General features: G+C 67.2%; 52 protein-coding genes (1 of these 52 only partly in view). 30 read left to right on the top strand and 22 right to left on the bottom strand.

Features of this window, described 5'->3' with window-relative positions; all coding sequences use genetic code 11:
- The 4 genes from ASF54_RS06780 to ASF54_RS06765 all read right to left on the bottom strand — a co-directional run.
- Positions 1–711: the 5' portion of an HAD family hydrolase gene (locus ASF54_RS06780; protein ID WP_084816000.1), read on the bottom strand. 126 nt of this gene lie to the left of the window's left edge; 711 of the gene's 837 nt are visible here — the first part of the coding sequence; its start codon is at positions 709–711; its stop codon lies off the left edge, out of view.
- Positions 712–870: 159 nt separating this feature from the next.
- On the bottom strand, positions 871–1656 hold the full coding sequence (locus tag ASF54_RS06775) for a hypothetical protein (protein WP_123941481.1): 786 nt from the start codon (positions 1654–1656) through the stop codon (positions 871–873).
- A gap of 109 nt (positions 1657–1765) precedes the next feature.
- Entirely contained in the window at positions 1766–2632 is an 867-nt protein-coding gene (locus ASF54_RS06770; RefSeq protein WP_055960206.1) for an aldo/keto reductase, read from the bottom strand.
- 125 nt (positions 2633–2757) lie between these two features.
- The gene (locus tag ASF54_RS06765) at positions 2758–3492 is read right to left on the bottom strand and encodes a CPBP family intramembrane glutamic endopeptidase (RefSeq protein ID WP_055960203.1); all 735 of its coding nucleotides are present in this window, start codon (positions 3490–3492) and stop codon (positions 2758–2760) included.
- Positions 3493–3608: 116 nt separating this feature from the next.
- Between ASF54_RS06765 and ASF54_RS06760 the strand changes: the two genes are divergently transcribed.
- Genes ASF54_RS06760 through ASF54_RS06745 form a run of 4 tightly spaced genes read left to right on the top strand, consistent with a single transcriptional unit; the run spans position 3609 to position 8039 of the window.
- Positions 3609–5045 carry a polysaccharide biosynthesis tyrosine autokinase gene (locus ASF54_RS06760; RefSeq protein WP_055960199.1) on the top strand — a complete coding sequence of 479 codons (1437 nt, stop codon included), beginning with the start codon at positions 3609–3611 and terminating at the stop codon, positions 5043–5045.
- Entirely contained in the window at positions 5042–5620 is a 579-nt protein-coding gene (locus ASF54_RS06755; RefSeq protein ID WP_055960196.1) for an arsenate reductase/protein-tyrosine-phosphatase family protein, read from the top strand. The genes ASF54_RS06760 and ASF54_RS06755 overlap by 4 nt, the downstream gene beginning before the upstream one ends.
- A complete protein-coding gene (locus tag ASF54_RS06750; protein ID WP_055960193.1) occupies positions 5617–6585 on the top strand; it encodes a hypothetical protein in 969 nt (322 codons plus the stop codon). The genes ASF54_RS06755 and ASF54_RS06750 overlap by 4 nt, the downstream gene beginning before the upstream one ends.
- The gene (locus ASF54_RS06745; protein ID WP_055960190.1) at positions 6579–8039 is read left to right on the top strand and encodes a sugar transferase; all 1461 of its coding nucleotides are present in this window, start codon (positions 6579–6581) and stop codon (positions 8037–8039) included. The genes ASF54_RS06750 and ASF54_RS06745 overlap by 7 nt, the downstream gene beginning before the upstream one ends.
- Positions 8040–8192: 153 nt before the next feature.
- On the opposite strand, the gene wecB is transcribed toward ASF54_RS06745, so the two are convergent.
- Positions 8193–9332 (bottom strand): non-hydrolyzing UDP-N-acetylglucosamine 2-epimerase, encoded by a 1140-nt coding sequence (gene wecB / locus ASF54_RS06740; protein ID WP_055960181.1) that lies wholly within the window; start codon positions 9330–9332, stop codon positions 8193–8195.
- A gap of 147 nt (positions 9333–9479) precedes the next feature.
- On the opposite strand from wecB, the gene ASF54_RS06735 reads away from it, so the two are divergent.
- The 9 genes from ASF54_RS06735 to ASF54_RS06710 all read left to right on the top strand — a co-directional run bounded on the left by ASF54_RS06735 (position 9480) and on the right by ASF54_RS06710 (position 19300).
- Positions 9480–10718: a hypothetical protein gene (locus tag ASF54_RS06735; protein WP_055960179.1), complete on the top strand. Its 1239-nt coding sequence runs from the start codon at positions 9480–9482 to the stop codon at positions 10716–10718.
- Positions 10719–10752: 34 nt separating this feature from the next.
- Positions 10753–12012, top strand: coding sequence for a lipopolysaccharide biosynthesis protein (locus ASF54_RS16330; protein ID WP_157510053.1), 1260 nt, complete (start codon positions 10753–10755; stop codon positions 12010–12012).
- 6 nt (positions 12013–12018) lie between these two features.
- Positions 12019–13212 carry a glycosyltransferase family 4 protein gene (locus ASF54_RS16985; protein ID WP_084815999.1) on the top strand — a complete coding sequence of 398 codons (1194 nt, stop codon included), beginning with the start codon at positions 12019–12021 and terminating at the stop codon, positions 13210–13212.
- Positions 13209–14252 (top strand): glycosyltransferase, encoded by a 1044-nt coding sequence (locus ASF54_RS16325; protein ID WP_157510052.1) that lies wholly within the window; start codon positions 13209–13211, stop codon positions 14250–14252. Before ASF54_RS16985 ends, ASF54_RS16325 begins: the two co-directional genes overlap by 4 nt.
- Positions 14249–15178, top strand: a complete 930-nt coding sequence (locus ASF54_RS16045; protein ID WP_162237105.1) for a glycosyltransferase family 2 protein — start codon at positions 14249–14251, stop codon at positions 15176–15178. The genes ASF54_RS16325 and ASF54_RS16045 overlap by 4 nt, the downstream gene beginning before the upstream one ends.
- Before the next feature lie 47 nt (positions 15179–15225).
- Entirely contained in the window at positions 15226–17028 is a 1803-nt protein-coding gene (locus ASF54_RS06725; RefSeq protein WP_055960173.1) for a DUF4012 domain-containing protein, read from the top strand.
- A 50-nt stretch (positions 17029–17078) separates the two neighbouring features.
- Positions 17079–17630: a hypothetical protein gene (locus ASF54_RS16640; protein ID WP_055960170.1), complete on the top strand. Its 552-nt coding sequence runs from the start codon at positions 17079–17081 to the stop codon at positions 17628–17630.
- Between the two features lie 118 nt (positions 17631–17748).
- Positions 17749–18639, top strand: coding sequence for a VOC family protein (locus ASF54_RS06715; RefSeq protein WP_157510050.1), 891 nt, complete (start codon positions 17749–17751; stop codon positions 18637–18639).
- A gap of 52 nt (positions 18640–18691) precedes the next feature.
- On the top strand, positions 18692–19300 hold the full coding sequence (locus ASF54_RS06710) for a TetR family transcriptional regulator (protein ID WP_055960164.1): 609 nt from the start codon (positions 18692–18694) through the stop codon (positions 19298–19300).
- Between the two features lie 57 nt (positions 19301–19357).
- On the opposite strand, the gene ASF54_RS06705 is transcribed toward ASF54_RS06710, so the two are convergent.
- The 6 genes from ASF54_RS06705 to gabT all read right to left on the bottom strand — a co-directional run bounded on the left by ASF54_RS06705 (position 19358) and on the right by gabT (position 27483).
- Positions 19358–20062 (bottom strand): MBL fold metallo-hydrolase, encoded by a 705-nt coding sequence (locus tag ASF54_RS06705; protein WP_162237104.1) that lies wholly within the window; start codon positions 20060–20062, stop codon positions 19358–19360.
- A 53-nt stretch (positions 20063–20115) separates the two neighbouring features.
- A complete protein-coding gene (locus ASF54_RS06700) occupies positions 20116–21687 on the bottom strand; it encodes an APC family permease (protein WP_055960158.1) in 1572 nt (523 codons plus the stop codon).
- 118 nt (positions 21688–21805) lie between these two features.
- Positions 21806–23218, bottom strand: coding sequence for a flavin monoamine oxidase family protein (locus ASF54_RS06695; RefSeq protein ID WP_326934336.1), 1413 nt, complete (start codon positions 23216–23218; stop codon positions 21806–21808).
- The gene (locus tag ASF54_RS06690; protein ID WP_055960152.1) at positions 23215–24633 is read right to left on the bottom strand and encodes an aminobutyraldehyde dehydrogenase; all 1419 of its coding nucleotides are present in this window, start codon (positions 24631–24633) and stop codon (positions 23215–23217) included. Before ASF54_RS06690 ends, ASF54_RS06695 begins: the two co-directional genes overlap by 4 nt.
- A gap of 22 nt (positions 24634–24655) precedes the next feature.
- Positions 24656–26137, bottom strand: coding sequence for an NAD-dependent succinate-semialdehyde dehydrogenase (locus ASF54_RS06685; RefSeq protein WP_055960150.1), 1482 nt, complete (start codon positions 26135–26137; stop codon positions 24656–24658).
- Positions 26134–27483 (bottom strand): 4-aminobutyrate--2-oxoglutarate transaminase, encoded by a 1350-nt coding sequence (gabT, locus tag ASF54_RS06680; protein ID WP_235480961.1) that lies wholly within the window; start codon positions 27481–27483, stop codon positions 26134–26136. The genes ASF54_RS06685 and gabT overlap by 4 nt, the downstream gene beginning before the upstream one ends.
- Positions 27484–27628: 145 nt before the next feature.
- Here gabT and ASF54_RS06675 point away from each other — a divergent pair, with 145 nt between their 5' ends.
- Positions 27629–29155: a PucR family transcriptional regulator gene (locus ASF54_RS06675; protein WP_055960147.1), complete on the top strand. Its 1527-nt coding sequence runs from the start codon at positions 27629–27631 to the stop codon at positions 29153–29155.
- Between the two features lie 115 nt (positions 29156–29270).
- Here ASF54_RS06675 and ASF54_RS06670 read toward each other — a convergent pair whose 3' ends face one another.
- Positions 29271–30350, bottom strand: a complete 1080-nt coding sequence (locus ASF54_RS06670) for a phosphotransferase enzyme family protein (RefSeq protein ID WP_055960144.1) — start codon at positions 30348–30350, stop codon at positions 29271–29273.
- 190 nt (positions 30351–30540) lie between these two features.
- On the opposite strand from ASF54_RS06670, the gene ASF54_RS06665 reads away from it, so the two are divergent.
- The 3 genes from ASF54_RS06665 to ASF54_RS16315 all read left to right on the top strand — a co-directional run bounded on the left by ASF54_RS06665 (position 30541) and on the right by ASF54_RS16315 (position 33582).
- Entirely contained in the window at positions 30541–31887 is a 1347-nt protein-coding gene (locus tag ASF54_RS06665) for an aspartate aminotransferase family protein (RefSeq protein WP_055960141.1), read from the top strand.
- 242 nt (positions 31888–32129) lie between these two features.
- Positions 32130–32873 carry a GntR family transcriptional regulator gene (locus ASF54_RS06660; RefSeq protein WP_055960138.1) on the top strand — a complete coding sequence of 248 codons (744 nt, stop codon included), beginning with the start codon at positions 32130–32132 and terminating at the stop codon, positions 32871–32873.
- Between the two features lie 73 nt (positions 32874–32946).
- On the top strand, positions 32947–33582 hold the full coding sequence (locus ASF54_RS16315) for a hypothetical protein (RefSeq protein ID WP_157510048.1): 636 nt from the start codon (positions 32947–32949) through the stop codon (positions 33580–33582).
- Positions 33583–33730: 148 nt separating this feature from the next.
- Here ASF54_RS16315 and ASF54_RS06645 read toward each other — a convergent pair whose 3' ends face one another.
- A complete protein-coding gene (locus ASF54_RS06645) occupies positions 33731–35293 on the bottom strand; it encodes an amino acid permease (protein WP_055960129.1) in 1563 nt (520 codons plus the stop codon).
- A gap of 211 nt (positions 35294–35504) precedes the next feature.
- Between ASF54_RS06645 and ASF54_RS06640 the strand changes: the two genes are divergently transcribed.
- Positions 35505–35945 carry a hypothetical protein gene (locus ASF54_RS06640; protein ID WP_055960126.1) on the top strand — a complete coding sequence of 147 codons (441 nt, stop codon included), beginning with the start codon at positions 35505–35507 and terminating at the stop codon, positions 35943–35945.
- Positions 35946–36097: 152 nt separating this feature from the next.
- On the opposite strand, the gene ASF54_RS06635 is transcribed toward ASF54_RS06640, so the two are convergent.
- The 3 genes from ASF54_RS06635 to ASF54_RS06625 all read right to left on the bottom strand — a co-directional run bounded on the left by ASF54_RS06635 (position 36098) and on the right by ASF54_RS06625 (position 39169).
- Positions 36098–37372, bottom strand: a complete 1275-nt coding sequence (locus ASF54_RS06635) for an MFS transporter (protein WP_200919571.1) — start codon at positions 37370–37372, stop codon at positions 36098–36100.
- On the bottom strand, positions 37369–38025 hold the full coding sequence (locus ASF54_RS06630; protein ID WP_055960123.1) for a GntR family transcriptional regulator: 657 nt from the start codon (positions 38023–38025) through the stop codon (positions 37369–37371). The genes ASF54_RS06635 and ASF54_RS06630 overlap by 4 nt, the downstream gene beginning before the upstream one ends.
- 181 nt (positions 38026–38206) lie before the next feature.
- Positions 38207–39169 carry a sugar-binding transcriptional regulator gene (locus ASF54_RS06625; RefSeq protein WP_055960120.1) on the bottom strand — a complete coding sequence of 321 codons (963 nt, stop codon included), beginning with the start codon at positions 39167–39169 and terminating at the stop codon, positions 38207–38209.
- Between the two features lie 176 nt (positions 39170–39345).
- On the opposite strand from ASF54_RS06625, the gene ASF54_RS06620 reads away from it, so the two are divergent.
- Positions 39346–41193 carry a glycerol-3-phosphate dehydrogenase/oxidase gene (locus ASF54_RS06620; RefSeq protein WP_084815996.1) on the top strand — a complete coding sequence of 616 codons (1848 nt, stop codon included), beginning with the start codon at positions 39346–39348 and terminating at the stop codon, positions 41191–41193.
- Positions 41194–42230: 1037 nt separating this feature from the next.
- Here ASF54_RS06620 and ASF54_RS06615 read toward each other — a convergent pair.
- Together ASF54_RS06615 and ASF54_RS06610 are read right to left on the bottom strand one after the other, a co-directional pair.
- On the bottom strand, positions 42231–43763 hold the full coding sequence (locus ASF54_RS06615) for an MFS transporter (RefSeq protein WP_055960117.1): 1533 nt from the start codon (positions 43761–43763) through the stop codon (positions 42231–42233).
- Positions 43764–43897: 134 nt separating this feature from the next.
- Entirely contained in the window at positions 43898–44515 is a 618-nt protein-coding gene (locus ASF54_RS06610) for a hypothetical protein (protein WP_055960114.1), read from the bottom strand.
- Between the two features lie 116 nt (positions 44516–44631).
- On the opposite strand from ASF54_RS06610, the gene ASF54_RS06605 reads away from it, so the two are divergent.
- Positions 44632–45150 (top strand): DinB family protein, encoded by a 519-nt coding sequence (locus tag ASF54_RS06605; RefSeq protein ID WP_055960110.1) that lies wholly within the window; start codon positions 44632–44634, stop codon positions 45148–45150.
- Between the two features lie 8 nt (positions 45151–45158).
- On the opposite strand, the gene ASF54_RS06600 is transcribed toward ASF54_RS06605, so the two are convergent.
- Entirely contained in the window at positions 45159–45638 is a 480-nt protein-coding gene (locus tag ASF54_RS06600; RefSeq protein WP_055960107.1) for an NUDIX hydrolase, read from the bottom strand.
- A gap of 139 nt (positions 45639–45777) precedes the next feature.
- Between ASF54_RS06600 and ASF54_RS06595 the strand changes: the two genes are divergently transcribed.
- The 7 genes from ASF54_RS06595 (at position 45778) to ASF54_RS06565 (ending at position 52519) form a co-directional block, all read left to right on the top strand.
- The gene (locus tag ASF54_RS06595) at positions 45778–46251 is read left to right on the top strand and encodes a hypothetical protein (protein ID WP_055960104.1); all 474 of its coding nucleotides are present in this window, start codon (positions 45778–45780) and stop codon (positions 46249–46251) included.
- 105 nt (positions 46252–46356) lie between these two features.
- Positions 46357–47292 carry a cysteine synthase A gene (gene cysK / locus ASF54_RS06590; protein ID WP_055960101.1) on the top strand — a complete coding sequence of 312 codons (936 nt, stop codon included), beginning with the start codon at positions 46357–46359 and terminating at the stop codon, positions 47290–47292.
- A 4-nt stretch (positions 47293–47296) separates the two neighbouring features.
- Positions 47297–47824, top strand: coding sequence for a serine O-acetyltransferase (gene cysE / locus ASF54_RS06585; protein ID WP_157510047.1), 528 nt, complete (start codon positions 47297–47299; stop codon positions 47822–47824).
- 107 nt (positions 47825–47931) lie between these two features.
- Positions 47932–49137, top strand: coding sequence for an acyltransferase family protein (locus ASF54_RS06580; RefSeq protein WP_055960097.1), 1206 nt, complete (start codon positions 47932–47934; stop codon positions 49135–49137).
- Positions 49138–49258: 121 nt separating this feature from the next.
- Positions 49259–50539, top strand: coding sequence for an aminotransferase class V-fold PLP-dependent enzyme (locus tag ASF54_RS06575; RefSeq protein WP_055960094.1), 1281 nt, complete (start codon positions 49259–49261; stop codon positions 50537–50539).
- Positions 50539–51000, top strand: coding sequence for a Fe-S cluster assembly sulfur transfer protein SufU (gene sufU, locus ASF54_RS06570; protein WP_055960091.1), 462 nt, complete (start codon positions 50539–50541; stop codon positions 50998–51000). Before ASF54_RS06575 ends, sufU begins: the two co-directional genes overlap by 1 nt.
- Before the next feature lie 220 nt (positions 51001–51220).
- On the top strand, positions 51221–52519 hold the full coding sequence (locus tag ASF54_RS06565; RefSeq protein ID WP_055960088.1) for an LCP family protein: 1299 nt from the start codon (positions 51221–51223) through the stop codon (positions 52517–52519).
- Here the strand turns inward: ASF54_RS06565 and coaBC are convergent.
- Positions 52516–53772, bottom strand: coding sequence for a bifunctional phosphopantothenoylcysteine decarboxylase/phosphopantothenate--cysteine ligase CoaBC (gene coaBC / locus ASF54_RS06560; RefSeq protein WP_055962202.1), 1257 nt, complete (start codon positions 53770–53772; stop codon positions 52516–52518). The genes ASF54_RS06565 and coaBC overlap by 4 nt on opposite strands.
- Before the next feature lie 69 nt (positions 53773–53841).
- On the opposite strand from coaBC, the gene ASF54_RS06555 reads away from it, so the two are divergent.
- From ASF54_RS06555 to ASF54_RS06545, 3 genes are all read left to right on the top strand, one after another.
- The gene (locus tag ASF54_RS06555) at positions 53842–54573 is read left to right on the top strand and encodes an NRDE family protein (protein WP_055960085.1); all 732 of its coding nucleotides are present in this window, start codon (positions 53842–53844) and stop codon (positions 54571–54573) included.
- 107 nt (positions 54574–54680) lie between these two features.
- The gene (locus tag ASF54_RS06550) at positions 54681–55259 is read left to right on the top strand and encodes an alpha/beta hydrolase (protein ID WP_055960082.1); all 579 of its coding nucleotides are present in this window, start codon (positions 54681–54683) and stop codon (positions 55257–55259) included.
- Positions 55260–55443: 184 nt separating this feature from the next.
- Complete coding sequence (locus ASF54_RS06545; RefSeq protein WP_055960079.1) at positions 55444–55686, top strand: hypothetical protein; 243 nt, start codon at positions 55444–55446, stop codon at positions 55684–55686.
- A gap of 123 nt (positions 55687–55809) precedes the next feature.
- Here ASF54_RS06545 and ASF54_RS06540 read toward each other — a convergent pair whose 3' ends face one another.
- Entirely contained in the window at positions 55810–56454 is a 645-nt protein-coding gene (locus ASF54_RS06540; RefSeq protein ID WP_055960076.1) for an MOSC domain-containing protein, read from the bottom strand.
- Positions 56455–56517: 63 nt separating this feature from the next.
- The gene (locus ASF54_RS06535) at positions 56518–56862 is read right to left on the bottom strand and encodes an antibiotic biosynthesis monooxygenase family protein (protein ID WP_055960073.1); all 345 of its coding nucleotides are present in this window, start codon (positions 56860–56862) and stop codon (positions 56518–56520) included.
- Between the last annotated feature and the right edge of the window lie 346 nt (positions 56863–57208).

Genomic DNA, 57208 nt, shown 5'->3' with positions numbered 1-57208 from the left:
GAAGTCGGCACCGTACGCGAGCAGGGCTTCGGCGCCGACACCGCGGTCGACTCCGACCACGAGACCGAAGGATCCGGCCCGACCGGCCTCGACCCCCGACTGTGCATCTTCGACGACGACGCATTGCCCTGCGGTCAGGCCGAGACGCTGGGCGCCGTCGAGGTAGGTGTCGGGCGCGGGCTTGCCGGCGAGCTTGTCGTCAGCGGCGACGAGGCCGTCGACCACGACGTCGAAGCGGTCGCTGAGACCGGCGGCTGCCAGCACGGGGACGGCATTGCGCGAACTGGAGACGACCGCGACCCGATGCCCGGCTGCGATGGCCGCGTCGAGGAACGCCACGGATCCTTCGTAGGGGGTGACGCCGTTCTCGCGCAGCTCGGCTGCGAAGACCGCGTTCTTGCGATTGCCGAGACCGCAGACGGTGTCGAGGTCGGGGGAGTCGTCGGGGGTGCCCTCGGGCAGGGTGATGTTGCGGCTGGCCAGCAGCGATCGCACGCCGTCGTAGCGGGGCTTGCCGTCGACGTACTCGAAGTAGTCGCCCTCGGCGTAGGGGGCGACATCGGGTGCGTGCTCGGTGAGGTAGTCGGTGAAGAGGGTCGACCAGGCACGCATGTGCACTTCGGCCGTGGGCGTCAGCACCCCGTCGAGGTCGAACAGGATGCCGGGGAGGGCGGGCAGACGCGACGCGTCGCGGGCAGGGGAGGAGGACACGGAGCCGGGGGGATCCCTTCGAGCAGTTCGCCGAGGCGGCGGAGGAGACGGCGACGGGAACGGCTTCGGTCTTCACCCGGGGCGGGCTCGTCGTGCGACAAGTCTGGCACGGGCGGCGGGCTCGGCCTAGTGGCGTCGCCCGTGGATGAGGAGCGCTGTCTAGAGCTCGTGCACCGCGACGCCGTCGACGCCGCCCATGCGTTCGAGAGCGGCCGTCAGCAGGGTGCCGACGGCGTCGGGCAGCACGTGGTGGTTGAGGTAGATGCCCTCGAGCCAGGAGAGCACCTCGTCGGCGGGCATGCCGACGGCCTCCCAGTCGATGCCGGGCAGCGCACGCGTGACGGGCAGCTCGGTGTCGGGATCGAGGCGCGCCTCGGCGATGGCGACCTCGGGTGCCCCTTCGGTGGCGTACCACATCAGCGCGATCGGGTGATTGTCGCCGTCGATGTGGTCGTGGTCGACCCGGCCGCTGCCGAGCCACGGCAACGTGAGCAGCTCGCCCTCGATGTCGACGGTGATCAGGTCGAGCTGGGTCGGCTCTTCGACCTCGCAGATGAAGAGCGTGTAGCCCTCGTCGTTCCAGGCGGCCGCTTCTTCGAGGTCTTCGAGCAGGTCGGGCATGCGCTGGTGGAACTCGGTGAGAAGCACCGACGCCCAGTTGAGGATGGGCCCGCCGAGCGTGTCGGGCCAGGGGCTGCGGTCGATGTCGGAGCCGTTGCCGCGGTGGAAGTGGTAGTCGATGCCGCCGTCGACGGTGTCGAGGTGGATCTGCCCGCTGGCGAACTCCACGGCGATGCTCGACTGGCCTGTCTCTTCGTCCCAGTCGCCGAAGATCTCGGGGCGACCGAGAGTGGCGGGCGGCGCGATCGCCGCGGCCGTCTTCGGCCCCAGGTTCAGCACGGCCTGGAACCGCGTGGTGGGAAGTCGAAGACTCATGTCTGTCACGGGTGGTTCCAATCGCTCGGTGTCGAGACTAGCCGACACCGAGCGACCGGAGGCCCGTGCTCCCCAGGGGAGGGTTCAGCTCACGCTAGTGAGCCAGCGATGCGTCAGATCAGGCGATGGCCGACAGCTCGGCGAACTCGTCGTCGGTCAGCTCGATCTCGGCGCCGTGCATGTTGTCGTCGAGGTGCGAGACGGTCGACGTGCCGGGGATCGGCAGCATGACGGGCGAGCGCTTGAGCAGCCAGGCGAGTGCGAGCTGCGACGGCGTCGCGCCCTTCTTCTCGGCGATCTCGTCGAGCACGCCGCCCTTGCCGGCCAGCGAACCGGTCGCGAGCGGGAACCACGGGATGAACGCGATGTTCTGCTCGGTCGACCAGTCGAGCAGGTCTTCGGCCGAGCGGTCGGTGAGGTTGAACAGGTTCTGCACCGAGACGATCTCGGCGACCTTCTGTGCGGCCTTCACCTGGTCGATGGTGACCTCGCTGAGGCCGATGTGACGGATCTTGCCCTCGTCCTGCAGCTTCTTCAGCTCGCCGACCTGGTCTTCGAGCGGCACCTGGGGGTCGATGCGGTGCAGCTGGTAGAGGTCGATGCGCTCGAGGCCGAGCCAGCGGAGGCTCATCTCGGCCTCCTGGCGCAGGTACTCGGGGCGACCGACGGGCGGCCATTCGTTCGGGCCGGTGCGGGTCAGACCGCCCTTGGTGGCGATGACGAGGTCGTCGGAGTAGGGCTTCAGCGCCTTGGCGATGAGCGGCTCGGCGACGGCGGGGCCGTACGAGTCGGCGGTGTCGATGAAGTTGACGCCGAGTTCGACGGCGCGGCGCAGCACGCGCAGGGCCTCGTCTTCGTCTTTCGGCGGGCCCCAGACGCCGGGGCCGGTGAGCTGCATGCTCCCGTAGCCGAGGCGGTTGACGGTGAGGTCTCCGCCGAGGTCGAATGTGCCCGCAGCCTGGGCGGGAAGGTTCTGCGTGGTCATAGAGACTCCTTTCACAAATCGCCCGGGTGGGGCGACGTGTCGCCGGTCAGGGCGACAGGGGTAGTAAACGCTCCCGAGGATCCTGCATTCCCAGATGGGGGTACAGGCTCGGGCGCAACCGACCTCTACACGGGCCAGGTCAGCCAGACCGCGATGCCGTTGAAGACGATGTGCGCGACGAGGGCGCCACCGACACGGCCGGTCGCGGCGGCGAGCCCGCCGGCGAGTAGGCCGAACACGAGGGTGCTGGCGAACGTGACTGCGGCGGCCGTTCCGTCGGTGCTGCCGGCCGCGACGTGCAGTAGCGCGAACAGCAGCGCGGTGACGACGACCGCCATCACCTGCACGAGCACCCGGTTCACGCGCGTCCCCGGCCGCCCCTGCTCGGCGAGGGTGTGCTGGAGCACGCCGCGAAAGAAGACCTCTTCGAGCAGCGGGGCAACGACGACCGGGGCGACGAGCCCGACGACGAGGATCGCTCTTGTCGGCCCGTCTCCGAGGATCACCGGCGCGTGCAACCCCGTGTCGCGATAGACCGAGAGGTTGATCGATGCGTCGACGGCGCGTGCGAGACACCCGACGGCGATGCCCCAGAAGACGTCGAAGAGGCCGAACCGCAGACCCCAGCGCTGAACGAGGCTGGGCGGCCCCTCGCTGCGGCGTGCGAGAACGACGGCGACGAGGATCCCGGCGGCCAGCGGCACCCACACGACGCCGTAGGCGAGCCAGGCCTCGAGCGCGCCACCCGTGAGCCCGAACGGTGTCGCAGACGAGGTGAACGTCCGCCCGGCGAGGGCCGCGACGGCCAGCGCAACGAGTACCGCGACGAGAATTCGCCGGGAACCGCTCGTGGTCTGCATGACCCCCAAAGTAGACGACGGGTGCGGTCATGCCGTGTCGCCGCTCGGCGGTGTGAGAATATGTCGAAGCACGGTTGAAAGTCAGGGGACCGCTGCGCGCTAGGGGAAGGCGAGCTGTGGAGCTTCGCGAATACATCACGGTGCTGCGCAAGGGATGGATTCTCATCCTCGTGCTGGCACTGGTCGGAGTGGCTTTGGCCGCGACTTACTCGCTCGTCAAGAAGCCGGTGTTCTCGGCGACGGCGCAGGTGTTCGTCTCGACCCAGTCGAGCGGCAGCGTGAGCGACCTCGTTCAGGGGAGCACGTTCACGCAGCAGCGGGTGACGACGTACGCCAACCTCGTGACGACGCCGATCGTGCTGCAGCCGGTCGTGGCGTCGTTGAAGCTCGACATGACCGCCGAGGAGCTGGCGCAGATCGTCAGCGCCGACGCGCCTCTCAACACGACGCTGATTCAGATCACGGCGACGTCGACGAGTGGGGTGCAGGCGGCCGAGATCGTCAACGCGACCTCGCAGAGCCTGACGAACGTGGTGCAGAACATCGAGGCGACCGGCAAAGACGACGCGTCGACGGTGAAGCTGACGCGCGTGCAGGAGGCCCAGGTGCCGACCTCGCCGATCAGCCCCAAGGTGCCCCTCAACGTGATTCTTGGCCTGCTGATCGGGCTCGCTGTCGGCGTCGGGCTGTCGGTGCTCCGCGAGACCCTCGACAACCGCATCCGCAACGAGGGCGACGTCGAGAAGATCCACTCCGGGCCGATCATCGGCGGCATCGCCTACGACGCGAAGACGTCGAGTCGCCCTCTCATCGTGCACGCCGACCCCCGCAGCCCGCGCGCCGAATCGTTCCGCACCCTCCGCACCAACCTCCAGTTCTTGGAGCTGGAGGGCAAGGCGCGCACCTTCGTCATGACCTCCTCGGTGCAGAGCGAGGGCAAGAGCACGACGGTTGCCAACCTCGCCATCGCGCTCGAGACTGCCGGCTACCGTGTCGTCCTCATCGACGCCGACCTGCGCCGCCCGAAGATCGCCGACTACATGGGCCTCGAGGGCGCGGTCGGTCTGACCGACGTGCTGATCGGCCGCTTCGATCTGTCGGACGCCGTCCAGCCCTGGGGCTCGGGCAACCTGCACGTGCTGCCGGCCGGCCAGATCCCGCCGAACCCGAGCGAGCTCCTCGGCTCGCGCCGCATGCAGGATCTCCTCTCCACCCTCGAGGCGAGCTACGACTACATCCTGTTCGACGCCCCGCCGTTGCTGCCGGTGACCGATGCCGCGATCCTGGCGAAGCGGGCGAGCGGCGCCATCGTCGCGGTGGCCGCCGGTCAGACGCACAAGAACCAGCTCAGTGGAGCGGTCGCGACCCTCGAGAACGTCGGTGCGCCCATCGCCGGCTTCGTGCTGACGATGATGCCTCTGAAGGGGCCAAACGCCTACGGCTACGGCCGCTACGGGTACGGCAACTACGGCTACGGCACGAGCGACGAGGCCGTTGCTCCCGCGCGCGGCGGGCTGTTCCGTCGCGGCCCGTCTCGGCAGGCGACTCGATGACGACTGCGCTGCCGCTGTCGGTGCTCGTCGTCTGCACGGGCAACATCTGCCGGTCGCCGCTCGCTGAGCAGCTTCTCGCCGCGCGCCTCGACCGGTCGTTCCTCCTGTCGAGCGCCGGCACCTTCGCCGAGACGTCCAGCCCGATGGAGCCCCTGTCGGCCGAGCTGTCGCGCCAGTACGGCGGCGTTCCCGAGCTGCACCGGGCGCGCGACCTCGACGTCGACATGATCCGGGCCGCCGATCTGATCCTCACCGCCACGCGCGAGCATCGGGCGGCAGCGGTGTCGATGCTGCCCCGCGCCTCCCGGTACACGTTCACGCTGGCCGAATTCGCGCGACTGGCGGCGTACGCGGGGGAGAGCGGCGAACTGGTCGCGTCGGATCCTCGTCTCGTCGTCCAGGCGGCGGCCGCCTCCCGCGGGATCGCCCCGCCGCCCGGTGATCCGGCCGATGACGACATCGAGGATCCCTACGGCCGCAGCCGAGCCACCCACGAGCGGGTCGCGACCCGAATCGACGACCTCGTGTCGAGCATCGTCGGGTCGTTCGCGCTCGCGGGGGGCACCGGTCGATGAAGTCGCGGGTCGCGGGGTCGGGGTTCTTCTCGTCGCTGGCGGGACGCATCGTCGTCATCGCCGTGATCGTGGCATTCGTCGTGGTCGACGTGCTGCTGGTCGCCGCGGCTCTTCGCGCGACGGCTCCGGTCGATCCGGGAACCCCGGGGCCCATCCCCACCTACACGAGCTCGCCGCAGCCGACCGCCACCGCGAGTGCCTCCGCCGCGATCGACGAGCCCTCGGGCGAGGTGCGGTTGCTGTCTGCCGTGAGCGCCACCGAGGCCTGGCGCACGACTCCGGGGCTCTGCGGGGGAGCGGCCCCGAAGGTCGAGCGCTCGACCGACGGCGGTGACACCTGGGCCGTCGTCGACCTGGGGTCGACCGGCGTCGCCGACGCGGTGGCCCTGAACGCAGGATCCGACCGCACGGCTCTCGCAGGTCACCTCACGGGCTCCTGCACCAAGACGAAGGCGATGGCGACGTTCACCGAGGGCAAGTTCTGGGCGGCGTCGACGACCGACGTCGCTGATCTCGCTTTCGTGGTGCGCGGATCGAATCGCGTGCACCTCGCCTCCGGTGTCGTCGCGGGGCCCTGCGCCACACCGCTCGGCGCCGTGCAGTCGGGCAGCGCCGCCGCCGTCTCGTGCGCCGATGCCTTCGCGGTCAAGAACGGCGATGCCGCCTGGCAGACGGTCACCGTCGACGGGTTGCTCGCCTTCACGGCGACCGGCACGGGCACCGCGACCAGCTACCTGCTCGCCGTCGACTCGGCCTCCGACGACTGCGACGGCGTCGCGATCGAGTCGCTCACGGCCGACCTCACCCCCGACTCGGTTCCGACGCCGGTCGGCTGCGCCCCGGTTGCGTCCGCCGCCGGCACGCTCGACCCGTCGACGGTCGCGCTGTCGCGGGTCGGCGCGAACGTCTGGCTCTGGGCCGGCTCTCGGGTCTCGGTCTCGGCCGACGGCGGCGCGTCGTGGTAGCCGAGCGGCTGGCCACCCACTCCGACTGGAGCCTCGACTACGCGAGGCGCCTCCGTATCACCGATCTGCTCGTGCTGGTCTGGGTCGTCTTCGGCGTGCAGATCGCGTGGTTCGGCTTCGACAGCCAGAAGCTCTCGGGCAGGGGCAACGTCAACGATCTCGCGATCAACTACACGGCGGTCTCGATCGTCGTGATCGTCGCGTGGATGATCATGCTCGCCGTCTACGCCACCCGCGACTACCGGGTGATCGGCGGCGGCTCGGCGGAGTACCGCCAGATCGTCGACGGCAGCGTCCGACTCTTCGGACTCCTGGCGATCGTCGCCTTCCTCTTCAAGATCGACCTCGCCCGCGGCTACATCTTGATCGCCCTGCCCCTCGGCGTCGTCGTGCTGGTGTTCTCGCGGTGGATGTGGCGGCAGTGGCTGTCGGTCAAGCGCAACCGCGGTGACTACTCGGCGCGCGTGCTGCTGGTCGGCTCGGCCGAGACCGCCCGGCACATTGCCCGCGAGCTCGCTCGGCACCCCGAGGAGGGCTACCGCGTCGTCGGAGCCTGCATTCCCGCCGGTGCCCCGGGCACGACCCTCCTCGACACCGGCGTGCCCGTGATCGGCCGCATCACCGACGCACTGAGCGTGCTCGACGAGATCGGCGCCGACACGGTCGTCATCACAGGATCCGAGGAGCTCGGCCCGCAGAGCATCCGCGAGTTGGGCTGGGGTCTCGAGGCCGGGCAGCAGCACCTGATCGTGGCCCCCAGCCTCACTGACATCGGCGGCCCCCGGATCCACACCCGCCCCGTTGCCGGCCTCCCGCTCATCCACGTCGAGACTCCCCGCTACGTCGGCGGCAAGCAGTTCGCGAAGCGGGCCTTCGACATCGTCGGATCGACGCTGCTCATCGCCCTGTTCTCGCCAGTGCTGCTGGTCGTGGCGCTTCTCGTCAAGACGTCGAGCCGCGGCCCCGTGCTCTACCAGCAGGAGCGCGTCGGCCTCAACGGCGACCACTTCCACATGCTGAAGTTCCGGTCGATGCGCGTCGGTGCCGACGCCGAGCTGGCTGCGCTCCTAGCCGAGCAGGGCAGCAGCGACCGGCCGCTGTTCAAGGTGCAGGACGACCCGCGCGTCACGCCGATCGGCCGCGTTCTGCGTCGCCACTCGCTCGACGAGTTCCCGCAGCTCTTCAACGTCTTTCTCGGGTCGATGAGTCTCGTGGGCCCCCGCCCCCAGCGCGACGGCGAAGTCGCCCTCTACGACGAGGCCGCGCGCCGCCGCCTCCTGCTCAAGCCCGGCATGAGCGGCCTCTGGCAGGTCGGCGGGCGCTCCTCGCTCGACTGGGAGGACGCCATCCGCCTCGACCTCTTCTACGTCGAGAACTGGTCGGTGATGGGCGATGTCGTGATCCTGTGGCGGACGATGCGGGCTGTGCTGGCTCCGGGTGGGGATGCGCACTGATGGCCGGTCTGCAAACATCCCACCGTGCATCAGACAGAAGCGCCAAGACACTTCATCTGGGCTGATTCGTCACCGCCCCTATTGGGGCGGCGCGTTGTCTTCTCCGCAATCCAAGCCAGTTGAACTCGCGAGCCAGACGGGACACGACGTTACTCAGGCCTTCGCGACGAAATCGTCTAGGCGCTGTCCGACCCCGAACAAGCTGCCGATTGCCGCAACGCTCCGTCGTGAGGCATTACCATCGCCGTAAGGATTGACCGAACGGGACATTGCTTGGTAAGCGGTCTCGTTATCGAATAGCTCGAAGACGTGCGACTCAATCGCGGGGGCAGACGTTCCAATAAGTCGAGCGACGCCGAAAGAGACGGCCTCCGGCCGTTCGGTCGTGTCTCGCATGACTAGCACAGGCTTGCCTAACGCTGGAGCTTCCTCCTGAATGCCACCCGAGTCCGTAAGGATCACATGGCTTGCCGCCATAAGGTGTGAAAACTCGTGGTACTGCACGGGCTCAGTGAGTAGAACGTTTTCCAGGTCGCCAAGTACGGGCATAAGAATTTCACGCACGAGAGGATTCCTGTGCATCGGCAAGACGATCTCAATGTTTGGCAACCGCTTGGACAACCGGGCGACAGCATCCCCGATGTCCCTCATCCCACCGCCGAGGTTCTCGCGCCGATGCGTAGTCACGAGAAGAATTTTTTTGCCGCTCGCAACGACGGCCGCTAGTGCCGGGTCGGTGAAGTTTGACAGCGGAATCGATTGGGTATGCAGCAGGGCATCGATCACTGTGTTTCCTGTGACGGCGATAGTCCCCGGGTCGGCCCCTTCAGCAAGTAAGTTGCTCCGACTCGTTTCCGTCGGTGCGAGGTGCAGAGCGGCGAGCTGACCCACGATCTTCCTATTGCCTTCTTCGGGGAAGGGCAACGCCAGGTTGTGGCTTCGTAGTCCAGCCTCCAGATGTATAACCGGGATTTGGTTGTAAAACGCGGCCATCGCACCGGCCATCGCGCTCGTGGTGTCACCCTGCACGATGACGGCCTGCGGTCGCACTCTCTTCAAGAGTTCATCCAGGCCAACTAGAACTGCGGAGGTGATCCCGGTAAGGGTTTGACGGGGCTTAATGACGTTCAAATCGTAATCAGGCTCAATTTGAAAGAGAGCATTGACTTGATCCAGCATTTCGCGGTGCTGGCCGGTAACCGTGACCACATTTTCGAAAGAGCCATGTGTCTCCAGCTCAGCAATGACAGGCGCCATTTTAATGGCCTCGGGCCTTGTGCCGTAGATCGGCATAATTCGAACGGTCACAACGACCCTTTCCTGATCCAGTTTTTGCAGTAGCCCAACGCGCACGATTGTGTCACGGCGAAGCGAATGGCGACTAAAGCGTGGCGATCGTGTCCAACCCTCGACCTTGCGCATTCATGGGAGACTGGCGCTATGGGGTTAATCGGTGGGCGGGCACTGACCGCAAGTCCGAACGTAGACGCCGAAGCGTCCCCGTCCAGACGCGGGAATGGAAGGCGTCTCGAGGCGACGGTCATTCTCCTCATTCAATGGGGGCTGCCGACCCTCGGGTTCCTGATCCTCGAAATGGATCGGGGTTTTGTCAAAAATGGATGGCTCGTGCTGTGCGCCCCCATTTTATTTCTCTTCGGCGCTGCCATAGTTCGGTCCAGGACTTCCGTTTTAAAGGATGATCAAACCTGGCTTCTTCCGTTTCTCAAAGCGAGCATGTCGGTTGTCCTACTACTCGCCATAATTCACTTTGCCAGCGTAGGTATTCCTGTTCTGCAGGCCAACGTCGAAACGTCGAGATTCGAGGTAGGCGGTAGCGGATACGCTGGGCTGCCAAGCAGGGGAGTCTTGTACGCGTTGCCCTGTCTCACCCTTCTCAGTTTGGCAACACTTCGACCCTCGACTCGCAAGGTCACCAGCTGCATTTGGTTGCTCTTCTTCCTCACGCAGGTGGCCCTTGGTTTCAAGGGGGCACTTGTGGAAGTCCTCATTGTGACCGCGATCGGCTACGCGGTTGGTCATCGGTTCAAGGTTTGGCAAATTCTCGTTTTTGCCGCCTCGGGAATCGTGGCTCTCTTCTACGTTCAATTTGTCGGCGCCAAGTACGCGACGCTTGCAGGAGGGAGTGGCCTGGACTACATTCTTCGGCGTTCTACGTCTGACGCCATAATCGCCGGCTACGTTGCTATGACTTCTCGGCCGGTCGGGCTTACGCAACGAGCGTCCGTTCTCTACACCGACTTTGGTGTTCTACTTGACCGCTACATTCACGGAGGGACGAGCTACACCTTCGACGAGTTGGTCTCGTCTGTCGTGACTGGCACACCTATCACGCCGGGGGCGTTCCTGGTTCCGGTCACTGTGGGAGGGCCCGTCTATCTCCTGTACAGCCTGCCAGTTTTGGCAGCCGCAATTGTGCTTATCGCCCTGGGTGGCTCTTGGAGTTGGATGCTGGGCCTGCTCGCAGAGCCCCCCTCGGCCCTCCTTGCCGTACTGGCAACTGTATCCATTTATGGAATACGAGTCTTCCTGCTGAACGGCAACGGTTCGTATTTGTTTATCAATATGGCGTTCACGGGACTGATTCTCGTTGTCTGTTCAGTACTGGCACGAGCGAGGATATTCCATCGTCCCTGGAGCCCCGGCCCTAAACATGTCTGACCAACTTTCCGTGAGACATTCATGGGCTAGCCGGATGAATTTTCTGGCGTTCCAAGCGGGCACAGCGTCCGTGGGGATAACTGCATTATTTGTCTGGCCATGGATTGGCCGGCAAATCTCGCAGTCTGAATTGGGTACGATCTCCGGCTGTCTTGCAGTTGCAAGTATTGCCGCACCCCTACTGACGATGGCTCTTCATCTGACTTTGGCCAACCACTTTTCTCACGATCCGGGATCAAAAAGGAACACGGAAGGCAGGGTTGCGTTTTCCTGGACCCTTGGACTGGCCGCAACTTCGATAATTCTGTCTCTCGCGAATTACTCCGGCGTGCTGGTCATCGACGTGGTGGCACTTAGCGCGGCATCTGCCGTGTCCTTGATGGTTACGGGCACGACGCGCGGCCTGAACGCTCCAGGCGCCTTTGCACTCGCCACTTTTGTGAGCCAGATTGGCGGCTTGATCGTTCTGGGGTTCGGTCTTGCTGTTGGTTCGCTCCATGTCGGTGTCGTCCTGTACGTGCTATTTAGTGCCGTTGGGCTGATAATTCAGACGGTGCTAGTGGGGCAAAACCCGTTTCGTCGCAACTATGAAGGTGCTCTTGCGCTGCTTCGACGTTCTTCTCGTCTTGTGCCTCACCTCATCTTGGCCGTCGTTCTCCTCATGACGATGCGGCTTCTCGTTGGAGCGATTGAAGGCCCGTCGGCCCTAGGCCAATTCCAGTATGCGTCGTTGCTCATAGGAGCAGTCACGACTTTCGCCAGCACACTCGACGCTCATTGGTCGGTCCGCGCACAAGCAGAGAGGACCTCTGAAGGCCTCTCACAACGCCTATCTGAGCAACAAACCCGGGTACAGATGACTCTTGTTGTTGTGACCCTTGTTTCTGTTGCCTTCTGCGCATTTGGCCTGCGGTTTTGGCTTCCCTCGGGCTATCCAATTGACTCGATCAGACTTGCCGTCCTACTTGCACTGCCTGCCGGGGCATTCCAGGCCTTCGCAGATGGTAAGGCGGCGTTCGCCATGTGGCACTCCGCCAACGGCATGGTGTCCCGCTCGACAGTTATAGGTGTTGCGAGCGCCTTGTTGTCTGGTCTATTTCTCGTTTCACTAGGAGGGTGGCCTTTGGTGGGTCTTGCTCTCCTAATAGGTTCTGTCATCAGAGCCGGGGTCATTTGGGTGTCCGCAAAATCTCTGCCAGGTTTCTCGAGGTTCCCGACTAGTGCGAGAGTTCTTATCATCGTTCAAATCGTCATTTCCATCATCTCCGTGCTGACGTTCAGACTTACCGATTGAGGAATAATGCGAGTCCTGCTGCTAACTAGTAATTACGTCGACCGTTCTCGCGGCGGGGTAGAGCTTCACGTCTACAACCTTGCAAAGGGACTCATTTCATCCGGCCACGATGTGGTTGTTGGTCGCACTAGTGGCGGCGAAGCGCTGCACGAGGTCGACGGTCCGGAGGTGCGCGTGCTGGGTAGGGAACGTCGCAGCCAAGGTGCGATAAGCGACAACAAATCTCCGATTCCATTCGTCCGACTCGCGCGGAATTTCTTGGAACGGCTTCAAATTGGTCGCCAAGTGGGAAGGCGTCTACGTCAGGAACTCAGTAGTGAGGTGGCTTTCGACGTCATTCATCACCACGACTTCATAACAAGTTTCTTCATAGCCCGTGAAATTCACGGCTTGGGAGTCCGCCAGGTCTGGACAAACCACTTGGGTGAGTTCCTAATCCTGGCTCGAATCCCGTTGGTGGGACGCTTCGTAACCCGCCGTCTAACGCGATTTTTCACGGCTGCGACCGGTCCGTCCCTCGATCTTGCGGATCAAAGAGCCGTGAGCTGCCCAATCATGTACGTCCCCAATGGCGTTGACGTGTCTTTGTTCAAGCCTCTGGTTCTGTCCGATCGAGATGTCGCTAGGGCTCAGCGCGGATGGAGTGACCATGACCTGGTTACTGTCATTCCCCGACGGTGGGCCCCAAGCAAAGGCGTTCTTTTCGCGGCCTTGGCGATGTCTACAGATTCCTGGCCAGACGATGTTGTATCGGTCTTTGTTGGCTCGGGTGAGTCCGATGTGCCAGAGTACGCGCAGGCTGTGCGCTCCGCTCTGGCTCAAACCGCCGCTCCGTTTGAGGTTATTGACTCAGTTACTCCCTCGGCTATGGCTGAAATCCTGCGACTCGCCGACGTTTGCATAATACCGTCGTTACTGGAGGCGACAAGTCTTTCGGCCCTCGAAGCAATGGCCAGCGGCTTGCCCGTTGTCGCGACAAATATTGGGGGACTGCCAGACCTAATCGAACCAGGCGTCAATGGGTGGCTGATCGAGCCCCAGAATGCAAGCCAAATTGCTGCTGCGGTCAAGGCCGCGCGCGTGATGTCGACAGAGGACCGAATGTCTCTGGGCTTAGCAGGCCGGGAAAAGGTCCTGCGCGACTTCGCCTGGGATGGGATAGTCATCAAGCTCGTCGAAATGTACGGGTCAAAAGGATGACCCGCATCGCATATCTTTCGCACGTCGATAGCCGCTGGATCAAACAACGTCCTCACTTTCTTGCTGAGGAAATTGGGGCTAGGGCGGGTATGTCTGTTGCGTTCTTCTGCTCTGCCATCGTCAAGAGATCACTCTTAGTCAAGGACCAGCGTCTCTCCGTGCCCGTTTTCAGGTTGCCCCTGCTGCCTCAGCGTCTGCGGGGACGGTTGTGGTTCTTGGACTTCGTGCTATCCAGGGCTTCTGCGCTTCTATTGGTAATTTTCTGGCGTCCAGACGTGCTCATCGTGACTCATGCGCGCCATTATGAATTAGCTCGTCTAGTCGGTCGTTTCAATACTCGAGTCTTTTACGACTGCATGGACATAAATCGTCTTTTCCCGGACGTGGTCAATCGCGATATCGCAAATGAGGCCCGTCTTGTTGACCTGGCGGCTGGTGTATTTTGCTCCAGTGGTCCCATTGAGGAGGAGATTCGCCGTATGGGAACAAACGCGCAAATCGTTTCCGTGCCCAACGCATTGGACGGTAGGGCCATGTCTCACGTGAGACAACACGCGACCGTAAATGCCGGCGTGGTGAGGTACGTCGGAACTGTGGCTAGCTGGTTCGACCGAGATGCGATCCTCGATCTAGTTGAGTCCATGCCTGTCAACGTAGAAATCATCGGGCCTCTCGACAGCCAGGAAATTGTTCATGATCGAGTCACGTACAGAGGTGTGATGACTCACGGGAATGCCCTAGAAGAGATGTGGAAGGCTGACGTTCTCGTGCTTCCTTTCGTTGTGACGGAATTAATTGCGGCCGTGGATCCAGTCAAGGTTTACGAGTACATCGCGACCGGCAGGCCTGTTGTCTGCGTGGACTATCCCCAGTTGGATCACTTTGGTGGACTTATTTCCAGGTATCGCCAAGGCAGTGGCCTATCCGAAGCGATTGCTAGTGCTCTTGGTCGGAAATCAGTGCCCGCAGAAGAGCTTGCAGAATTTGTCAAACTCAATTCCTGGTCGGCACGAGCCGAGCGGATCGCGGAGCTTTTGTGACCGAGGTTGCCGCCGTCGTTGTGGCGTATAACAACGGCTCGGAGCTCGTGCGCTGTCTGGAGGGCTTAGCTGCGAATCAGTCGGTCGGGACAATCTTTGTCATCGACAATGGCGCACTGCCATGGCAGGGATCCGAGGCTGTGTCACCCACGCTTCGGCGGAAGCTCGAGTACCGCAGGCCATCCTCCAATCTCGGCTACGCCGGGGGAAACAACATGGGCATCGAGTTGGCCGCCTCGATAGGTGCTGAGCACGTTCTGATTTGCAACCCGGATGTGACAGTCAAGTCCGCGGACGTGGACGACATGCTGACCGATCTGCGGTTGTTGGGCTCTGATCTCATTTCACCGCAATTGTTGGAGAGATCGAGCCAGGGCGACTGGTCCGCACTCGGATCACCTGGGTGGGATGCGGCTGCTGGAAAGGGTGTCCTCCGGAGATCCGACGCCCTGTTGGCCAGCGAGTTTGTCCCGACATTCTTTGGCGCATGTTTTCTCGCGCGCATGTCTCTCTTCCGGTCGACGGGGCTCCTATCTCCCAACCTGTTCTTGTTCTGTGAGGAAATTGACCTCTGTATGAGAATGAGTCTCCTGGGCCTGAGCGGGAACTGGGGTATTTCGGGGCGCACGGTCGTCGAGCATGGCCGAGGAAGCAGCGTCACGCCGAAGGGATACGGCTCGTCAGCTAGATCAAGGTTGTCCGTGGAGGAAGCAGCTAGGTCGGCTGTAATCATTGGCCGTATCTACTGGCCCTGGCGGGTCCCTTTATGGGGAGGGCTACGTCTCGTCCTTGCGGTGCGCTACGTCGTTCTGGGGAGGATCTCGCTGGCACGGGGAGTTTTGCGTGGGGTCTATCGAGGTCTTCGATCTCCCGTCCTGCCACCGGAACAGGCGGGATCGGTGTCGAACAGGCCGAACGACCCGTAACCCGGCAATCCGCCGTAAGCGAGAACGACACATGTTTGAATGAGCGCATGGCACTCGGGGAAGCCGGCGACGTTCGCGTTCGACCGCAGCGACACATCGCCCGCTGGGTGATCCTGCTGATCGTCGTGCTGCTGGTCGCCTGCGTGGCATGGGTCGGCGTGCGCGGCGTGCTGGCGAAGAACCACCTCGAGAAGGCCGTTGCGCTCGCAACTCAGGTGCAGAGCGACGTGACGAGGGGCGATGCCAAGGCCGCGCAGGCGAGTGCCGTCGAGCTGGCCGCCGAGACGAGGGACGCGAGACGACTGACCGCCGATCCGATCTGGCGGGGAGCTGAGATCGTGCCTCTGGTCGGCCCCAACCTGACGGCAGTGAGAGAGGTCTCCGGGATCCTCGCCGATGTCAGCACCGACGCGATCGAACCGATCGCCGGAGTGCTCGGCACGGTCAACGTCGCCCAGTTCAAGCCCGTCGACGGAGCCGTCGACCTCGAACCGCTCGTCAAGGCTCAACCGACGATCGCCTCCGCGACTGCGTCGCTGCAGACGAACCTCGAGCGTGCCCGCGCCGTCGACACCGCCGGAACGGTCGGCCAGGTCGACACCGCGGTCGATCAGCTCACGTCGGTGCTCGCCAAGGCGAGCAGCGCGGCTGAGACCGCGGACCAGGCCGTCACCCTGTTGCCCGACATGATGGGGCAGAGCGCGCCCAAGAAGTACCTCCTCCTCTTCCAGAACAACGCCGAGCTGCGGTCGACCGGCGGCGTGCCGAGTGCCGTCGCACTCGTGACGGCGAAGAAGGGCCGCCTCGCGTTGCAGAAGCAGGCGTCGTCGGCAGACTTCCCCGAGCTGGCGAAGCCCGTCATCGACCTGCCGCTCGAAACCGAGGGCATCTATGGCTCGATCACCGGCCGCTTCTTGCAAGACGTCAACCTCACGCCCCGCTTCCCGCTCACCGGCGAGATCGCCCAGCAGCTGTGGAAGAAGCGCTACGGCGCCACTGTCGACGGAGTCATCTCGATCGACCCGGTCGCCCTCGGCTACCTGCTCACGGCGACCGGAGATGTCACGCTGCCGAACGGCGACATTCTCACGAGCAGCAACGTCGTCACCTCGCTGCTCTCAGATTCGTACGCCAAGTACCCGGATCCTGCGGTGCAAGACACCTACTTCAAAGCCGCGGCCGGCGCGATCTTCGCGAAGGTCGCATCGGGCGACTTCGACCCGAAGCTGATGCTGACGGCTCTGACGAGGGCGGGCGACGAGGGGCGGATCCTGGTCTGGAGCGACGACAAAGCGCAGCAGAAGACCATCTCGAAGACGGCCCTGTCGGGCGAACTGCCCCGAGGATCCAAGACGAGGCCGGCTTTCGGCATCTACCTCAACGATTCGACGGGCGCGAAGATGGATTACTACCTCTCGACGCAGGTCAGCATCGGGCAGGTCACCTGCCGCAAAGACGGGCGCCCGAACTACGTCGTCGACGTCACGCTGACGAATAACGCTCCGGCCGACGCCGCCACGAGTCTTCCTGAATACGTCACCGGGGGAGGTGACTTCGGCGTAGCACCCGGAAACGTGCAAACGACGGTCTCGATATACGCCCCCAAAACAGGGGTCTTCACCGGTGTTACAAAAGACGGAAAGACGCGATCGCTCCATACCGCGACCGACTCCGGGTACCCCGTGAGCCAGTTCGAGACCCTGGTAAAGCCCGGAAAATCAACGACTTGGCGTCTCCAGTACATCGGGCCGAAGAATGCGGCGGTGATTCCGTCCATCACACAGACACCCGGAGTTAACGTTCTGGAAACAAAACAAATCTTGATTACCTGTAACTCCCTCGTAAGCTGAGGATGCTGCACTTACCAACCGCGCGGCTTCGATCACATCAGGGGATTATTTTGAAAAAGCTTATTGCTGCCGCGCTGCTCGTTGTAGTCGGCGTCTTCGCAGTTCCGGCCGCCGCTAACGCTGCCGGCTACGTGCCCACCAGCAACATCTCGGTCAGCGGCGCCGCCACTCCGGGTGGAACGGTCGTCACCGGCTTCGCTGCTGGCTCGTTCACGCCGAGCGAGACTGTCTCGTTCTCGGTCACCGGTAGCGGACTCGCCACGCTCAGCGCGGCCACCGCCACCGCCAGCATCACGAAGCAGGCCGACGCCTCGGGCGCCACCGCGCTGAACGTGAAGCTCCCCGCCGGCGCCACCGGCACCTACTCGGTCACCGCCACCGGCCAGACCTCGGGCAACGTCGCAACCGCCGCCATCACGGTCGCTCCTGTCGACGCCGCCGCTGCCGGCGGATCCACCGTCGCCGACCCGTCGGGCGCCCTCGCCTTCACCGGTTCGAACGGCTCCATGCTGATGATCTGGGCCGCCGCCGGAGCAGTCATGCTCGGTATCGCGCTCATGCTCGTCCTCACGCTCGTTCGTCGTCAGCGCGCCAACGCGTAACTCGATAGCAGCTCTTCGAAGGCCCCGGTTTCGACCGGGGCCTTTGTCGTGTCCGCTGGGCGTGTGGTGTGGGGCGAATCAGTTGTCGCTACAACCATTGCCTGCTATGGTCGGTGACATGTCCTCGACCTCCGCTGATCTCCTCGCACCCGACACCAGCATGGGCGCGGTCACCCTGCGGGTGGCCGACCTCGACGGCATGACCGCCTACTACCGCGACGCCGTGACTCTCAGCGTCTTGGCGCAGGAGCCCGCGACGGCGGGGTCGCCGGCGCGCAGCATCCTCGGCCGCGGAGCCACGATCATCGTGATCCTCGAGCACGCACCCGAGCTGAAGCACGCGGGGCCCCGAGACGCCGGGCTGTTCCACACGGCCATCCTCTTCGAGACCGAGGCCGACCTCGCGTCCGCCGTCTACTCGGTCGCCAGCCGCTTCCCGCGCTCGTTCACCGGCAGCGCCGACCACCTCGTCAGCAAGGCGTTCTACTTCACCGACCCCGAGGGCAACGGCATCGAGCTCTACTGGGATCGCGACCGAACCGCCTGGAGCTGGACCCACGGCCAGATCGACATGGCGACTCTCGCTCTCGACCCGAACGCCTTTCTGCAGGAGAACCTCAGCGAGCACGATCTGGCTGCAGCGCCGACCCGTGCCGCGACCGTCGGCCACGTCCACCTCAGCGTCGGCGACGTCGCCAGTGCGCGGCAGTTCTACGTCGACCAGCTCGGCTTCGAGACGACCACCGAGTTCGGCGCCCAGGCCCTCTTCGTCAGCGCCGGCAAGTACCACCACCACATGGCGATGAACACCTGGCAGTCGGCCGGGGCCGGTCGACGGCAGCTGGCACTGGGGCTGGGCCTCGTGCGCATCGAGGTGCCGAGCGACGACGAGATCGGAAGTCTCGGTGAGCGCCTGGCCCACTTCGGTGTGGCAACGGCGGACGACGGGCGGATCCTGAGTTTCGACGACCCGTGGGCCAACCGAATTCAGGTGTCGGCCAAAAGCTGACGAACGGCTCGGCCCGGGTGCGTTTCAGGGGTGCGGCGGCTAGCATGCCGCCATGGGCATCCGGGAGGAACAGCGGGCAGCCACGGTCGCTCGGATTCTCGAGGCCGCGGGCGCCGAGTTCGAAGATCGCGGCTACGAGGCCACATCGTACGGTTCGATTGCGACCCGGGCCGGAGTCGCGAAGAGCCTCGTCAGCTACCACTTCGCCACCAAAGCCGAGATCGCTGCGAGTGTCGTCGCCGAAGCGTTTCCGCAGGGCACCTTCTTCGGCACCGAGCCGTCGCCCGACGGGCCCCTCGCCGACATCGTGCAGTCGACCGCGTACGTCGCCCGGCAGTTCGCGACCAACCCGCTGGCACGGGCCAGCCTCCGCATCGTCAACGAGCACAAGCTCACCGACCCGAATGCGCCGCGCGCCTACGTCGGCTGGGTCGCCCGCATCTCTGACAACCTGCGCCGCGCGGCCGCCCTCGGGCAGATCACGATCGGCGTCGACACTCACCGCGAGGCCACCGTGCTCGTCGGGCTGTTCGTCGGGCTGCGGTACGTGACCGACACCCTCGACGAGCGCGAGCGGTTCACCGACATCGTGATGGCGTCGATCCGGCAGCGGCTCGTGTACCTCGGGGCCGACGAGGGAGCGCTCGCGCGCGTCGCGTAGGGGGCGGCTGGGCGCTGGGGCGGTGGCTGGCCGCTAGGCCGGTGAGGTGGCTGGCCGCTAGGCCGGCGGCAGTCGATCATCGTGAGGATCGCGGCCCGACCGGAGCGCCTCGAGGAGGTGACGGTCTCGGGTGAGGCGAGCCGTGGGATCCTTGCCGGGCGTGCCGTGGCCCGGGATCACGATCGCGGCTCTCCGGGCGAACGGTTCGAGCGCGGTGAGGCCTGCGGCGTAGGCGGCGAGTGGGTCGGCCGGTGGGCTGGTCGGTGCGTCGGGCTCGAACGGCAGGGGCGGCTCGATGTCGCTGAGCATGTCTCCGGCGACGAGGATCCCACGGCTCGGCACCCAGACCGCGGTATGCCCCGGCACGTGGGCGTCGTGTTCGATCAGCTGCACGTCGACGCCTCGCCAGTGCAGGCGGTCGCCCGGTGCTGCCGTCACCGCGCCGACGAGCGGAAGCAGTTCGGTGGGCCACGCCCCGAGCTCGGCCAGGATCGCGGGCCTGTCGTCGCGCGCCGGTGTCGCGGTCTCGGCGGAGGCCCAGCGCGGGGCGTCGCCGAACCCCGGGTGCCAGAGGAGGTGGTCGAAGTGGGCGTGGGTCGAGAATCCGGCCGTGACGGTCAGCCCGCGGCGGGTGAGGGCGTCGGCGATCGAGGCGAGCTCGTCGACCTCCCACGCGGGGTCGATGAGGAGGCAGTCACGGCCGTTCGACCCGACCACCACTGTGGTGGTGGTCGAGTCGCGGCGGCTGGTGGCGACCAGCACCCCCGCGGCGACCTCGACGAACGGGTCGCCGCGGGGGCCGAATGATGCGGAGGTCAGTGGAACTTCGGCCCTTCCGGCGTGGAACGGGCGGATAGGTCGTCGAGCTCGTGCTGCAGGGTGGCGTTCTCGCGGCGGGTCTTTGTGCCGAGGGCCCAGAAGACGATGCCCAGCACGATGAAGGCGACCACGGGGAGCAGCTCGGTGAGGAGGTAGAGACCGCCCTCGGAGGGCCCCCAGCCGTCAGGCCTGAAGCCCTCGCCGAACCAGTCGAAACCGAAGCCGGGCGCCATGAGCTGAATGACGGCGAACGCCAGGATCACCATGAGCAGCACCGTCAGCGGCTTGTGGAACGGCATCCGGTAGGGCCGCGGGGTATCGGGGTGGCTTTTACGAAGCTTCCAGAGCGACGGGAAGATCAGCAGGTAGCTGATCAGCGTCGTCGAGATGGTCACACCGAGCACGGCGAAGAAGAACTTCGAGGCGCTGCCATCGGCGATCGTGTTGGCGAGCACCAGCACGATGGTCGAGACGATGCCGCTGAAGATGTTGACGCGCACGGGCGTGCCGAGCCTAGCGTTGATCACGCCGAGGAAACGGGGCGCGGCGCCGTCGTAGCCCGAGACGGCGAGGGCCCGGTCGGATCCCATGATCCAGGTCACGCCGGAGGTCAGCACGCAGAGCACGACGAGGGCACCCGCGACGCCGCCGAGAGTCGCACCCATGCCCGACAGCACGACTCCGTCGCTCGTGGTCTGACCGCCGTAGACGGTGAACACCGACTTGATCGCGTCGACGAAACCCTCGAGGCCGCCGACCTGACTGACCGGGAGCACTAGCAGGATGCCGAGGATCGGCACCGCGTAGAGCAAGAAGGAGAAGAGCGCCGACCGGGCGATGGCGAACGGCACGTCGCGGGTGGAGTCTTTCATCTCTTCACCGGCGCTGTTCGGCAGCTCGAAACCGACGTAGTTGAACAGCAGCACGCCGACCAGGGCGACGAAGCCGCCGGCCGTGGGCACAAAGCTGCCCGCGCCGAGGCCCTGGACGCCGTTCTGCACGCCGAAGATGATCACCGAGATGACGAACCCGCCGATGAGCACGAAGCGGGCGAAGGCGCCGACCGTCGTGATCCATTTGCCGATTCGGAACGACAGCACCGCAGCGAGCACGGCCACCCAGATGAAGGGGATCGTGATCAGGTAGAAGACCGGGGTCGACTGGTCGCCGCCGCCGAGGAAGAATTCTTGAATCGCCACTGCCGCGACGGCTGCGAGCGTGCCGCCGAGCCACACCGGGTTGGTGATCCAGTAGAGCACGTTGTTGATAGCCCCCACGAGGTGACCGAACGCCATTCTCGTCCAGAGGTAGGGGCCGCCCTCCTGCGGAAAGGCGGTGCCGAGCTCGGAGAAGAGCAGCGCCTGCGGCACGAAGAAGAGCACCGCCAAGATCACCATCCAGGTGAATGCCTCGCCGCCCGACGCGGCGACGGCCGCGATCGTGTCGACGCCGACGATGGTGCAGATCAAGAAGAACAGGATGTCGAAGCGACCGAAGTGCCGTTTCAGCTTGCTGCTCTCGGTGGCCGCGGGGGCTATCTGGGAGGGGGTGTCGTAGTCGAGTGCCATGGGTGCCGAGCCTCTTTCAAGAGAGTGGATGGAGCAGGGCAGAGATGTACAGCGGCAGAGAATGGTGCGGGAGCGGATATGAAGTTGTGTTCGGGAGGGTGGGGCGGGCTGAAGGGGGTTAGGGGGCGGCGACCACTTCGGCGCCGAGGTCGCTGACGACCTCCGTCGCGAGTCGGTGACCGACCCGGATCGCCCCGTCGACGTGCTGGTAGCCGAGGCCGGCCAGGTCGCTCGACCCGAACCGGATCGGGCCGACGGGGGTGAGCTGATGGGCGCCGTAGCGCGTCAGGCCACCGAGGTCGAAGCTCGTGGCGTAGGCGCCCTGGGTCCATTCTTCGGCCGCCCAGTCGCTCTCGTAGTAGACGCTCGGGTTGCGGGCTTCGGGGCCGAAGTACGCGGCGAGAGAGTCGAGGATCCGCGCCCGGCGCTCCTCGGGGTCGAGCTCGAGCGCGCGATCCGCCTTTTCATCCGACACGAACCCGACCAGCGTGCCGCGGGTCTCGCCGTGATTGCTGTTGTCGTAGGCCTCGTGCACCAGCTGGTAAGGGCTGAACGCGGTGCCCGACAGGTCGGCGTCACGCCAGAACGGTGTCTCGTAGGTGGCGTGCACCTTGATGACAAGGCCGAGGGAGAGGTGCTGGTGCATCTGGTTGCGGCGACGGGGAAGCGCCGGCACGTAGTCGATGCGACCGTAGAGGTTCGGCGGCACGGCGACCAGTGCCCGCTTGGCCTCGACGCGGAGGTCGTCGGTGGTCGCGACGACGCCGGAGTCGCTCCACTCGAGCGTCTGCACCGGCTGATTCAGGTGCACGCGATCGCCGAGCGATGCGGCGAGGGCCACGGGCACACTCTGCAGGCCTCCGACGACGCGCTTGTCGAGGATGAAGTCGGCGTCGACGAGGTTGGAGAAGCTGCCGGCGCTCGCCGCCATGAGCAGGGCCTGCAGGGTGGAGAACGCATGGGCCGGCTTGGTCAGCATGGCGTCGGCGATGAACAGCGCGATGTTGTCGCGGGCCTCCTCGTCGGTCGACTGCGCGGCGAGCCACTCCTTGAACGACACCCGGTCGAGCGCTTCGGCGTCGGGGTGAGTCCACGGCGCGTCGGGGTCGGTCTCGGCCACCAGGCGGTCGAGCAGCTCGATCAGTCGGACGATCTCGCCCTCGGTCGACTCCGACCCGGGAAAGATGTCGCCGGTGAAGCGCTTGGCCTCGCCATCTCGGCCGATGTAGACGCTCTCGCCCTCACGGTAGCGGGAGTACGTCTCGAGGCCGAGCTCGTCGAGGGTGGCGATCAGCGCGGTCTGGTCGGGTGAGACCCACTGCCCGCCGATCTCGTACATCTGGCCTTCGATGCTGTTGGTCCAGAGCCGTCCGCCCACACGGTCGCGGGCCTCGAGCACGACGACGGAGTGCCCCGCCTTAACGAGGTCGGCCGCTGCGGTGAGGCCGGTTGCGCCGGCGCCGATGATGACGACGTCGGTGGTGATGGTGTTCGGCATTGCGGCCTTTCCGAGGGAGGTGGTGGGCGTCAGTGGGCAGACATGACGTGCTTGATGCGGGTGTAGTCGTCGACCGAGTAGGCCGAGAGGTCTTTGCCGTAGCCGGACTGCTTGAAGCCGCCGTGCGGCATCTCGGCGGCGAGGGGAATGTGGGTGTTGATCCACACGCAACCGAAGTCGAGGTCGCGGGCGAATCGCTCGGCGGTCGTGTGATCGGCAGTCCACACGCTGGAGGCCAGGGCGTACCGCACACCGTTCGCCAGTTCGAGCGCCTCGTCGGCAGTGTCGAATGACTGCACCGTGAGCACCGGGCCGAACACTTCGTCTTGCACGATCGCATCCGTCTGCTCGACGTCGGCGATCACCGTCGGGGCGAAGAAGTACCCGACGTCGCCCACCCGAAAACCTCCGGTGCGAATCGTGGCGTGCTCGGGCAGAGAGTCGATCGCGTTCGACACGGCCGCGAAGTGCCGGGCGTTGTTGAGGGGACCGTAGAAGGCGTCGTCGCCGGCGCCCGTGATCGTGCCCTCAGCGGCCCGCACCAGCGCGTCGCAGAACGCGTCGTGGATGGAGCGGTGCACGATCACCCGGGTCGCGGCCGTGCAGTCTTGACCGGCGTTGAAGAACCCGGCCTGCGCGATCGACTCGGCGGCCGCGTCGATGTCGACGTCGGGGAACACGACGACGGGGGCCTTACCGCCCAGCTCGAGATGGACCCGCTTGAGGCCGGCTGCACCCGACGTGGCCACGGCCCGCCCGGCGCGCACGCTTCCCGTGATCGCGACGAGCCCGGGAACAGGGTGCTCAGTGAGCAGCGCACCCGTCGACGCGTCGCCGAGCACCACGTTGAAGACGCCGTCGGGCAGGATGCCCCGGGTCAGGTCGGCCAGCACCAGGGTTGACTCTGGAGTGGTGTCGCTCGGCTTGAGCACGATCGTGTTGCCGGCGGCGAGGGCCGGGCCGATCTTCCACAGCGCCATCATGAGCGGGTAGTTCCAGGGAGTGACCTGGGCCACGACGCCGATGGGCTCTCGGCGCACCGACGAGGTGAGCCCCTCGAGGTACTCACCCGAGGCGAGCCCGGTGGCGCTTCGGGCGGCACCGGCGAAGTAGCGGAGCTGGTCGGCGCCGACCGCGACCTCCTCGGAGGCGATCGTCGCCTTGGGCTGACCGGTGTTGCGAGCCTGCGCCTCGACGAGGTCGTCGGAGCGCGCCTCCAGAGCGTCGGCCAGAGCCAGGAGCGCCTTCTGGCGAGCGCTCGGCGTGGTGCGCTTCCATGCCGGAAAGGCCTCGGCCGCCGCAGCCATCGCGGCGTCGACGTCGGCGGCACCCGAGATGGGCGACACGGCGACGACCTCCTCGGTACGGGGGTCGATCACGTCGAGCGTGTCGGTGCCGACCGCGGACACGAAGGCACCCGCGATGAAGTTCTGGAGGGTCGTGCTCATGTCGGTCGTCTCTCGTTGGCGGTCAGCTCGTGGGCAGAAGCGTGTAGGTCGTGTCGAGGTACTCCGCGATGCCCTCGGTGCCGCCCTCGCGCCCGAGGCCCGACGACTTGACTCCGCCGAACGGGGCCGCGGCGTTCGAGACGACGCCGGTGTTGAGGCCGAGCATGCCCGACTGGAGCTTGGCGATAAGGCGGTGACCGCGAGCGAGGTCGGTTGTGAAGGCGTACGAGACGAGGCCGAACTCGGTGGCGTTGGCCAGCGCGATGCCTTCGTCTTCGGTGTCGAACGTGGCGATCGCGGCGACCGGGCCGAAGATCTCTTCTTTGAGCAGGCGGGTGTCGGGGGTGATGCCGGTGAGCACTGTGGGAGCGAAGAAGGATCCCGGCCCCTCGATCTTCGACCCACCCGTCGCGACCGAGGCACCCCGCGAGGTCGCGTCGTCGACGAGCTCGGCGCTTTTGTTGACGGCGGCGTCGTTGATCAGCGGCCCGATCGACACCCCCTCGTCGGTGCCGCGACCGACCTCGAGCGCTTCGACACGAGCGGTGAGCCGTTTCGAGAACTCGTCGGCGACGCCCGACTGCACAAAGAAGCGGTTGGCGGAGGTGCAGGCCTCGCCGATGTTGCGGAACTTCGCCAGCATCGCCCCGTCGACCGCGGCGTCGAGATCGGCGTCGTCGAAGACGAGGAACGGGGCGTTGCCGCCGAGCTCCATGGACGTGCGCAGCACGTTGTCGGCGGCTTGCTTGAGCAGCACCTTGCCGACAGGGGTCGACCCGGTGAAGCTCACCTTGCGAAGGCGGTCGTCGGCCATGACGGCCTTTGAGACGCCGGAGGCGTCGGTCGTGGACACGACGTTGACAACGCCGGCCGGAACGCCGGCCTCGATCAGGAGCTGGACGAAGTAGAGGCTGGTGAGCGGGGTCAGCTCGGCGGGCTTCAGCACGATCGTGCAGCCGGCGGCGAGAGCGGGCGCGATCTTGCGGGTGGCCATCGCGAGAGGGAAGTTCCACGGCGTGATGAGGAAGCAGGGCCCGACCGGTCGGCGCGACACGATCATCGTGCCGGTGCCCTCGGGGTTCGCGCCGTAGCGGCCCGAGATACGCACGGCCTCCTCCGAGAACCAGCGCAGGAATTCCGCGCCATAGGTGACCTCGCCGCGGGCCTCCGCCAGCGACTTGCCCATCTCCATCGTCATCAGCAGGGCCAGCTCGTCGCGGTGTGCGATGGCGAGGTCGAATGCCCGCCGCAGGATCTCGGAGCGGGTGCGGGGCGGAGTTGCGGCCCAGTCGTCGGCCGCGGCGACAGCAGCGTCGAGGGCGGCGATCGCGTCGGCGGGCGTGCCATCGGCGACGTCGATCAGCGTCTCGCCCGTTGCCGGATCGATCACGCCGAACGTCGCACCGCCCGATGCCTCACGCCAGACTCCGCCGACCAGAAGGCCCGTCGGCACGGTGTCGAGCAGTCGCTGCTCGGTCTCGTTTGCGGCGGCGGTCGTGGTCATGATTCCTCCAGGGCGTGGGCGACGACGTCGAGGCCCTCGTGGAGCAAAGCGTCGTCGATTGAGAGCGGCGGAAGAAAGCGAATCACGTTTCCGTAGGTGCCGCAGGTCAGGATTATCACTCCGGCGGCGTGACTCGCGGCAGCCACGCGACCGGTGAGAGCAGGATCCGGGTCTCCCGTCGCCGGGTCGACCAGCTCGATCGCGATCATCGCTCCGCGCCCGCGTACGTCGCCGATGCGCGGGTCGCCCGCCTGCAGGGCCGTCAGCCGCGTCTTCATGAGCGTCTCGATGTCGCGGGCTCGCCAGGCGAGGTCGTCGACCTCGTAGGTTTCGATGGCCGCGAGCGCGGCAGCGCAGGCGAGCGGGTTGCCGCCGTAGGTGCCGCCGAGGCCGCCGACGTGCGGGGCGTCCATCATCTCGGCACGACCGGTGACGCCGGCGAGCGGCAGGCCTCCGGCGATGCCCTTCGCCGTGACGACGAGGTCGGGCACGATGCCCTCGTGCTCGGAGGCGAACATAGCGCCCGTCCGGGCAAAGCCGGTCTGCACCTCGTCGGCGATGAACACCACGCCGTTCTCGCGAGCCCAGTCGACGAGGGTCTCGAGGAACCCGGGTGCCGGCACGATAAAGCCGCCCTCGCCCTGGATCGGCTCGATGAGGATCGCCGCGGTGGAGGCGGCGCCGACCTGCTTTTCGATCATCGCGATGGCTCGCTTCGCGGCCTCGGGCCCGGAGAGACCGTCGCGGTAGGGGTACGACAGTGGCGCCCGGTAGATCTCGGGGGCGAAGGGGCCGAACCCGCTCTTGTAGGGCATCGCCTTGGCGGTCAGTGCCATCGTGAGGTTGGTGCGCCCGTGATAGGCGTGCTCGAAGGCGATGACGGCTTGACGGCCGGTATACGAGCGGGCGATCTTGACGGCATTCTCGACGGCTTCGGCCCCGGTGTTGAACAGGGCCGAGCGCTTTTCGTGGTCACCGGGCGTGAGCCGGTTGAGGGCCTCGGCGACGTCGACATAGGAGTCGTAGCCGGTGATCATGAAGCAGGTGTGGGTGAAGCGCTCGACCTGGCGCTGGACGGCCTCGACGACACGCGGGGCCGCGTTGCCCACGCCGGTCACGGCGATGCCGGTGCCGAGGTCGATGAAGCTGTTGCCGTCGACGTCGACCAGCACACCGCCGCCGGCGACGTCGGTGAAGACCGGCAGTGAGATGCCGACGCCCCGGGCGACCGCGGAGGTCTTGCGGGCGAGGATCTCGCGGGAGCGCGGCCCGGGAATCTCGGTGACGATCTTCCGCTGCTGCGGCAGCGAGGGCCCGCCGACGAGCGGTTCGACGTGAGTGGTCACGGACGGCCTCCGTATGGTGCGTGGTGAATGGGGCGTAGCGAACGAATGAAGCCAATCTAGGCAGTGGCCCCGACACCACGACTGCCATTTCGGCAATCTGTGGAGAACTGCTGGACCGAGCGGCAGTTGGGGATAACCTCCGAGGGTGAAGACCTCGTCCGCGCCGACCGTGCAGCCTCCGACCGTCCGCGGGCTCCTCGCCGAACCGCCGCTCCGCCTCCGGGTCCGCCTCGACGGTGACGGGCGCGATATCGCCATCGACTGGGTGCACAGCTCCGATCTCGTCGATCCCACGCCGTTCCTCACCGGCGACACGATGCTGCTCACCACCGGCACGCAGTTTCCCGCCGACGACGACGCTGCCTTCTACGGCAGCTACGCCGATCGCCTCCTCGACGCCGGCGTCGTGGCCCTCGGGTTCGGCCTCGAGGTGATCCGCGAGGGCACCCCACCCTCCCTCGTCGACGCCTGCGACGCTCGCGGCATCACTCTCGTCGAGGTGCCCTACGAGGTCCCCTTCATCGCGCTGATCCGCTGGGTGGCCGATCGCATCGCCGCCCGCGATCGCGAACGCGACGCCTGGACTCTGGCTGCCCAGCGCGCCGTCTCGCTCTCTGCCCTGACCGCCGGCACGCTCGAGGCCGTCGTGCAGACGCTGGCCGACCAGGTGAGCGGTGCCGTGGTGATCCTCTCGCCCTCGGGCGAGACGGTGGTGGAGGTGCATTCCGCCGCCGTCGATCTGGGGGCTCTGGCTGACGAGGGGCGAAGGATCCTGCGCCGCGGCACCCGCGCCTCCGCCGACGTGACGCTGCCCGAGTGGCTCGGCTTCGCCACTGTGCAGACCCTCGGGCCTCGCGGCGCCCTTCGAGGTGCGATCGGTATCGCCGGCGCCGGGCGGCACGACGTCGCCACGCAGGCCGTCGTCACCGGTGCCGTCGCGATCGTCGAGGTGCTGCTCCGTTACGGTGACGCCGAACGCCGACTCGAGCGCCGTCTCGGGGGAGTGCTGGTGCGGCTGCTACTCGACGGCCATCTCGCCGGGGCGGGGGCTGCCGCGGCCGAGTTCGGGTCGAAGATTCCCGACGCCCTCCGGATCGCCGTCGTGCCGCTGCCGGCCGGTGTGGCCGACTCGGAGCGCGATCGACTCCTCGACGAGCTGACGCGGGAGGGGCTGGCGTTCGCCGACTCCTCTGCCGAACGAGTGGTAGCGGTGGTGCCGGCAGCAGCGACCGACGCGTTCTCGCGGGCGGTGGCCGGCAGCGCCACCCTCGCGGCACTCCCGGTGGGGCTGTCGGCCGTTCTGGCACCGGCCGAAGCCTCGACCGGGCTGGCGCAGGCGGTGCGGGCCCTCGATCAGGATCCTGACGCCGGTGTGCACGTATTCGGCGACTCGGCGGCCGGGCTCCTCGACGATCTGTGGTCGCCCGCGGCCGAGAACCTCGCGCGGCGTCGCCTCGGAGGGCTGGTCGGCGAGCCGGGCGAGCTCGTCGACTGCGCGCGGCTCTGGCTCGACCACAACGGCCACTGGGAGTCCGCGGCGCGCGAGGCCGGGCTGCACCGGCACACGCTCAAAGCTCGAATCGCGCGGATCGGCACGCTGCTCGAGCTCGACCTCGATTCGTTCGCCGGTCGCGCCGAGCTGTGGGCGCTCTTGCAGGCGTCCCGCGCCTAGCGCCGGGCCGCCGGCCGCGCCGACGGGCCGCCGCGATACGTATCGCGGTCACACCGACGTGCCGCGGCAGGTATCGGAGTCCGCACCGCGTATCCCGGCAGAGCGGCGCACTCCGCTACGCCCCGACGAGCCAGAGCGGATCGGCGTTGTAGCGCGCCGCGACCTCGACCGTGCCGGGCTTGTTCTCGTCCCAGAGGTCGGCGGGCAGCGCGTCGGCCCGGTGCGTCGTGGCCCAGCCGAGCATGGTGAGCCGGCGCATCAGCGACAGCGCTCCGGCGAGTTCGAGGTCGTCGCGGCTGAGAGTCGCGACCTGCCGGTAGCCGTCGAGCCAGCGGGCGCCCATCTCGAGCGCCGACGGGCGGTGCTCGTAGAACGTCAGCGCCGACCCGAAGTCGTAGAGGAAGTAGCCGTACCCGCAGTCGTCGAAGTCGATGATCGTCATGGCGCCCTCGTGGGTCATGACGTTCGAGGGGCGGAGGTCGGAGTGGATGAGCCCCCAGTGCTGCGGCGTCCGCGGGATGCCCGACAGGGTGGCCCGGGCCGTCGTCTCGGCGCGCTCCAGAACGGCGCGATCGCCGGTCGTCAGCGGGGCGTTCCGCCAGTCGCCCCACCGCGCGAGGCCGCCGGTCATGTCGTCGACGGTCCAGTCGAAGCGCTGGAATCCGGTCGGTCGCGCCCAACCCCGCGAGTGCCCGTGCAGCTGGGCCGTCAGTCGGCCGATCTCGACGAAGTGGTCGGCGAAGTCGGTCTGATCTTCGAGGATCGTGCCCGTCACGAAGTCGAAGCCGACCGCCGTCCAACTCGCACCGCCGTCGTCCGTCAAGAACTGCACGAAGTCGCCGTCGGCCCCGTGCCGCGGTGACGGTGTCGGCACCCCCGCGTCGCGCTGCAGGGCCTCCACCCAGAGCAGTTCGCTCCGCACATGCTCGACGCTCACCGCGTATCCCGGGCGTCCGAGACGGACGACCAGACTCGGATCCTCGTTCACCGAGACCTTGAAGGTCACGTTCTCCGAGACCGCGATCAGCGTGACCCTGGTCGCCGCGAGCGGCAGACCCCAGGCGAGGCAGATGCCGTCGTGAACCCAGTGCGGAGCATCGTCGCCGCGGCCCACGTGATCGAAGGCCGACAGCGATCCGGCCGGTGTGCCCGACGGTGCGGGCACGGTCTCGGTCGTCGGGTGCGAGATCGTCATAAGCCTCGAACCTAGGGGCCACAATTCAGGATCCGACTCCTGAGACGCGATCCTTTACCAGCCGTTCACGCGGGTAACACGCCATTCATCCTGAGGGCTGCGCTCGTAACGTCCCGGCAACACGGCGGGCCCCCTCGCCTCCTCGTCGATCGAGAGAATGGACGTGCACCCACCGAACGACGGGAACCCCATGGCGAGCACCGCATCCATCCTCGACGGCAACAGCTTCAAGGCGTCGGACGCCGACGGGCTCGACCCGCGCACCCGGGCGCTCGCCGAGCGGCGCGAGGTGCTCGGCTCGGCCTACCGCCTCTTCTACAAGCATCCGGTCGAGCTCGTGCGCGGCCTCGGAGCCCACGCCTGGGACGCCGACGGCAACGAATACCTCGACCTCTACAACAACGTGCCGAGCATCGGCCACGCGCACCCGAGGGTCGTCGAGGCCGTGCACCGGCAGATGTCGACGCTGAACACGCACACGCGCTACCTGCACGAGGGCGTGCTGAATTACGCCGACGACCTCCTCTCGACCATGCCCGATGCCATCGACCAGGTCATGTTCGTCTGCACCGGCTCCGAGGCGAACGACCTCGCGCTGCGGGTCGGCCGCGAGTACACCGGCGGCACCGCGTGGATCGCGACGAGCGAGGCGTACCACGGCAACACGGCGCTCGTCTCGGCGCACTCGCCGTCGCTGCGCGGCCCCGAGCAGATGGACCCGACGCTCCGCATCATCGACCCGCCCGACACCTACCGCCTGCAGTCCGAGACCGCCGAGGGGGCCGGAGCCTGGTGGGTCGGGCAGCTCGGAGCGGCCATCGCCGAGATCGAGGCGTCGGCAGACGGGTTCGCGGGTCTCATCCTCGACTCGTCGTTCTCGTCGGACGGCATCTTCCTCGGCCAGCCCGGCATGATCCGGTCGGCGCTCGAGCTCGTCCACGCGCACGGCGGCGTCGTCATCGCCGACGAGGTGCAGCCCGGCTTCGGCCGCACCGGCGAGGCGTTCTGGGGCTTCGACCGCCACGACTTCGTGCCCGACATCGTCACCACCGGCAAGCCGATGGGCAACGGAATCCCGATCGCGTCGATGGCCGCGAAGCGCGAGGTGCTCGACGCGTTCGCCGCGAAGCGCCCCTACTTCAACACCTTCGGCGGCAACCCGGTAGCGATCGCAGCGGCGCAGGCCGTGCTCGATGTGATCCGCGACGAAGAGCTGCAGGCGAGGGCGCTCACCGTCGGCGCCGCCCTGCGCGAGAGCCTTCGAGAGCTCGCGGCCGTGCACCCCGGCATCGGCGACATCCGCGGCTCGGGGCAGTACACCGGCGTCGAGATCGTCGCCGATCGCGCGACACAGGCCCCCGACTCGGGCGTCGCGCTCGCCCTGCTCGAGCAGCTCCGCGACCGGCGCGTGCTCACGAGCGTCTGCGGGCCGAACAACAGTGTGCTCAAGCTGCGGCCGCCGCTCGCATTCACCGCGGCCGACATCCCTCGGCTCGTGGAGGCGCTGGACGGCGGGTTGACCGCGCTCGGGGTGTAGCTGCGGCTCGTGTCGCGCGAGGTCGCGAGAGGTGACGCGGTTCGGCCAATCCGACGCGGCTCGCCGCGTCGCTTTGGCCGAAACGCGTCGGGTTGCGAGCGGCCGGGCGTCGCGCGGGCCCGGGCGGCATCGCGCAGGCCGCACCGGCGTCGCTACGATGAGCCCCAGTCGCCGCCGCAGTCGCCGCCCGCCCCGCCCCAGCCGCCCCGCCCGCCCGTCCGTCCGCGCCTCCAGGAGACCCCGTGCCCCGAGACCCCTCCGAGCTCAGCAGCCGGATCCAGCGCCTCATCGCCCGATCCGAGCTGCGCGTGGGTGACCGGATCGGCTCGGAGCGAGCCATCGCTGAGCAGTTCGGCGTGCCCCGGTCGGCGCTCCGCGAGGCCCTCGAAGAGCTGGAGGCCGCGTCGCTGATCCGCCGCACCATGGGCCGCACCGGCGGCGTGTTCGTAGCCGACGGAAAGATCGAGCGCCAGCTCAACACGATCATGGGCGTGCCGGACATGCTGCGCCAGCAGGGATTCGTCTCGACCACGCAGGTGCTCTCGGAGGGGATCGGCCTCGCCACGCCGTCCGAGCAGCGGAGTCTGGCGCTGGCCGACGGCGACAACGTCTTCCGCATGCGTCGGCGTCGTGACGCAGCCGGGACGCCGCTCTCGCTCGACACGATGGTGTTGCCGATGCGCCTGTTACCCGGATTTCAGGATCGTGACCACACCGAGTCGGTGTATCGGATCCTCGCCCGTGACTATCGCATCGAGATGGCGCAGGCCGACGAGACGATCGACGTGACACCGGCGACGGCCGAGCAGGCGGCGATTCTGGGGGTGGCCGAGGGGGCGCCGCTGTTCGAGATCTGGCGCATCACCTTCGACGCGGCCGATACGCCCGTCGAGTTCTCGCACGACTTCTTCCGCACCGATCGCACGCGCATCTCGCTGCGCCGCTACGGCGCGCGGTGGAAGCGCGCCGTGCCGCCCACCCGCTGAGTTCGTTCTGCAGGATGACCCCGTAACCGCGCCGACAGCAGTAGCCTCAAGCCACAATCACCCGGGGGGAATCATGCTCAACAAGGCATCCAAGACGACCATCGCTCTCATGATGACCGGAGCGGCCGTGGCGGCGCTCGCCGGGTGCTCGGCGGCAACGACCACTGCAGCCGTGACGACGGGGGCGAATGCCGGTGCGTCGGATCCTTCGGGCGGGACGACGGCGTCGAGCCTCGCCACCCCGACAACGCCTGCAACAACCTCGGCCGCTGTCGCCGTTGGCGCGATCCCGACGAAGTGCAGGTCACTGATGAGCGCGACCACCTACAAAAAAGACGGCTTCGCGAAGACCCCGCTCACGCAGCCGGCGGCTCCGAAGACGCAGTTGAGCGCGGCCGTCAAGTCGGGCGGGGCGTCGATCTTCTGCCTGTGGCGCGATCCGCGGGCCGATATCAGCGGCATCAGCATCCAGGTCGTCACCGTCGACTCGTCGAAGGCCCTCGCCCAGTTGAAGAAGCTCCCGGCCAAGGGGTTCACGTGCAAGAAGTCCGCCGACGCGTACACCTGCCAGAAGATCGGCCGCGACTCCCAGTACCCGGTCGAGACGGGCGACACGTACTACACGCGGGGTGATATCGGCATCCGCATTCAGCAGGCGAACGTCCCGACGTCGGGGCTCCTCAAAGAGGTCGTCGCGCGGGTCTTCTAGCGGCTGGCGTGTGCCGGTCGCGATTCAGGAAGTCTGGCTCGAGCGGGGCGGAAACACGAGGATCCGCGCCCACCCCGCGCTCATCTGCCTGATTTGCGCGCACCGCCGCACCGCCGCACCGCCGCACCGCCGCGCAGCCCGGCCCGCCTCACACGAGGTCCGACTCCTTCGTGCGGGCCGGCGCATCCGCCAGCGCATCGCCCGGCACCGGGATCGCGTCGAGCGCGTCGTAGTCCTCGACCTGGGGGTCGCGGTGCAGCCCTCCCGAGATCGCGTACTCCTCTTCAGGAGCGAGCACCAGGTTCTTGCGGCCCACGGTCGCGAAGAGCACGATGCCGACGACGTAGACGATCAGCATGATGACGATCGCCGACCAGAGTGCGCGGTTCAGGATCTCGCCGATGAAGATCGCGAAGCCGATGATTCCTGCGATGTACGCACCACCGAGACCCCACGGCGACTTGTACGGGCGCTTCGCGTTCGGGTATTTGCGGCGCAAGATCACGAACGACACCATCTGCAGCATGTACGAGAGCACGGCTCCCCAGACCGCGATGTTGAGCACGAGCCCGCCACCGCCCGCCGGCACCGCAGCCTCGGCGGCGAAGAGCGCGGCCAAGCCGATCACGGCGGCGACGGCGATGGCCAGTACGGGCGTCTGACGCTTGCCGGTGACGGAGAGTCCGCGCGGGTAGTAGCCGGCGCGCGACAGCGAGTACATGTTGCGGCCGGCCGCGAACATGATGCCCTGCAGGCTGGCCAGGAGGCCGACCAGCGCGAACGCCGAGAGGACGGCGGCGACCTTGTCGTTGGGGATGATCGCGCGGAATCCGTCGAGCAGCGGTTCGGCCGAGGTTCCGGCAGCCGCTCCGCCGAGGACGGCCGGGTTGAGGAACAGCACGATCGCACCGCAGGCGATCAGCGTGACGAGGCCCCAGACGCTGGCACGAGGAATGTCGCGGGTCGGGTTGTGCGCCTCCTCCGCCGACAGCGGCAGCTCTTCGATGCCGAGGAACAACCACACGCCGAACGGGAGGGCGAAGAAGATCGGCAGGATTCCGTGGGGGAGGAACGCACTCTGACCAGGATCCGGCGCAACGTCGAACAGGCTCCCGAAGTCGAGCTTGCCCGAGAACGTCGCCATCAGCGCGAACGTCAGCAGCACGGCAAGCGAGATCAGGGCGACGACCAGCGCGAACTTGAACGACACCGACGAACCGAGCGAGTTGAGGCCGATGAAGGCGGCGTAGAGGATGATCCACCACACCCAGGTCGGCAGGCTCGCGCCCGTGAGATCGGACAGGATCGCGTCGGCGTATCCCGCGGAGAAGTACACGACCGCCGCGGTGGTCAAGACATACTCGATCGTCTCGGCGAGGCCGGTGATGAAACCGCCCCAGGGGCCCATGCTCGCGCGGGCGAACGAGTACGCGCCGCCTGTGTGGGGCATCGCGGCGCTCATCTCGCTGATCGAGAAGACCATGCCGAAGAACATGATCACGACGATGCCGACCGCGATCAGGAGTCCGCCCCAGCCGGCCGTCGTGATGCCAGCGTTCCAGCCCGAGAAGTCGCCCGAGATCACGGCGGCGATCCCGATTCCCCAGATGCCCCAGAAGCCGGCGGTCCGGCGGAGTTGGCGTTTCTCGAAGTAGTTCGGGTCGGCTGACGTGTACGTCACGCCGCTTGTGGTGCTGGATCCGGTCGACATTCGGGTCTCCTCTGAGCAGCCTGGTGATGGGATTCCCCAGTGGAGCGCGGCGGCGACGGCCTCGTGTGAAGGCGGCATGAATGGGTTGTAACAAGCGTGTTAACCGGCTCGGCAGACGCTCACGGAGTTCCGGCAACTCAGGATCCGGGCCCGGCCACGCTGATGCCCACCGGGCCTGGCCGGATCCTTCGCCGCGTGCCAAGATCAGCGCATGCAGCAGCGCACAGCCGCGATCACCGCCGGTGCGGTCGGCGTCGCCGGTCTTACGGCGATTCTGATCGCGGGTGCCGTTGCCCCGCCGCTGATCTGCACAGCGGAAGGGTACGTCGAGTCGGTCGACATCAAGGTCTCCGGCTCAGGTGCCGCCGACGTGACCGCCATGGGATTCTGCACCGACGAGGGCTGCGAGCGGGTGCCCGCGCATCCTGCGAAGGGTCGCTACTACGAAGCCACCCGCCGCAACGCGCATCTCTGGAACTTCCCTACCGGGACGGCGCCCGCCCACGTGGCCGTCACGGCGTACGGCGGGCCGCGCGAGGCGCATACGACGCTCGCAACTCAGGGCTACGACCTGGAGTGGAGGCGCATCTACCCGGGTGACCAGTGCCGGTTCTGGAGGGAGACGGATCCGCTGCGGTTGCAGGTGCCCTGAGCGGGGAGCGACGCCTGGCGGGTGCACTTTTCAGGCATCCAGTCCCGCGGCCAGCGTAGGAGGTGGGCTCGCGCGGGGTTGCGCGCCTGCATTCCTGTTTTGCGCACGCGACCGCGAACGCGACCGCGCACCCGCCCATGCGCACGCACCCACTACGCCGCAGGCAGGTGCTTCCTGAACGACACCAGCACGAGCGCCAGCGACACGAGCGCGAGCCCGATCACGATGAGCAGGATGAGCGTGACCGGCACGATCGCGGAGAGCGCCGCGATCGCGAGCGGTGCCAGGAATCCGACGTAGGCCACCGCATAGAAGACACCCGTGAGGCCGGCGAGGCCAGCGGATCCTGCGATCCTCTGTACTTCCTGCAGACCGGACACGAGCCCGATGCCCATGCCGACGCCGATCACGACGTTGGCCGCGAGGCCGATCCAGACCGACTGCAGGGCGATCGCCACGATGACGACGCCGAGCCCCGCGGCGATGAGCCCGACCATCACGGCGAGGCCGCGCGCGCTCGTGGCCGAGTGGATGCGCCGGGCCACGGGTTGCAACGCTGACGAGACGCCGAGGGCGGTGACGGTCGCCGCGGTGGCGAACACCAGACCCCAGGATCCGGTCGCCGCTCGCAACTGAGTCGGCAGGTAGCCGTAGCCGATCGCCGCCCCCGCGAAGATCCAGGGGCACGAGACGACTACGACCCGCACAAAGCGGCGGTGCGATGCGGTCGGGATCCGCAGCTGCCGCCACCACGGCCCGGCTACCCCGCCGCTCCGGTGTGACTCGGGAGCCCGCAAAACGACCACAACAAACGGGATCGTAACCAGAAGGTGGATGACGAAGGGCAGCACCTCGGGTATTGGCCCCCACTGCGCGATGAGCCCCGCCACGAGTGCGCCCGAGCCGGAGCCGAGGGTGAAGGCCAGCGATGCGCGCCGTGCGCCGGCAGCGCGATCTGCTCCCGGATCGAACGGGGCCTGCGACAGCTCCTTGATCCACGAGTTGCCGACTGCCATCGCAACGCCGACGGTCGCTCCTGAGAACAGGCGCCCGACGAGCAGGAACTCCGGGCCGAACGGGCCCAGCGCGAGCAGGCTGCTGCCGACGAGCGCCGCTCCGAGGCCCGCCAGCAAGACGGGTTTACGGCCGTGACGATCCGACAGCGAGCCGGCGACCAGCAGCGCGGGTGCCAACCCGAGCACGTACACGCCGAGGAAGGCGTTCACCAGCACCGAGCTGTAGTGCTGCCGGTCTTCGTACATCAGCAGCAGCGGGCTGAACTGGTTACCGCCCCACGAGCAGACGAACACGGCACCCCAGATCAGGATCCACGGCCCCCGAGCCGCACGCCCGCCCCGCCGCGATCCCGGTGTAGGCCCGGGCCCCGCGCTCGGCACCGCCTGGATCGCCCCCGTGTCGACGTTCACAGGATGCCCCGCAAGATGTCGACGTGGCGGGCCAGCACTCGGCGATACGCTTCGGCGTCACCGGCGTCGATCGCGGCGGCCAGCTCGCGATGGTCGTCGAGCGTCACGGCGAGGTGCTCCGGGCGGACGCGGATCAGCTGGTGTCGGACTCGTTGAGCGCGGTCGTGCAGGATCCTTGCGAAGTGGCTGGCGATGGGGTTGCGGCTGGCCGCGATCACAGCGGTGTGGAACGCGTCATCGGCGTCGATGAAGCCGTCGATGTCGCCTCGGGTGACGCAGTCTTCCTGAATCGCGAGCTGATCGGCGAGCTCTCGTGCGAGATCGCCCCGGTCGATGCTGATGGCGCGCGCCGCCGCCGCGGCTTCGACGGCCTCGCGCATCTCGACCACGTCGTCGGCCTCGCTCGGTGACATGGGCCGCACGACAGCGCCTTTGCGCGACTCGAGTGTCAACAGTTCGTCGGCGGCAAGTCGCAGGAACGCCTCGTGCACCGGCGTGCGGCTCAGACCGAGCTCCTGGCAGACGGTGGTCTCGCTCAGCGATGCCCCGCCCGCGAGATCGCCGCGCAGGATCCGCGCCTTCGTCACGAGGTAGGCGCGCTCTGCGGCGCTCGCCTCGGTCGATGCTGCGGGGCTGCTCGCGGGGTCGTTCATGTTGCTCACTCTAGGTTGCATGCATCGTTGCATGCAACGCGTGACGGGACGTCGCCGGTCGCGAATCAGGAATGCAGGCGCGGCGCGGCGGTGCAACCAGGGTGGGGCGACGCTGAGGGGACAGGATTCCTGATGGGCGAGCGGCAAAGCCGCGGCAGACCAGGATCCTGCACTCCGCCGCTCACTCCAGAAGTGCCCGGGCGGTGCTCTCGTCGACGATCAGGTCGGTCACGAGGCCGGCCGCGAGAGCGCCGCGGATGCCCGGCACCTTCGACGTGCCGGCGACGACGCAGACGCGACGCGGAGCTCGGCGGATGGTCGCGAAGTCGGGCCCGGAGGCGCGCTTATTGAGGGTGATGTCGCTCGACGAGCCGTCCTCGCGGAAGAACACCGTCGCGACGTCGCCGACCACCCCGTCACGGCGGAGGCTCGCGTGGTCGCTCTCTTCGAGGTAGCCGCCCGAGTAGACGTGGCTCGGTACGAGCGCATCGGGGGCGCCGATGCCGAAGACGACCACGTCCATGGAGTCCTGAAACGCGAGCACGCGTTTGGTGCTCCGCTCGCGCCAGAGCGCCTGCTTCGTGTCGGGGTCGTCGAAGAACGCCGGCACCGGAAACTGCTGGACCTGAGCGCCGAACGCGTCGCCGAATCGGCGCAGGATCTCGCTGGCGTAGACGATGCCGGTCGTACGGGTGTTCGCGGCGCCGTTGAGCTGCACGATCATCGACCCGTGAGTGGCCTTCGGCACGAGGTAGCGGCTGATCGCGCTGACGGTGGAGCCCCAGGCGAGGCCGATCACCATGTTCGAGTCGACGAACGGGGTGAGAATTCGTGCAGCCGAGAGGGCGACCCGATCGAGGCGATCGACGTCGGTCGTCTGGTCGGGAATGGGCACGACGTGTGCCACCACGTTGAATCGCCGGTGGAGCTGATCGCTGACGAGGGTCGCCTGGTCGAGGGGCGACTTGATCTGGATGTCGACGAGTCCGGTTTCGCGGGCATAACTCAGGAGCCGGGAGACGGACGAACGGGAAGTGCCCAGCTCGCGAGCGATCGCCTCCATCGTGAGATCTTGCAGGTAGTAGAGGTGGGAGGCGCGCAGGGCGTCCTGCGTCTTGTCCGCCTGGTGCGGTGCGTTCGACATGGTTCGGGCCTCTCTATGCACGTATGTGCACAGGGGTTGACCGCCTGCTCACACGAGTTAAGTATGGAGGAGTCGGCGATCGATGCACCATTCCGATCGATCGCGATCCGACACCACGACGAGTAGCACCGACGCCACGGCGCCGAAGCACTCATAGCAGCGAAAGTGACAAGCCAGTGACGAAGTCGAAGAAGACAGACGACATCCGCGCCAACGTGTCCCGGATCAAGGAGCGCCCCACGGCGCAGGTCCTGATCATCGGTGGAGGCATCAACGGAATCGCGACGTTCCGCGACCTGGCGCTGCAGGGCGTCGACGTCGTGCTCGTCGAGCGCAACGACTACGGCTCCGGAGCTTCGGCTGCGTCGAGCCACATGATCCACGGTGGTATCCGCTACCTCGAGAACGGTGAGTTCCGTCTCGTGCGTGAGTCGGTCGAGGAGCGCAACGGCCTCCTGAAGATCGCCCCCCATTACGTCAAGCCGCTTCAGACCACGATGCCGATCTTCTCGACGTTCTCCGGCCTGATGAACGCGCCGCTGCGCATGCTCACGCACAAGCAGCGCTCCACCAAGGAGCGCGGCGCCGTGCTGATCAAGGTCGGCATGACCCTGTATGACTCCTTCTCGCGCGACGGTGGCACTGTTCCCCGTCACAAGTTCCTGACGAAGTCGGCCGCGCTCCGCGACATGCCTGCTCTGAACAAGAACCTCAAGTACACCGGCACCTACTACGACGCGTCGGTCCACGAGCCCGAGCGTCTCGCCCTCGACGTCCTGAAAGATGGAATCGCCGCGGGCAACCGCGGTGCCGCCGGCTCCAAGGCCCGCAGCGCGAACTACCTCGAGGCGGTCGGTGCTCAGGATGGCGGCGTGCTCGTTCGCGACGTCGTCACCGGCGACGAGTTCACGATCACCGCACCCGTGGTCATCAACGCCTCCGGCCCCTGGACCGATCTCACCAACAAGGTCTTCGGCGCCGAGTCGCAGTTCATGGGCGGCACCAAGGGCTCGCACATCGTCGTCGACCACCCCGCTCTGCTCAAGGCCACGAACGGTCGCGAGCTGTTCTTCGAGAACAACGACGGCCGGATCGTTCTGATCTACCCGCTTAAGGGCCGCGTTCTGATCGGTACCACCGACCTCGAAGCCGACATGAACGAGCCGGCGATCTGCACCGAGGAGGAGGTCGACTACTTCTTCGACCTCGTCAAGCACGTGTTCCCGACCATCTCGATCACGCGCGACGACATCGTCTACCGCTACTCGGGCGTGCGTCCGCTTCCGAAGCACGACGACCTCGCCGCCGGATTCGTCTCCCGCGACTACCGCATCGTCGAGACCGAGGTCGCGTCGCTTCCCAAGACGAAGGTGCTCTCGCTCGTCGGCGGTAAGTGGACCACCTTCCGTGCCCTCTCCGCGCACCTCTCGACCGAGGCCACGACGCGCCTCGGCGTCGGACGCACGGTCGACACGACCGGCATGGCGATCGGCGGTGGCAAGGGCTTCCCGACGCTGCCCGGCGACCGCGCCCGCTGGATCACCGATCACCAGGGCGGCCTCGACCGCGACCAGGTCGACCGCCTCCTGACGCGCTACGGCACCCGTGCCGAAGACGTCATCGAGACGCTCCTCGACCAGCCGTCCGAGCCGCTCGCCTCCGACAACCAGTTCACGGCTGCCGAGATCGCCTACTTCGCCGAGAACGAAGACGCTGTGCACCTCATCGACGTCGTCCTTCGCCGCACCAACCTCGCCTTCGTCGGCGGTGTCACGATCGAGCTCCTCTCCGAGCTCGCCGGGATCCTGCAGACGTCGCTCGGCTGGTCCGACGATGCTCGCGACGCCGAGATCGAAGACACGCTCGAGATCCTGCGCACCTTCCACGGTGTCGAGGTCGCATCTCAGCACGTGCCCGCTGGTGCTGGCGCGAACGCAGGTGCTGGTGCTCCGGCACCCGCTGCCGCGCCCGAGTCCGCTGAGAGCCCGGTCACGTCGGCTGCTTCCGGGTCGCCCCAGGCGTAGCCCGTAGCGCACCACTGCCCCGCCGCTCGAGCTTCCTGCTCGGGCGGCGGGGCTTTTGCGTACGCGGTTTTCAGGCATGTGGGTGCGCCGCATGCGTGGAGGTGGCGCGGCGCCGCCGCCTGGGGACTGCATGCCTGAGTTGCGCGCATGGGCCGGGGGAGCGGGGCGTGCAGGATCCTGCGCGCGTCACGTGGGCGACCAGGGCCGCTGCGGGCTGCACGTTTCAGGCATTCAGGCCCGTCCGTGCGTGGGCGCCGCCTGCTGCCGCGTCGCCGCGCTTCGTTTCCTGTTGTGCGAGCGGGGTTGCGCAGGATCCTGCGCGCGTCACGTGGGCGACCCGGGCCACTGCGGGGTGCACGTTTCAGGCATTCAGGCCCGGCCGTGCGTGGGTGCCGCCTGCTACCGCGTCGCTGCGCCTCGTTTCCTGTTCTGCGCGCATCACACGCTCATGCAGAAGAAGCGCGCACGTTTCAGGTATTCAGGCCCGGCCGTGCGTGGGCGCCGCCTGCCTGCGCGTCGCCGCGCCTCGTTTCCTGTTCTGAGAGCGGGGAGCCGCAGGATCCTGCACGCCTCACCCGCGCGACCAAGATCCCGGCCGCGTGCACGTTTCAGGTGTTCAGGCCCAGCCGTGCGTGGGCGCCGCCTGCTGCCGCGTCACCGCGCCTCGTTTCCTGTTGTGCGAGCGGGGTTGCGCAGGATCCTGCGCGCGTCACGTGGGCGACCAGGGCCACTGCGGGGTGCACGTTTCAGGCATTCAGGCCCAGCCGTGCGTGGGCGCCGCCTGCTGCCGCCTGGCCGCGCCTCGTTTCCTGTTCTGCGCGTGCGCACGCACCCGCACGCACCCGCCCGCCCGCGCGCGCACGCATGCACGCACACACGCAGAACCCGCCCGCTCGCACCCGCCCGCCCGCCCGCTCGCGCCCGCACACCGCCCGCCCGCTCCCGCCCGCTCACCACGCACGCACCCACACCCCCACCCGCACACACAAAAGGGCCCCCGCCACCGGCGGAGAGCCCCTTGGGTGCTGGCGCGAACGCTAGTGCGCCGCCACCGGAACGTCGCTGTGCGACGGAGTGCCCGCGGCCGCGATCTGGGCCTGGCGCACGGAGTGCTTCTGCAGCACGGTGCCACCGATGATCGCGATGATCACGAACACGCCGGTCGAGACCCAGAACGACAGGTGGTAGCCGGAGAGCACGGCGTTGGCCTGGTCGATCTTCGAGGTGCCGTTCGCGTTGAGGTACCGGGTGACCGCACCAGCGCTGAGCGTGGAGAGCAACGCGGTGCCGATCGAGCCGCCGATCTGCTGCATCGTGTTGACCGTCGCCGAGGCCACGCCAGCGTCTTCGCGGCCCACGCCGGAGGTCGCTGTGTTCATGGCCGACGAGAAGATGAGGCCCATGCCGAGACCCATGACGATCAGACCGGGCAGCACCGTGCTGGCGTAGCTCGTGTCCAGACCGATGCGGCTGAGGAGAGCGAGGCCCGCAGCGCCCAGCAGACCGCCGACGAAGATGAGCAGACGCGGCCCGACTCGCGGCAGCAGGCGGCTACCGAAGACGGTGGCGCTGAGCATGATCGAGAGCGGCATCGGCAGGAAGGCGACGCCGGTCTTCAGCGACGAGAAGCCGAGGGTGAGCTCGAGGTAGTACGTCAGGAACAGGAACACGGCGAACATGCCGATTCCGGCCAGGCCGATGACGAGGTACGAGCCGCCGCGGTCGCGGTTCAGGATGACGCGGAGAGGCAGCAGCGGGTGCTTGACACGCGACTGGATCAGAACGAACGCGGCCAGGAGGACGACGCCGCCGGCGAGGCAGATGATCGTGATCGGGTCGCTCCACGAGTTCGTCTCGGCGTTCGAGAAGCCGTAGACGATTCCGACGAGGCCGAGGGTCACGGTGATGACGCCGGGCACGTCGACGTAGTGCTTCTGGTCGGTCGTGCCGCGCTTCTTCAGGAACGCGACGGCGCCCACGAGAGCGACCGCGGCGAAGATGACGTTGACGAAGAGGCAGAACCGCCACGAGGTGTACTCGGTGAGCACACCGCCGAGGAGCAGACCGACTGCCGCCCCAGAACCGGCGATGGCGCCGAAGATGGCGAACGCCTTGGCGCGCTCCTTCGGGTTGGAGAACGTCGTGGTCATGATGCCGAGGGCCGACGGCGCCAGCAGCGCACCGAAGACGCCCTGCAGCGCCCGGGCTGCGACGAGCCAGCCGAACGACTCGGCTGCGCCACCGAGCACGGAGGCGACGGCGAAGCCGATGAGGCCGATGATGAAGGTCGTCTTGCGGCCGAAGATGTCGGAGAGGCGGCCGCCGAGGAGCAGGAGACTGCCGAAGGCCAGCGAGTACGCGGTCACGACCCACTGGCGGTTGTCGTTGGTGAACCCGAGGGCGCTCTGCGCGGACGGCAGGGCGATGTTTACGATGGTGGCGTCGAGCACCACCATGAGCTGGGCGAGCCCGACGACGGTCAGGATCAGCCACTTATGGTCGCGGACGGCGCCACCCGGAGTACGCGTCGTGGCGACGGACCCCGTAGGCGTAGATGTGGTGGTGGTCATGGCTGTCCTGACGATCGAGACGGGAGGAGGTGGGCGTTCGTCATTGGACGCGGTGTGCTGAGGTCAGCCTAAAAAGAGCCACCGACACTGGGGATGCAATCGTGCACCCACTGCAATCATTCCCGCCCGAACGACTATTCGCCAGGAGTCTCGGATGAATTCTTGCGGGCAGGCCGCGAGCGACGCGAGGAGGCGAGTTGTGCCAGGTCGACGTCGAGCAGCTCTTTCAGCCGAGCCTCGCGCTGAGCGCCATAGGCGGTATCGGGCACGACCACCGCGTTCACGTGACTCATGATGGCGCCGCCGACGTCGTTCCAGGCGCGGTCGCGAGCCGACATCACGATCTCGGCGATGAGGGCGTCGTCGTGAGAGCGCTCCTCGAGGCGGGCTGCGATGGTCGTGTAGATCGTCTCGCGGGCGGCGAGGGCCGAGTTGTCGTCGGCCCGGTAGTCGAACTGGTGCCGCGATCGACCCTTCGACTTCAACGCCTTCGTGCGCGCATCGACCATTCGGGTCGCGAGGTCGCGCTGCTCGGCGGCGAGACGGCGGAGCTCGTCACCCACGGCCTCTGCGGTGTCGTCGCGGTCGAACGACTTCTGCTCGCGAAGCGCCCGAATGATGATCCGGTTGGCGACGCCGATCGTCGCCGCCGACTTCGCGATCAGCAGGCCGTCGCTGACGGCCCCCTCGACCTCTTTCGGATCGACGGTTTCCGCCGCGAGTGCGGCACGCTTCGACTTGGAAATCACCACCCTTCGAACCTAGTGCCCACCGCCGACGATCGCCGGGTGAAGGGGTGGCACTTGTGGAACGGTGACTGGCAGTCCTCCGTCTTCGCGTGGGATCCTCGGCTCTCTAGCCTGGGGGCATGCCGATCGTTCCCGACACCAAGAACTGGACCTGGGTGCTCGACGAGCCCTGCACCGACTGCGGATTCGACGCCGCGACGGTCGCCTTCGCCGACGTTCCGGGCCTCGTGCGCCGCAATGCTGCAGCGTGGGCCTTGCCGCTCGCCTCACCCGACGCGGCACTCCGACCGGACGACAGCACCTGGTCGCCCCTCGAATACGCGGCTCACGTGCGCGACGTGTTCCGTATCTTCGACGAACGCCTCGCTCTCATGCTGACCGAAGACGGCCCGACCTTCGCGAACTGGGACCAAGACGCGACGGCCGTCGCCGACGACTACGGAGCGCAGGATCCGACGGTGGTCGCGAGCGAACTGACTGCGGCCGCAGAGGCGGTCGCCCGGTCGTTCGACACGGTGCCCGCCGGATCGCTCGGCCGCACCGGCTTCCGCTCCGACGGCAGCGCATTCACCGTCGAGAGCCTGGCTACCTACTTCGTGCACGACCCCATCCACCACCTGCACGACGTCGTCGGCTGACGGGGCGTTCAGGAGTCGAAGCGGGCCTCACGTTCACCGCTGAGGGCGGCGTCGACGCGCTCCGCCATATCTGGCGACATCTCAGGAAGTTCGTCGGCCGGGAACCATCGGGCCTCGGTGTTCTCGCCATCGGCAGGAAACGGCTCACCCGACACGTACTCAAAGAGGAACGTGTGGTCGATGTACTGGGCTCGGTCGCCGTTGGCATAGACGATCTCGTCGGTCACGCCGAGCCGAGAGAAGCGCACGGGCACCGCCACGACATCGGCCTCTTCTTTGACTTCGCGTGCGGCGGCGACCGCCGGCTGCTCGCCCGGGTCGATGATGCCGGTCACCGGGGTCCAGGCGCCCGTGTCGGCCCGCCGCACCATGAGCACATCGCGACGCTCTCCTGAATCACGGACGACGACCGCGGTGACGCCCGAGATCCAGAGGGGGACGGTGCCGATCTTCTCGCGGAGGGCAAGGACGAAGTCGGGGATGGCCATTCGTCGAGGCTAGCAATCGCTCCGGGGGAGCCGACCCGCGAACTGGGGGCGCAAAGCCCCGGAAGGGGGACTGCCCGCGACCGGCTGGAGCGAGGACCATAAATATGGGCCCGACGGGCGGGCCAGGGGAGTTTGCTACGTGACCATTGTCAATCCTGCCGGAGCCGACGCGCTCCGCGAGATCGAGCTGCCGTTCACCCGCATCAAAGCGGGCGACGGCCGCGGGACGCCAATGCGCCGTTATTCCGTGCTCGACTCCACTCTTCTGATCGCGGCCGCGCAGTCCATCGTGATCGCGGCACTCCTGCCTCTCGAGGGAACGGCCAAGATCGCCGCCATCGTCGCCGGTGTCGCCTTCACGGTCATCGCCGCGATCATCAGTCGCCGTCGCAGCATCCACAGCCGCACCGTCCGCGCGGAGCGAGCGGCGATCATCCGCTGGCTCGCCATCTACAGCCCTCTCGATCATCGGAGCAGGCTCGCCCTCGCCTGGTCGGAGCCGCAGGAGATCGGCGATCGGCAGTACGAATTCCGTTCTCTCAATGAGGGTGGTCGTACGCTCTCGCTGATTATCGACCTCGACATTCAGGTCGCGTCGCTCGCCACCCTCTGATCGGATTCGTCGCCTCGGGCACCTGTGGAAAATCGTCCCGAGGGGATTGAGCGCGCGCCTAGAATCGAGGCGTCCCCAGTACCGACGACGGAACGAGACCCGAGCATGACCGGCATCTACGACGACATCACCCAGGCGTTCGGCAACACCCCTCTCGTGCGCATCAACAAGCTGGGCGAAGCGGGCGGCCCCGAGATCCTCGGCAAGCTCGAGTTCTACAACCCCGGCGGCAGCGTCAAAGATCGCCTCGGCGTCGCGATCGTCGACGCGGCCGAAGCCTCCGGCGACCTGAAGCCCGGCGGCACGATCGTCGAGGGGTCGAGCGGCAACACCGGCATCGCGCTCGCTCTCGTCGGGGCCGCGCGCGGTTACCGCGTCGTCGTGACGATGCCCGAAACGATGAGCGTCGAGCGACGATTGCTCATGCGCGCCTACGGTGCCGAGATCGTGCTGACACCCGGCGGCGAGGGCATGCGCGGTGCTCACGACCGTGCCGAGCAGATCGTGGCCGAGACTCCGGGCGCCATTCTCGCCCACCAGTTCGAAACCGTTGCCAACGCCGAGATCCACCGCACCACGACCGCACAGGAAATCCTGCGCGACACCGACGGCCGGGTCGACGTCTTCATCGCCGGCGTCGGCACGGGCGGCACCATCACGGGTGTCGGTCAGGTGCTGAAAGAGAAGGTGCCGGGCGTCCGCATCGTCGCGGTCGAGCCGGCCGATTCGCCGCTCCTCTCGCAGGGCAAAGCCGGGCCGCACAAGATCGCGGGCATCGGTGCCAACTTCGTTCCCGAGGTGCTCGACACATCCGTGTACGACGAGGTCTTCCCCGTCGAGCTCGACGACGCGCTTCGTGTCGCCCGCGACCTGGCCACCCAGGAGGGCATCCTGAGCGGCATCTCGTCCGGCGCGATCATGCACGCGGCCCTCGAGATCGCCAAGCGCCCCGACATGGCAGGCAAGCGGATCGTCGCCATCGTCTGCGACACCGGCGAGCGGTACCTCTCGACAGTGTTGTTCAGCGACCTCTCGGACTAGCGCGGTGCGTCTGGTCGCGCGGCTGCGCGACGATGTCGCGGCGGTTCGGCGGGGTGATCCCGCCGCCCGCGGCTCGTTCGAGATCGTGCTGCTCTATTCCGGCCTTCATGCGGTCTGGGCCTATCGAGTTACGAGCAGGTTGTGGCGCGTCCGACCCTTCGTCGGCGCGCGGTTCGTCGCGCGCCTGCTGTCGCAGCTGACTCGCTCGCTGACCGGCATCGAGATCCACCCCGGCGCCCGGATCGGCGACCGGCTCTTCATCGACCACGGCATGGGCGTCGTGATCGGCGAGACAGCCGTCGTCGGCCACGACGTGCTGCTCTATCACGGCGTGACCCTCGGGGGCCGGGGCACCGGCACCGCCTCGCGACGGCACCCGACGCTGGGTGACCGGGTGATCGTGGGCGCGGGGGCGGCCGTGCTGGGGGCGATCAGCGTCGGCGCCGACGCCCGCGTGGGTGCGGGTGCTGTGGTCACACACGATGTGGCGGCTGGCGCCACCGTCGTGGGCGTGCCCGCGCGTCCGCTCTAGCCGGGGCGTGCCCGCGCGTCCGCTCTAGCGGCCCGATCCGGTCGAGAAGCGACACTCAGCAAATCGTTATCAGGCTCTCCATAGGTGAGAAAGAGTTCACTGGCCTGATGGCGACGACGACCCCGATCAAGCCGGTCACCGCTCCAACCCGTCCGGCGAGAGACATTTCGGAGCACGACAAGGCCCCCGCGAAGGGCGGACGAGTGCTGCCCCTGGATGGGCTGCGCGCGCTCGCCATCCTCGGCGTCGTTCTCTACCACCTGCACGTTCCCGGCATGAAGGGCGGCTTCGTCGGTGTCAACGTGTTCTTCGTGCTCTCGGGCTACCTGATCACGTCGCTGCTGCTGGAAGAGCACCGCCGGGAGGCCACGATCCGGTTGGGTCGATTCTGGGTGCGCCGGATCCTTCGGCTCTATCCGTCGCTCGTGGCCGTCGTGGTCGTCGCAGCAGCTCTGTGGTTCCTGGTGGGCGATTACGGCTACTCCGACGTCGGCGCCGGAAGCGGTGCCTTGATCGCTCTCACGTACACCGGCAACTTCATGCGCGCCTTCGCCCACGTGTCGCAGGGCGTCTTCGCGCCCGGCTGGAGCCTGGCGATGGAGGAGCAGTTCTATCTGATCTGGCCCCCGATCCTGCTTCTGCTGCTCTCGAAGGGGCTGCGTCGCAAAGTGATCGCCTGGATCGGCGCCGCTGCCGTTATCGCCTCCTGCGTCTTCTCGGCTGTTCTCTACGACACGCCCTCGGGGATCGCGACTCCCGACATCTACTTCAGCCCGGTGTCGAACGTCGCTCCGCTCATGATGGGCTGCGTTCTCGCCCTCGCCCTGACGCACGAACGAGCACGCACGTTCTTCGCGGGCTGGTTTGGAGCCGTGGCCAGCTGGGTCGGATTCGTAGGCGTGGTCACGATCGCCGCGATGATGAACGACGGTCTGCCCGGCGAAGGCTGGCAGCAGACCGCGACGACCTTCGGTTTCACCCTGCCTTTGGTCGGCCTCGCGTCGGCCCTGCTGATCGGCGGAATGGTGTCGCGGCGTTCCCCGCTGTCGATCGCCCTGTCGTGGAAGCCAATGGCCTGGTTCGGCCGGAACGTGTCGTATTCGCTCTACCTCTGGCACATGGTCGTCATCGCCCTGGTCGAGCCCTACGTCCACGGTCTCTGGGGCAAGTTCGCCCTGGTCGTGGCAGCCAGCCTCGTCGCCATCGGCAGCCACTTCGCCGTCGAAAAGCCGTTCTTGAAGATCAAGAAGCGCTTCGAGCCCGCGTCATGGTCGCAGCCGGTCAAGCGCGAGGCCGTTACGGCCGACGCGTAACCGTCTCGGGCTCGCAACGCTCGAGTTGCCTCGGCTTCCCAGACGGCGAGTAAAGACGCCCTGGGCGTAACCCTGTGGAGAACGCCTCGACAAATCAGACGAGTGTGGAATCGTTGTTTTCGTGACGACAAGCACCGCATTCGACATCAGCGCGAAACGACTCGATTTTCCCGGCCTCCAGCACGAGGTGAACGGGTTCCCTCTGGCGTACCTCGATACCGGCGCGACCGCTCAGCGGCCGACGTCGGTGCTCGACGCTGAAAGGCGTTTTCTCGAGACGACCAACGCTGCCGTTCACCGCGGCGCGCACACGCTGGCGGGGCTCGCGACCGAGGCCTACGAAGAGGCTCGTGAGACCGTCGCCCGCTTCGTCGGTGCGGCGTCGTCCGACGAGATCGTCTGGACTTCCAATGCCACCGATGCGCTCAACCTGGTCGCGCACGGGTTCGAGGCGGCGACCGACGGGCGGGGAGGATCCCCTGCGAAGCGTTTCGCCCTCTCACCCGGCGACGAGATCGTGGTGACCGAGGCGGAGCATCACGCCAATCTCGTTCCGTGGCAAGAGCTCGCGGCCCGGACGGGCGCGGTGTTCCGCTATGTGCCCGTGGCCGATGACGGCACGTGGAGTCTCGACGACGCTCGCTCCGTGATCGGGGCTCGCACCCGGATCCTGGCTTTCGCGCACATCTCGAACGTCACCGGCTATGTCGCCCCGGTCGAAGAGCTCGTCGAGCTGGCCCACGGCGTCGGGGCCCTCGTCGTGCTCGACGCGTGCCAATCCGCGCCGCACCGCCATCTCGACCTGGCGCGGTTGGGTGTCGACTTCGCAGCGTTCTCCGCCCACAAGATGCTCGGCCCCACCGGCATCGGCGTGCTCTGGGGCCGTAAAGAGCTGCTCGACGCGTTGCCCCCGTTCCGCACCGGAGGGTCGATGATCTCGACCGTGACGATGGAGTCGACGACGTTCCTACCCGCCCCGCAGCGGTTCGAGGCAGGCACGCAGCCGGTGTCGCAGGCAGTCGCCTTCGCCGAAGCGATTCGCTACCTCGAGGCCGTCGGTCTGGGGGCCATCGAAGCCCACGAGGACCGCCTCGCGGAGCGTCTCGTCTCCGGCCTCACTGCCCTGCCGGGCATTCGCGTCGTCGGCCCGGCGGCCGGAGTGCCGCGCTCCGGTCTGGCGAGCTTCGACGTCGCCGGGGTGCACGCGCACGATGTCGGCCAGTACCTCGATGCGCAGGGCATAGCCGTGCGGGTGGGGCACCACTGCGCGCAACCGCTCCACCGTCGACTCGGGCTGACCGCGACAACCCGCGCCTCGACCTACCTCTACACGACCGACGACGAGATCGATCGACTGCTCGCCGGCGTCGCCGAGGTCCGCGGTTACTTCGGGGTGGCCTGATGGCTGACGCACTCGCGGGGCTCTATCAGCAGGTGATCCTCGACCACTCCAAAGCGCGCACGGGCGAAGGCGAACTGCCCGGTGCCGACGCGGAACACTTCGAACGGAACCCGACCTGCGGCGACGAGATCACGGTTCGCGTGGTCATGGAAGCAGGCACCGACACAATTCGCTCACTCGCCTGGGAGGGCGACGGCTGCAGCATCTCGATGGCCTCCGCGTCGGTGCTGGCGGGGATGGCGCCCGGGCTGACCCTGGCCGAGCTCGCCGAACGAACAGAGGCCTTCCGCGGCATGATGCGCTCGAAAGGTGTGGGCGAGCCCGACGAAGATCTTCTGGGCGACGCGGTCGCCTTCCAGGGGGTGTCGAAGTTCGTCATGCGGGTGAAGTGCGCGATGCTCTCGTGGGTCGCGGCGGAGGCGTGCGCGACGCAGCTCGGGGCGCGGCTGGCGCCGAGCTAGCGGGCGCCGAGTCGCCCGGCGTCGAGCTAGTCGCCGCCGAGTAAAGAGACGCCCAGCGGACTCCGCGACGTGCCGCGGCGCGACGGAGAGTCCGCATGACCTATCGGCGCGCGATGGTTCGCACGTCCGACGCCCCCAGGACGGGGGTGTGTCGCACGTCACAGGAGCATGCACCTGTCGCTTACTCTGAGAATCCGACCCACGTCTCCGTTGGAGTGCCATGGCTCAGATTCAGCACGGGCGGCTCCGCGAGAGCCACCCGGTCGCCTCCGCGTTCCGATTCGTGGGGCTCGCGGTTGCGGTCGCGCTCGTCTCCTCGGCGTGCGTGGCGGCGTACGCCGCACACGATGTCGTCGCGACCGCCGCTCCTCCCGTGCACATCCCGCACCTTCCCGGGCGCACGGCGGAGCCTCTGCCGAAGGCACCCGCCGGTCAGACCGTCGGCGAGGTGAACATGCTCCTGGTCGGAACCGACACGCGCTCGAAGCAGGGGGCCGAGTACTCCGATTCCGCCAACCAGAGCGCCAGCACCGGCTCCGGCAACAACGACGTCAACATCCTCCTTCACATCTCGAAGAACCACGATTCGATCTCCGTCGTGAGTTTTCCGCGAGACCTCGAGATCCCCATCCCGTCCTGCCCCACGGCGTCGGGCGGATCCTCGTATTCCAGTAGCAAGTCCATGCTCAACACGGCGCTCAGCCGCGGGGGAGACGATCGCAACGGCCTCGCCTGCGCCGTCCTGACCGTCGAACAGCTCACCGGCCTCGACATCCCCTACGCGGCCAGCGTCACATTCGACGGCACCAGCGCCATCTCGTCGGCGATCGGCGGGGTGACCGTCTGCCTGGCGACCCCGATCGTCGACTACAACGTGACGCCGCCCCTCGATCTCAAAGCGGGCGAGCGCACGCTCGTCGGCAGCGAAGCGCTTTCGTTCCTGAGAAGCAGGAAAGGCGTGGGCGACGGAAGCGACCTGGGGCGCATCAGCAACCAGCAGGTGTTCATGTCGTCGCTGGCCCGCGAGCTCACCAGCTCGACGACGCTGACCAACCCGTTCAAGCTCTATTCGATCGCGTCGGCGGCGGCCAAGAACATGCTGCTCTCCGACACATTGAACGTGAAGACCCTCCTCGGCATCGTGCAGGCGGTGCAGAAGGTCGGACTCGACAACATGGTGTTCGTCCAGTACCCGGTGGGTCAAGATCCTGACAACATCAACCGGGTGGTGCCCAACGTCTACGCCGCGGAGCAGCTGAACACGGCGCTGCAGTCCGATCAGCCCATCCGCTTGAGCGGAACTACCGGCGACGCGGCGGAGGTCGACACGAGCCCGTCGGCGACGTCGACGCCGAAGGCGACAGCGACGCCAACTCCCACGGGCGGTGCCGCACCGACTCCCACCGCCACCAAATCCACGAGACCAGGATCCGCCCCCGCCCCCGCGGTCACCCTCCCACCGTCGGTCTCCGGTCAGACGGCAGCCCAGAAGACCTGCTCCAAGAAGGGGCAGTACTAGTCGGCTGCGGCCCGCAACTCAACCACCTGGTTGATCAGTGCATCGGCTACCTCGCGCTTCGACCCGCTGGCCTCGGCCTTGATCGACCCGTCGGGTGTCAGCATCAGGATCGCGTTGTCGTCGGTGCCGAATCCCGCCGCCCAGCCGACAGCGTTGACCACGAGCAGATCGGCCTTCTTGCGAGCCGCCTTGGTGCGGCCGAGCTCCAGCAGGGACTCCCGGTCGGGGGCGGTCTCGGCCGCGAACCCCACGATTAGCTGACCGGGCCGTCGGTTCGCGGCGAGCCCCGCCAGGATGTCGGGGTTGCGCACGAGCTGAAGCGTCAGATCGTCGCCGTGGTCGTCTTTCTTGATCTTCGACTCCGAGACGGTGGCCGGGCGGTAGTCGGCCACGGCAGCCGCCATGACGATCAGATCCGAGACCTCGGCGATGCTCTCGACGGCGAGAGCCATCTCGGACGCCGTGGTGACGGCGACTGTGTCGAGGCCGGTGGTATCGACATCAGGATCCAGGTGCGCGGCTACCAGAGTCACCTCGGCGCCGCGATCGGCTGCGGCTCGTGCGAGCGCCACGCCCTGCTTCCCACTCGAGCGGTTGCCCAAGAACCGCACCGGATCGAGCGGCTCCCGAGTGCCCCCGGCGGAGACGACCACTCGCACTCCCTCGAGGTCGCGAGCGCGGGGTTCGTCCTGACGAGTGGCCGTCCTGTCCTGGGGAGTGGCCGTGCTCTCCTGAAAAGCGGCCAGGGCGGCGGCGAAGATGGCTTCGGGCTCGCTCATTCGCCCTTCTCCGGCATCGGCGCCGGTCAGGGCCCCTGACTCCGGCCCGACGAAGGTCACGCCGCGAGAGCGCAGCGTGGCGACGTTGGCTCGCGTCGCCGCGTTCGACCACATCTCGGTATGCATGGCCGGAGCCACGACGAGCGGCGCACGCGACGCGAGGATCGTCGTGCCGAGGAGATCGTCGGCCAGGCCGGCGGCCAGCTTGGCGAGCGTGTTGGCCGTCGCCGGAGCGACGATGACGAGATCGGCCGCCTGCCCGAGTGCCACATGCCGCACCGCCGCGACATCGTCGTAGAGCGACACCGTCACGGGGTTGCGGCTCAGCGCCTCGAGCGTGGGGAGGCCGACGAAACGGAGCGCGGCCTCGGTCGGAACGATGTGCACGTCGTGCCCGGCCTTCACGAGCAACCGGGCCACGCCGACCGCCTTGTACGCGGCGATGCCGCCGGTGAGTCCTACGACGATGTTCAGGCGGTCGCCCACGATGGTCCTTCCGTTGCTGGCTGGGAGTGCCGGGGCACTCGCCTCTATCCTGGCCGAGTGTGCACCGTCATCATCGGATTCGACCCGACCGCCGACTGGCCGGTCGTGCTTCTCGGCCTCCGCGACGAGGCCGTCGACCGCCCGTGGGACGCCCCGGGAGCATGGTGGCCGGAGCTCGGCGATGGCGTCCGCGGCGTGCACGACCGCGAAGCGGGCGGGGCGTGGTTGGCGACGAACGCCGAACCAGCGCGGGCGGCCGTGGTGCTCAACCGACACGAGGTGGTCGCCGAGCCGGCAGACGGCTACATCTCGCGCGGCGCGCTGCCGCTCGACTCGGTGACGGGCTCGCTCGGTGAGCCGTCGGATCCTCGGTTCCGGTCGTACAACCTGGTTGAGCTGACGCCCGAATCGGTGCGGTTCACGCGATGGGACGGCCGCGCCGTGACGTCGACGGAGCTGCCCCCCGGCGTGCACATGATCACGCACGAGGGGCCGGACGTCGCCTCGGTTCCGCGCGAATTGCGCTGGCTGCCGGAGTTCCGGGCGGCGGCGCGACCGACGTGTGTGCTCGATTCAGGATCCTGGCAACCGTGGCTCGGGGTCCTCGCCGACAGCTCCTCCCTCTCGACCAGCGACGACCAGGCGCTCTTCCGCTCCGACGTCATCGACGGTCACCACTACGCCTCCCTCTCCGTCTCGACCCTCGCCCTGCAGCCGGGACGCGTCGACCTGCGCCACGCGCGACTCGATCACCCCGGGCATCTGGAGGGCGGGCTCCACTGGGGCTGAGCCGTCGTCGCGTGGCGTCGCGGCTTCTGGCGCTCTCTCGGCGTGCCAGGAGCGTCACAGATCGTCACGTCGTAGCGGCGTTCGCTCGAAACGCGGACCATCAGTACATGCCCATCTCCGCGCGCGGAACCGTCGTCCTCCTCGGTGGAGGCGATCCCGGCGGAGATCTCCACCATCTGGTCGATGTGCTGAAGGTCGCCGAGTTCAGCGTCGAGGCGATCGCCGACATCGCTCTCGACACCCGCGCGTCGTTGCAGCGAGCGCGAGACGTCTTCGCTGATGCCTCCCGTGAGCTTCCGCGGATCCTGATCGGCTCCGGCGTCGGGGCCACAGCCGCCGCGTCGCTCGCCGCCGAGCCGTTCGTCACGGTGGAAGCGCTCGTGCTCGCCAACATCGTCACGTCGGCGTCGCGCGGAATAAGCCTTCCCCCGGGAATCGCGCTGCCCGAGGCCCGCTCCATCCGTCAGCCCACGCTCGTATTCCATGGTGATGCCGACCCGGTGACCGACATCGCCGACGCCGCGAACTGGGCGACGCAGCTGCCACGCGGCGTGGTGCGCGTCGTGCGTGGGGGAGGTCACGGCGTGCTCGGGGGAGACTCGCGGCGATCGGTCGCGGCGTCGATCGTGCTCTTCGCCGAGAGGCAGCGCGCCGGGGAGCCCGTGCTGACCGACGGGTTCGCCTGAGGGTGGGTCGCGGCGCGGTGCTGTGCGCCCGTCAGGAAATGGGTCGCGCACGGGCGTGGGCATGGGGATCTCGCGACCTGGAGCGCCCGCATTCCTGACGGATGCGCACGCGCCGCTCCCTCCGCACGGGCGTTCGCCCGCTACAGCGCCTACCGTGCACCTCGCCCCCCCCGAAAGGAACACCATGAGCGACCAGCCCGACACCACCGAACCCCTCGGCGGCGTGACCTCCGGCGAAGCCGACTACGTCGCGGTGAACTCGGCCGGAGTCTCCGCCGAACGCCACGTGCCGAAAGGCGACGAGGAGGTCGGCAAAGGCGAGCAGCTCGACGAGGCCGGACACTTCGACCCCGAGCAGCAGGCGGACGGCAGCGACGGTGGCGACGAGCTGGAGCAGGCGCCTCAGGCGCGACCCGCGAGCGACTGATCTGGCGTCACTGCTCAGTTCTGAGGCGCAGAAGTCAGGAAACGAGGTTCGGGAGGTGAGTGCTTTCGCGCCCCCGTGGGATCCTCGGGGCTCGTTACCTGAAAAGTGAACGAGCGCGGCGACTCACGCCAGCTGCTGAGCGGCCGTCTTGCGCGCGATCTTGACGACAGGATCGGCCACGAAGCCGCCCTCTCGCTCGATCTCGAGCAGATCGCGGGCCTGCTCGGCGGTGAGTCCGGCGAAGCAGTCTCCGATCGTGATTCCGTGGGCGGGGCGAGCGCCCACCACGATCTCGTCACCAGCGACCACGGGACCGGCCTTGATCACCCGGAGGTATGCGCCGGGGCGACCTTCGGTCGTGAAGCGCTTGACCCACTGGGGCTCGCGCATGCGGCGTGCGAAGGTGGCGCACGGGGTGCGTGGCATCGTCACCTCGACGACCAGGCTTTCGCCGATGTGCCAGCGCTCGCCGAGCATTGCCCCGGTGACATCCAGGCCCGACGTCCGCAGGTTCTCACCGAAGAGCCCCGGCTCTACGTCGCGACCCAGCAGTGCCCCAAAGTGAGCGGCGTCTTCGTCGGCGAAGGCGTACACGGCCTTGTCGGGACCGCCGTGATGCACCCGGTTGGCCTGAATGTCGCCGTAGACGCCCGTCTTCTTGACGGCCACGGGCTCATCAAGAGGCTGCTTGTCGATCGCGGTCACGCCGAGCGACCCCGAATCGGGCTGGAGGCGGGCGACGCGGCAGACGGCAGTGATCGCAGGCATGAGCCCATGGTGCCATCCCGGTCGGCGCACCGCGAGAGCGAGGATAGCTCGAGGCGCAGGGCTCTAGAGCTCGACGACCTCGAATTCGAGAAGATCGGCGCCGGTCGCGACGGGCTTGGGGGCGGTCGGCTGCTCGGAAGCGGCAGAAGGGTCGGGCGCCGCAGCGGACTGCGCGCCCTGGCCGTGAGCCGCCTTCGCGCCGTTGGCTGACCACTCCTGGAAGCTCTCTTCGGAATCCCACGTGGTCACGACGAAGTAGCGCTCCTCGCCCTTGACCGGACGCAGAAGCTGAAAGCCCTCGAACCCCTTGGAGCCGTCGACGGAGTGCTTGCGCGCGGCGAAGCGCTTCTCGAGCTCCGCTCCCTGGCCTTCAGGAACGTGGATGGCGTTGATCTTGACGACAGACATCAGGCTCTTTCTCTCGGGGCAGCGCTACTCGCACCGCTTCACGAAACTTCGCTGGGGGACGAAGACAGCCTATCCAGGGCGTCTCTGGCGACGCCGGGAGTCTCCACAGGGGCCCCGGGGTCGCGAATCAGGAACTCAAGCGCGCAGGATCCCACGGGGCGGGGAAGAACGCCCCTCCCGCGCCCAGATGCCTGATTTGTGAGCGGGGGCCGAAGGTACGGAGCGCGTCATATGTCGCCTCAATCGCTCGAACCTGAACGCCCGCTTGACCTCGGGTCCACTTGAGATCCTAGGCTTGAAGCGACTCCGAACACCGGACGGAAACATCGAGAGAAAGCGACCATCG

The organism is Frondihabitans sp. Leaf304 (genome assembly GCF_001423105.1).
In the GTDB taxonomy this organism is placed as follows: domain Bacteria; phylum Actinomycetota; class Actinomycetes; order Actinomycetales; family Microbacteriaceae; genus Frondihabitans.
The sequence above is the reverse complement of the archived record's forward strand: the minus strand, read 5'-3'. Positions and strand labels throughout refer to the sequence as shown.

Coding starts and splice junctions, on each gene's coding strand:
- ASF54_RS06770 (WP_055960206.1), bottom strand. CDS start 2,632: ATGACCACGCAGAACCTTCCCGCCCAGGCTGCGGGCACATTCGACCTC.
- ASF54_RS06645 (WP_055960129.1), bottom strand. CDS start 35,293: ATGTCGACCGGATCCAGCACCACAAGCGGCGTGACGTACACGTCAGCC.
- wecB (WP_055960181.1), bottom strand. CDS start 9,332: ATGCCGATCTACGGCACAAGGCCCGAGGCCATTAAAATGGCGCCTGTC.
- ASF54_RS06545 (WP_055960079.1), top strand. CDS start 55,444: ATGAGCGACCAGCCCGACACCACCGAACCCCTCGGCGGCGTGACCTCC.
- ASF54_RS06670 (WP_055960144.1), bottom strand. CDS start 30,350: ATGACGATCTCGCACCCGACGACCGAGACCGTGCCCGCACCGTCGGGC.
- ASF54_RS16985 (WP_084815999.1), top strand. CDS start 12,019: ATGCGAGTCCTGCTGCTAACTAGTAATTACGTCGACCGTTCTCGCGGC.
- ASF54_RS06715 (WP_157510050.1), top strand. CDS start 17,749: ATGTCCTCGACCTCCGCTGATCTCCTCGCACCCGACACCAGCATGGGC.
- ASF54_RS06625 (WP_055960120.1), bottom strand. CDS start 39,169: ATGTCGAACGCACCGCACCAGGCGGACAAGACGCAGGACGCCCTGCGC.
- ASF54_RS06700 (WP_055960158.1), bottom strand. CDS start 21,687: ATGGCACTCGACTACGACACCCCCTCCCAGATAGCCCCCGCGGCCACC.
- ASF54_RS06690 (WP_055960152.1), bottom strand. CDS start 24,633: ATGAGCACGACCCTCCAGAACTTCATCGCGGGTGCCTTCGTGTCCGCG.
- ASF54_RS06710 (WP_055960164.1), top strand. CDS start 18,692: ATGGGCATCCGGGAGGAACAGCGGGCAGCCACGGTCGCTCGGATTCTC.
- ASF54_RS06615 (WP_055960117.1), bottom strand. CDS start 43,763: ATGACCACCACCACATCTACGCCTACGGGGTCCGTCGCCACGACGCGT.
- ASF54_RS06765 (WP_055960203.1), bottom strand. CDS start 3,492: ATGCAGACCACGAGCGGTTCCCGGCGAATTCTCGTCGCGGTACTCGTT.
- ASF54_RS06735 (WP_055960179.1), top strand. CDS start 9,480: ATGGGGTTAATCGGTGGGCGGGCACTGACCGCAAGTCCGAACGTAGAC.
- ASF54_RS06550 (WP_055960082.1), top strand. CDS start 54,681: ATGCCCATCTCCGCGCGCGGAACCGTCGTCCTCCTCGGTGGAGGCGAT.
- ASF54_RS06750 (WP_055960193.1), top strand. CDS start 5,617: ATGAAGTCGCGGGTCGCGGGGTCGGGGTTCTTCTCGTCGCTGGCGGGA.
- ASF54_RS06755 (WP_055960196.1), top strand. CDS start 5,042: ATGACGACTGCGCTGCCGCTGTCGGTGCTCGTCGTCTGCACGGGCAAC.
- ASF54_RS06540 (WP_055960076.1), bottom strand. CDS start 56,454: ATGCCTGCGATCACTGCCGTCTGCCGCGTCGCCCGCCTCCAGCCCGAT.
- ASF54_RS06600 (WP_055960107.1), bottom strand. CDS start 45,638: ATGGCCATCCCCGACTTCGTCCTTGCCCTCCGCGAGAAGATCGGCACC.
- ASF54_RS06665 (WP_055960141.1), top strand. CDS start 30,541: ATGGCGAGCACCGCATCCATCCTCGACGGCAACAGCTTCAAGGCGTCG.
- ASF54_RS16315 (WP_157510048.1), top strand. CDS start 32,947: ATGCTCAACAAGGCATCCAAGACGACCATCGCTCTCATGATGACCGGA.
- ASF54_RS06580 (WP_055960097.1), top strand. CDS start 47,932: ATGGCGACGACGACCCCGATCAAGCCGGTCACCGCTCCAACCCGTCCG.
- ASF54_RS06630 (WP_055960123.1), bottom strand. CDS start 38,025: ATGAACGACCCCGCGAGCAGCCCCGCAGCATCGACCGAGGCGAGCGCC.
- ASF54_RS06640 (WP_055960126.1), top strand. CDS start 35,505: ATGCAGCAGCGCACAGCCGCGATCACCGCCGGTGCGGTCGGCGTCGCC.
- cysK (WP_055960101.1), top strand. CDS start 46,357: ATGACCGGCATCTACGACGACATCACCCAGGCGTTCGGCAACACCCCT.
- ASF54_RS16330 (WP_157510053.1), top strand. CDS start 10,753: ATGAATTTTCTGGCGTTCCAAGCGGGCACAGCGTCCGTGGGGATAACT.
- ASF54_RS06605 (WP_055960110.1), top strand. CDS start 44,632: ATGCCGATCGTTCCCGACACCAAGAACTGGACCTGGGTGCTCGACGAG.
- ASF54_RS06685 (WP_055960150.1), bottom strand. CDS start 26,137: ATGACCACGACCGCCGCCGCAAACGAGACCGAGCAGCGACTGCTCGAC.
- sufU (WP_055960091.1), top strand. CDS start 50,539: ATGGCTGACGCACTCGCGGGGCTCTATCAGCAGGTGATCCTCGACCAC.
- ASF54_RS06535 (WP_055960073.1), bottom strand. CDS start 56,862: ATGTCTGTCGTCAAGATCAACGCCATCCACGTTCCTGAAGGCCAGGGA.
- ASF54_RS06565 (WP_055960088.1), top strand. CDS start 51,221: ATGGCTCAGATTCAGCACGGGCGGCTCCGCGAGAGCCACCCGGTCGCC.
- ASF54_RS16325 (WP_157510052.1), top strand. CDS start 13,209: ATGACCCGCATCGCATATCTTTCGCACGTCGATAGCCGCTGGATCAAA.
- ASF54_RS06725 (WP_055960173.1), top strand. CDS start 15,226: ATGGCACTCGGGGAAGCCGGCGACGTTCGCGTTCGACCGCAGCGACAC.